The organism is Mycobacterium malmoense, assembly GCF_019645855.1.
Classification (GTDB): Bacteria; Actinomycetota; Actinomycetes; order Mycobacteriales; family Mycobacteriaceae; genus Mycobacterium; species Mycobacterium malmoense.
In genome coordinates, this window is sequence record NZ_CP080999.1 from 2622331 (window position 1) to 2680001 (window position 57671).

Annotated in this window: 51 protein-coding genes and 4 pseudogenes (2 of these 55 only partly in view); 43 read left to right on the forward strand and 12 right to left on the reverse strand. The window is 65.5% G+C overall.

Annotated features, from left to right (window positions below):
• Positions 1-211 carry the final stretch of a hypothetical protein gene (locus K3U93_RS12155; protein ID WP_071508866.1) on the forward strand. 347 nt of this gene lie to the left of the window's left edge, so only the last 211 of its 558 coding nucleotides appear in the window; its start codon lies beyond the left edge, outside the window; it ends in the stop codon at positions 209-211.
• A 108-nt stretch (positions 212-319) separates the two neighbouring features.
• On the forward strand, positions 320-748 hold the full coding sequence (locus tag K3U93_RS12160; RefSeq protein WP_176219887.1) for a type II toxin-antitoxin system Rv0910 family toxin: 429 nt from the start codon (positions 320-322) through the stop codon (positions 746-748).
• A 24-nt stretch (positions 749-772) separates the two neighbouring features.
• Here the strand turns inward: K3U93_RS12160 and K3U93_RS12165 are convergent.
• Positions 773-877, reverse strand: a pseudogene (locus tag K3U93_RS12165) (LapA family protein); the annotation flags it as partial.
• Positions 878-1002: 125 nt separating this feature from the next.
• Here K3U93_RS12165 and K3U93_RS25230 point away from each other — a divergent pair.
• From K3U93_RS25230 to K3U93_RS12190, 5 genes are all read left to right on the forward strand, one after another.
• Positions 1003-1221, forward strand: coding sequence for a DUF222 domain-containing protein (locus K3U93_RS25230; protein WP_217808404.1), 219 nt, complete (start codon positions 1003-1005; stop codon positions 1219-1221).
• 16 nt (positions 1222-1237) lie between these two features.
• Positions 1238-2008 (forward strand): DUF222 domain-containing protein, encoded by a 771-nt coding sequence (locus K3U93_RS12175; protein ID WP_254893561.1) that lies wholly within the window; start codon positions 1238-1240, stop codon positions 2006-2008.
• Positions 2009-2140: 132 nt separating this feature from the next.
• The gene (locus tag K3U93_RS12180) at positions 2141-2371 is read left to right on the forward strand and encodes a FitA-like ribbon-helix-helix domain-containing protein (RefSeq protein WP_071508895.1); all 231 of its coding nucleotides are present in this window, start codon (positions 2141-2143) and stop codon (positions 2369-2371) included.
• Positions 2372-2381: 10 nt separating this feature from the next.
• Positions 2382-2786 carry a type II toxin-antitoxin system VapC family toxin gene (locus K3U93_RS12185; RefSeq protein ID WP_071508861.1) on the forward strand — a complete coding sequence of 135 codons (405 nt, stop codon included), beginning with the start codon at positions 2382-2384 and terminating at the stop codon, positions 2784-2786.
• 541 nt (positions 2787-3327) lie between these two features.
• Positions 3328-3645, forward strand: coding sequence for a ribbon-helix-helix protein, CopG family (locus tag K3U93_RS12190; RefSeq protein ID WP_083009690.1), 318 nt, complete (start codon positions 3328-3330; stop codon positions 3643-3645).
• A gap of 404 nt (positions 3646-4049) precedes the next feature.
• Here the strand turns inward: K3U93_RS12190 and K3U93_RS12195 are convergent, their stop codons facing one another.
• Genes K3U93_RS12195 through malQ form a run of 3 tightly spaced genes read right to left on the reverse strand, consistent with a single transcriptional unit; the run spans position 4050 to position 7620 of the window.
• The gene (locus K3U93_RS12195) at positions 4050-4520 is read right to left on the reverse strand and encodes a nuclear transport factor 2 family protein (protein ID WP_083009804.1); all 471 of its coding nucleotides are present in this window, start codon (positions 4518-4520) and stop codon (positions 4050-4052) included.
• 8 nt (positions 4521-4528) lie between these two features.
• Entirely contained in the window at positions 4529-5434 is a 906-nt protein-coding gene (locus K3U93_RS12200) for an LLM class F420-dependent oxidoreductase (protein WP_083009688.1), read from the reverse strand.
• 11 nt (positions 5435-5445) lie between these two features.
• On the reverse strand, positions 5446-7620 hold the full coding sequence (gene malQ / locus K3U93_RS12205; protein WP_083009803.1) for a 4-alpha-glucanotransferase: 2175 nt from the start codon (positions 7618-7620) through the stop codon (positions 5446-5448).
• A gap of 442 nt (positions 7621-8062) precedes the next feature.
• On the opposite strand from malQ, the gene eccB reads away from it, so the two are divergent.
• Positions 8063-9580 (forward strand): type VII secretion protein EccB, encoded by a 1518-nt coding sequence (eccB, locus tag K3U93_RS12210; protein ID WP_071508858.1) that lies wholly within the window; start codon positions 8063-8065, stop codon positions 9578-9580.
• Positions 9577-13755 carry a type VII secretion protein EccCa gene (eccCa, locus tag K3U93_RS12215; RefSeq protein WP_071508857.1) on the forward strand — a complete coding sequence of 1393 codons (4179 nt, stop codon included), beginning with the start codon at positions 9577-9579 and terminating at the stop codon, positions 13753-13755. Before eccB ends, eccCa begins: the two co-directional genes overlap by 4 nt.
• Positions 13756-13800: 45 nt before the next feature.
• Here eccCa and K3U93_RS12220 read toward each other — a convergent pair whose 3' ends face one another.
• The gene (locus K3U93_RS12220) at positions 13801-14976 is read right to left on the reverse strand and encodes a cytochrome P450 (RefSeq protein ID WP_083009687.1); all 1176 of its coding nucleotides are present in this window, start codon (positions 14974-14976) and stop codon (positions 13801-13803) included.
• A 270-nt stretch (positions 14977-15246) separates the two neighbouring features.
• Here K3U93_RS12220 and K3U93_RS12225 point away from each other — a divergent pair, with 270 nt between their 5' ends.
• The 4 genes from K3U93_RS12225 (at position 15247) to K3U93_RS12240 (ending at position 18926) form a co-directional block, all read left to right on the forward strand.
• Entirely contained in the window at positions 15247-15441 is a 195-nt protein-coding gene (locus K3U93_RS12225) for a ferredoxin (RefSeq protein WP_071508892.1), read from the forward strand.
• Positions 15442-15944: 503 nt separating this feature from the next.
• Positions 15945-17186: a PPE family protein gene (locus K3U93_RS12230; protein WP_083009685.1), complete on the forward strand. Its 1242-nt coding sequence runs from the start codon at positions 15945-15947 to the stop codon at positions 17184-17186.
• Between the two features lie 208 nt (positions 17187-17394).
• On the forward strand, positions 17395-17694 hold the full coding sequence (locus K3U93_RS12235; protein ID WP_083009683.1) for a PE family protein: 300 nt from the start codon (positions 17395-17397) through the stop codon (positions 17692-17694).
• An 11-nt stretch (positions 17695-17705) separates the two neighbouring features.
• The gene (locus tag K3U93_RS12240; RefSeq protein ID WP_083009680.1) at positions 17706-18926 is read left to right on the forward strand and encodes a PPE family protein; all 1221 of its coding nucleotides are present in this window, start codon (positions 17706-17708) and stop codon (positions 18924-18926) included.
• A 121-nt stretch (positions 18927-19047) separates the two neighbouring features.
• On the opposite strand, the gene K3U93_RS12245 is transcribed toward K3U93_RS12240, so the two are convergent.
• The gene (locus K3U93_RS12245) at positions 19048-20637 is read right to left on the reverse strand and encodes a nitrate/nitrite transporter (RefSeq protein ID WP_083009678.1); all 1590 of its coding nucleotides are present in this window, start codon (positions 20635-20637) and stop codon (positions 19048-19050) included.
• Between the two features lie 475 nt (positions 20638-21112).
• Between K3U93_RS12245 and K3U93_RS12250 the strand changes: the two genes are divergently transcribed.
• Genes K3U93_RS12250 through K3U93_RS12260 form a run of 3 tightly spaced genes read left to right on the forward strand, consistent with a single transcriptional unit; the run spans position 21113 to position 24288 of the window.
• The gene (locus tag K3U93_RS12250; RefSeq protein ID WP_083009802.1) at positions 21113-22780 is read left to right on the forward strand and encodes a nitrite/sulfite reductase; all 1668 of its coding nucleotides are present in this window, start codon (positions 21113-21115) and stop codon (positions 22778-22780) included.
• Positions 22781-22831: 51 nt separating this feature from the next.
• Complete coding sequence (locus tag K3U93_RS12255; RefSeq protein ID WP_083009676.1) at positions 22832-23575, forward strand: phosphoadenylyl-sulfate reductase; 744 nt, start codon at positions 22832-22834, stop codon at positions 23573-23575.
• Positions 23572-24288: a sirohydrochlorin chelatase gene (locus tag K3U93_RS12260; RefSeq protein ID WP_071511523.1), complete on the forward strand. Its 717-nt coding sequence runs from the start codon at positions 23572-23574 to the stop codon at positions 24286-24288. Before K3U93_RS12255 ends, K3U93_RS12260 begins: the two co-directional genes overlap by 4 nt.
• 64 nt (positions 24289-24352) lie before the next feature.
• On the opposite strand, the gene K3U93_RS12265 is transcribed toward K3U93_RS12260, so the two are convergent.
• Positions 24353-25294, reverse strand: a complete 942-nt coding sequence (locus K3U93_RS12265; RefSeq protein WP_071511524.1) for a LysR family transcriptional regulator — start codon at positions 25292-25294, stop codon at positions 24353-24355.
• 104 nt (positions 25295-25398) lie between these two features.
• On the opposite strand from K3U93_RS12265, the gene K3U93_RS12270 reads away from it, so the two are divergent.
• The 13 genes and pseudogenes from K3U93_RS12270 to eccA all read left to right on the forward strand — a co-directional run bounded on the left by K3U93_RS12270 (position 25399) and on the right by eccA (position 39930).
• Positions 25399-26790 carry an FAD-dependent oxidoreductase gene (locus K3U93_RS12270; protein ID WP_420915393.1) on the forward strand — a complete coding sequence of 464 codons (1392 nt, stop codon included), beginning with the start codon at positions 25399-25401 and terminating at the stop codon, positions 26788-26790.
• 36 nt (positions 26791-26826) lie between these two features.
• The gene (gene fdxA, locus K3U93_RS12275) at positions 26827-27153 is read left to right on the forward strand and encodes a ferredoxin (RefSeq protein ID WP_071511526.1); all 327 of its coding nucleotides are present in this window, start codon (positions 26827-26829) and stop codon (positions 27151-27153) included.
• 288 nt (positions 27154-27441) lie between these two features.
• Positions 27442-27838, forward strand: a pseudogene (locus tag K3U93_RS25665) (PE/PPE C-terminal domain-containing protein); the annotation flags it as partial.
• A gap of 463 nt (positions 27839-28301) precedes the next feature.
• Positions 28302-29558, forward strand: a complete 1257-nt coding sequence (locus K3U93_RS12280) for a PPE family protein (protein WP_083009672.1) — start codon at positions 28302-28304, stop codon at positions 29556-29558.
• Positions 29559-29574: 16 nt separating this feature from the next.
• Positions 29575-30798 carry a PPE family protein gene (locus K3U93_RS12285; RefSeq protein ID WP_083009670.1) on the forward strand — a complete coding sequence of 408 codons (1224 nt, stop codon included), beginning with the start codon at positions 29575-29577 and terminating at the stop codon, positions 30796-30798.
• A gap of 354 nt (positions 30799-31152) precedes the next feature.
• Positions 31153-31452 (forward strand): PE family protein, encoded by a 300-nt coding sequence (locus K3U93_RS12290; protein WP_071511529.1) that lies wholly within the window; start codon positions 31153-31155, stop codon positions 31450-31452.
• Between the two features lie 239 nt (positions 31453-31691).
• The gene (locus K3U93_RS12295) at positions 31692-31988 is read left to right on the forward strand and encodes a WXG100 family type VII secretion target (protein ID WP_066914021.1); all 297 of its coding nucleotides are present in this window, start codon (positions 31692-31694) and stop codon (positions 31986-31988) included.
• A 50-nt stretch (positions 31989-32038) separates the two neighbouring features.
• Positions 32039-32323 carry a WXG100 family type VII secretion target gene (locus K3U93_RS12300; RefSeq protein WP_066914016.1) on the forward strand — a complete coding sequence of 95 codons (285 nt, stop codon included), beginning with the start codon at positions 32039-32041 and terminating at the stop codon, positions 32321-32323.
• A 97-nt stretch (positions 32324-32420) separates the two neighbouring features.
• A complete protein-coding gene (locus tag K3U93_RS12305) occupies positions 32421-33323 on the forward strand; it encodes an ESX secretion-associated protein EspG (protein WP_071509403.1) in 903 nt (300 codons plus the stop codon).
• A gap of 267 nt (positions 33324-33590) precedes the next feature.
• Positions 33591-35102, forward strand: a complete 1512-nt coding sequence (gene eccD, locus K3U93_RS12310; protein WP_083009668.1) for a type VII secretion integral membrane protein EccD — start codon at positions 33591-33593, stop codon at positions 35100-35102.
• Positions 35080-36876 (forward strand): type VII secretion-associated serine protease mycosin, encoded by a 1797-nt coding sequence (locus tag K3U93_RS12315; RefSeq protein WP_083009666.1) that lies wholly within the window; start codon positions 35080-35082, stop codon positions 36874-36876. Before eccD ends, K3U93_RS12315 begins: the two co-directional genes overlap by 23 nt.
• A gap of 19 nt (positions 36877-36895) precedes the next feature.
• Positions 36896-38101, forward strand: coding sequence for a type VII secretion protein EccE (gene eccE / locus K3U93_RS12320; RefSeq protein WP_071512300.1), 1206 nt, complete (start codon positions 36896-36898; stop codon positions 38099-38101).
• A complete protein-coding gene (gene eccA, locus K3U93_RS12325) occupies positions 38098-39930 on the forward strand; it encodes a type VII secretion AAA-ATPase EccA (protein ID WP_071512299.1) in 1833 nt (610 codons plus the stop codon). Before eccE ends, eccA begins: the two co-directional genes overlap by 4 nt.
• 220 nt (positions 39931-40150) lie before the next feature.
• On the opposite strand, the pseudogene K3U93_RS24875 reads toward eccA, so the two are convergent.
• Positions 40151-40279 (reverse strand): annotated as a pseudogene (locus tag K3U93_RS24875) (hypothetical protein); the annotation flags it as partial.
• A gap of 105 nt (positions 40280-40384) precedes the next feature.
• On the opposite strand from K3U93_RS24875, the gene K3U93_RS12330 reads away from it, so the two are divergent.
• The 7 genes and pseudogenes from K3U93_RS12330 to K3U93_RS12360 all read left to right on the forward strand — a co-directional run bounded on the left by K3U93_RS12330 (position 40385) and on the right by K3U93_RS12360 (position 46855).
• Positions 40385-40489, forward strand: a complete 105-nt coding sequence (locus K3U93_RS12330; RefSeq protein ID WP_083009664.1) for a PE domain-containing protein — start codon at positions 40385-40387, stop codon at positions 40487-40489.
• Positions 40486-41677 (forward strand): annotated as a pseudogene (locus K3U93_RS12335) (PPE family protein). Before K3U93_RS12330 ends, K3U93_RS12335 begins: the two are co-directional and overlap by 4 nt.
• Positions 41678-41882: 205 nt before the next feature.
• Positions 41883-42167, forward strand: coding sequence for a WXG100 family type VII secretion target (locus tag K3U93_RS12340; RefSeq protein WP_066914016.1), 285 nt, complete (start codon positions 41883-41885; stop codon positions 42165-42167).
• Positions 42168-42741: 574 nt separating this feature from the next.
• The gene (locus tag K3U93_RS12345) at positions 42742-44010 is read left to right on the forward strand and encodes a PPE family protein (RefSeq protein WP_071512296.1); all 1269 of its coding nucleotides are present in this window, start codon (positions 42742-42744) and stop codon (positions 44008-44010) included.
• Positions 44011-44096: 86 nt separating this feature from the next.
• Positions 44097-45500, forward strand: a complete 1404-nt coding sequence (locus tag K3U93_RS12350) for a PPE family protein (protein WP_083009661.1) — start codon at positions 44097-44099, stop codon at positions 45498-45500.
• A 30-nt stretch (positions 45501-45530) separates the two neighbouring features.
• Positions 45531-45851: a DUF732 domain-containing protein gene (locus tag K3U93_RS12355; RefSeq protein WP_071512294.1), complete on the forward strand. Its 321-nt coding sequence runs from the start codon at positions 45531-45533 to the stop codon at positions 45849-45851.
• A 287-nt stretch (positions 45852-46138) separates the two neighbouring features.
• Complete coding sequence (locus tag K3U93_RS12360) at positions 46139-46855, forward strand: MgtC/SapB family protein (protein ID WP_071512293.1); 717 nt, start codon at positions 46139-46141, stop codon at positions 46853-46855.
• Positions 46856-47320: 465 nt separating this feature from the next.
• Here the strand turns inward: K3U93_RS12360 and K3U93_RS12365 are convergent, their stop codons facing one another.
• Positions 47321-48940, reverse strand: coding sequence for a zinc ribbon domain-containing protein (locus tag K3U93_RS12365; protein WP_139796784.1), 1620 nt, complete (start codon positions 48938-48940; stop codon positions 47321-47323).
• Between the two features lie 368 nt (positions 48941-49308).
• Here K3U93_RS12365 and K3U93_RS12370 point away from each other — a divergent pair, with 368 nt between their 5' ends.
• Together K3U93_RS12370 and K3U93_RS12375 are read left to right on the forward strand one after the other, a co-directional pair.
• Positions 49309-50235, forward strand: coding sequence for a sterol desaturase family protein (locus K3U93_RS12370; RefSeq protein ID WP_083009657.1), 927 nt, complete (start codon positions 49309-49311; stop codon positions 50233-50235).
• A gap of 99 nt (positions 50236-50334) precedes the next feature.
• Positions 50335-51006 (forward strand): Rv1815 family serine proteinase, encoded by a 672-nt coding sequence (locus tag K3U93_RS12375; RefSeq protein ID WP_139796799.1) that lies wholly within the window; start codon positions 50335-50337, stop codon positions 51004-51006.
• Positions 51007-51012: 6 nt separating this feature from the next.
• Here K3U93_RS12375 and K3U93_RS12380 read toward each other — a convergent pair whose 3' ends face one another.
• Positions 51013-51453, reverse strand: coding sequence for a nitroreductase/quinone reductase family protein (locus tag K3U93_RS12380; protein WP_083009654.1), 441 nt, complete (start codon positions 51451-51453; stop codon positions 51013-51015).
• Positions 51454-51561: 108 nt separating this feature from the next.
• Here K3U93_RS12380 and K3U93_RS12385 point away from each other — a divergent pair, with 108 nt between their 5' ends.
• The 3 genes from K3U93_RS12385 to K3U93_RS12395 all read left to right on the forward strand — a co-directional run bounded on the left by K3U93_RS12385 (position 51562) and on the right by K3U93_RS12395 (position 54329).
• A complete protein-coding gene (locus K3U93_RS12385; RefSeq protein WP_217808403.1) occupies positions 51562-52245 on the forward strand; it encodes a TetR/AcrR family transcriptional regulator in 684 nt (227 codons plus the stop codon).
• A gap of 114 nt (positions 52246-52359) precedes the next feature.
• Positions 52360-52860, forward strand: coding sequence for a VOC family protein (locus tag K3U93_RS12390; RefSeq protein WP_071512287.1), 501 nt, complete (start codon positions 52360-52362; stop codon positions 52858-52860).
• Positions 52857-54329 (forward strand): FAD-binding protein, encoded by a 1473-nt coding sequence (locus K3U93_RS12395; RefSeq protein ID WP_083009652.1) that lies wholly within the window; start codon positions 52857-52859, stop codon positions 54327-54329. Before K3U93_RS12390 ends, K3U93_RS12395 begins: the two co-directional genes overlap by 4 nt.
• A gap of 17 nt (positions 54330-54346) precedes the next feature.
• Here the strand turns inward: K3U93_RS12395 and K3U93_RS12400 are convergent, their stop codons facing one another.
• Together K3U93_RS12400 and K3U93_RS12405 are read right to left on the reverse strand one after the other, a co-directional pair.
• A complete protein-coding gene (locus K3U93_RS12400) occupies positions 54347-54949 on the reverse strand; it encodes an HD domain-containing protein (protein ID WP_083009650.1) in 603 nt (200 codons plus the stop codon).
• Entirely contained in the window at positions 54946-55767 is an 822-nt protein-coding gene (locus K3U93_RS12405) for a phytanoyl-CoA dioxygenase family protein (protein WP_083009648.1), read from the reverse strand. Before K3U93_RS12405 ends, K3U93_RS12400 begins: the two co-directional genes overlap by 4 nt.
• Before the next feature lie 148 nt (positions 55768-55915).
• On the opposite strand from K3U93_RS12405, the gene K3U93_RS12410 reads away from it, so the two are divergent.
• Together K3U93_RS12410 and K3U93_RS12415 are read left to right on the forward strand one after the other, a co-directional pair.
• Positions 55916-57349, forward strand: a complete 1434-nt coding sequence (locus K3U93_RS12410) for an MFS transporter (RefSeq protein ID WP_083009646.1) — start codon at positions 55916-55918, stop codon at positions 57347-57349.
• A gap of 8 nt (positions 57350-57357) precedes the next feature.
• Positions 57358-57671 carry the 5' portion of a MurR/RpiR family transcriptional regulator gene (locus K3U93_RS12415; protein WP_071512306.1) on the forward strand. The gene runs 556 nt beyond the window's last position, so 314 of the gene's 870 nt are visible here — the first part of the coding sequence; it begins with the start codon at positions 57358-57360; its stop codon lies off the right edge, out of view.

The following is a 57671-nucleotide window of genomic DNA, read 5'->3' on the forward strand; positions in this document are numbered from 1 at the left end:
TGTCGACGTCGCAAAACCGCGGCCTTCCGACATCACCGTCAACGTGTCGTCCAAGTCCTTCCGCGGTGAGGTGCTGCGCATCCTGGCGGGCGTCGATGGCGAGATCCGGCGATTCGTCGCACAGTACGTCGCCGACGAGATCGACGCACCGCATTCGCAAGCCGCGCAGGTCATCGACGTGGCTCACCAGCTTGAGCAGTCCTGGCCCTAAGCCGAGCGGATAGCCGGCCGCGGGTTTATCGGCTCGGCGCGCCCGGGTATGCAACGGCGACGGTCGGCCCCGCATTGGCCGAGGCAGTCGGGTAAGGAGCGATAAGACTTGGCGCGCGTAGATGTTTCGATGTCATCGGATGTGGGATCGGGGACCGCCTGGAAGCTGGCTTCCGACCTGCGTCGATTCGATGAGTGGATGACGATTTTCGACGGCTGGCGCGGCCCGGTTCCGTCAACGGTCGGGGAGGGCACCCGCGTCTCGTCGTGCATCAAGGTCAAGGGCTTCCGCAACGTCGTGCACTGGACGGTCACCCATTACGACGAGCCGAAATCGATTGAGCTGCAAGGCCGCGGTCGGGGCGGGATTCGAATTGCGGTAGCGATGACCGTCACCCACGACCATCCCGGATCGAATTTTCACCTCACCGCCGAGCTCAAGGGCGGGCTGCTCGGCGGCCCGATCGGAGGCCTGGTCGCCAGGGTCCTCCGCTCCGACGTGCGCAAGTCGGTGAACAACCTGGCCGCGCTGCGATAAATTCGGCGGCGCGGACCCGGCTACCCGCACCGGCCGTTCTCGTTCGGCGTCGCGGATCCGCCTGCGGTCCATGGCAAGCCACGCCAGCCCGGCCCCGAAGGCCAGCAGTCCGACGATCGCAGCGGCAACAACGACGAGCCCGGGCGCTCGCTTTACACCCCGCGGCGCCCGACGAGTGGTCACGGCGCCGCGCGTGACGTGCCGCATGAGCGCCTCCTCAGAAGACGCATTCGTTCCCCCGGCTGCCCGAGCTGGTGGGTCACCGCGGCGCCGGTCCCACCGACTGCGCGCACTGGTCGTGTGACAACTGGGACGCGATCGCCGCCGAGGTCGCCGCGGCCCAAGGCATCAGCCATGCCATGGCGTCGGGGCAGATGTATCTGGCGGTGGCGCTGCGCGACCGGCTGCCCACGGTAGCGGCGTTGTTCGCCGAGGGCACGATCGGCGCGCGGCTGGCCTCAGCACCGATCTGATCAAAGACCCGAGACGCTGCGCATGGTCGATGAGGCGCTGGCCGCCGACGCCACACACTTCGGGCCGCTGTCGGTAACCAAGACCGCCGCTGCCATCGACGCCGTCGTTGATCGCCACGACCCGGCGGCCCTCCGTCGCGGCCGGGCCGGCGTGCGTGCGCGCCACGTGGCGATCGGCCCCGCCGACAACGACTCCCCGACCGCATCCCTGTGGGGTTCGCTGCTGATCACCGACGCGACCGTGTTGGACCGCCGACTCACCCACATGGCCGAGCGGGTCTGCCAGGACGACCCGCGCACCCTCGACCAGCGCCGTGCCGACGCCCTGGGGGCACTAGCCGCCGGGGCGGAAAACCTCGCGTGCGGCTGCGGCAGTGCGCAGTGCCGGGCAGGCGCCGACCCGCGCGCCGCCGCGGTGGTGATCCACGTCGTCGCCGACGCCGCGGCCCTCAAGGCCCACCCCGCCCCGCACCTCTCCGGCGCCGGCACCATCCCCGCGTCGATGCTGGCCGAGCTGATCGGTGGCGGCGCCAAAACCCAACCCCTGCGCCACACCGCCGACGCGCCACCCGAGCCGGGGTCTCGGCCCCTCGGCCCCACTCGAGCGGTTCATCCGTTGCCGCGATATGACCTGCCGGTTTCCCGGCTGCGACCGGCCCGCCGAATTCGCCGACATCGACCACACCATCGCCTACCCGCTCGGCCGACCCACCCGTCCAACGTCAGATCGCTCTGTCGTTATGACGGTGCGTCACTGGCAAAACAGCTGGTAGAAGTCATCGGTTGAGCCAGGGGTGTGGTTTGGAACATGTCAGGTGACTCGCATCGGTGATACCCGATTGGGGTCCGGTGACACTCGAGTTATTGATCGTAAGCAGTACAACATGCGCATGCCATGCGCATGTGATAGTTTATGGCCATGGCAGTTGCGATTCAGATCAAAGATGTCCCCGAAGAAGTTCGCGACGCGCTGGCGGCCCGCGCCGAGGCGCGCGGCCAGTCCACCCAAACGTATCTGCGATCACTGTTGGAACGGGAGTACCAGGCGGGGCGCAACCGACAGCTCTTGGAGGCGTTGGCTGGTCATCGCAGCCTCGCTATGACAGCCGAGGAAGTGGCGACCGTCATCCGCGCCGACCGCGACGGGTGAGGTTCCTGCTGTGATCGTGGTGGACGCAGGCGTGCTGGTGTTGGCGCTCACGAGTGGCACCCCCCAAGGCGACGCGGCACGCGCAGTCCTGAACGGCGACGACGGCTGGCTTGCGCCGGCCCACATGCCGGGCGAGGTGCTACGCACCCTGCACAAGGCCGTATTGCGCCAGCAATTGAAACCAGAGGACGCCGAGGCCGCCGCCGAGGCTGTCGCCGCACTCGCAATCGAGTACGTGCTTCCCGATGCACTGCTCCTGCGCACCGTCTGGGCCTGGCGGCACAACATCTCGATCTACGACGGCCTGTATGTCGCTGTCGCCGCCGAACACTCCGCCGCCGTGATCACCCTCGACAGTCGGTTGGCAAGCGCCACTGATCAACTCGGTATACCTGTTGCGATCACTCTGCTGTAGGTCCGCCGGAGATACAGGGGCAGACGACTCGCAAGGGGGTAGATTCCCGACTTGCAACAAAGCTCAGGTTCGTTTGCCATTTCGGTCGTGGGTGCTCGACAAAACAGCTGGTGAAGGCTTCGGCGAGGGTATGGGGTGTTGTTTGCGGCACGTGAGGTAAGTCAGTCGTTTTTGCCGGAATCCACCCCGTACAGTCCCGTGCGTGCCCGCATACTTGTATGCCCAGATGCCATACATTTGTCATACACTGAGCGGGTGACCGAGTTGCACTGGCCCAGCGACGCGGTCACCCACATGTGGGACAAACACCGCACCACTGTCGAGATGGCAACCGAAGCCGTCAACGATCCCGACGTGGTGGGGGTTCATCCCCGACCCCAAAAGCCCGCTCGGGCAAAAGCAGCCGGTTCGTCGGATTCTCGCCGACCGCAGACGCAGTGCTCGTCGTCATCGTCGTTAGCCACCAGGACCGGCAATACGGCGCGAACTGTTGGCCGGCCAACGCCACCGATCAGAGCACATACCGGGAGAGGAACAACCAGTGAACAACGAGCTCAGCAACCTACTCACCGAGGCACGCGAGCTGGAAGCCGTCGACAGCTCTGAATACACGACCGCATACACGACCGCGCCGGCCACCCACCCCAACCGCGAAAAGGCTCAAATCCTCACCGTGCGTCTCACCGACGATGAGATGACCCGGCTACGTACCGCCGCCGCAGAACGCGGCCTACCGGTATCGGCCGTGGTGCGCACAGCCATCGCCCACGAACTGGCGCCACAACCCGACGACGGGACCCGCGCACTCATCACCGCATTACATGACCACAACCTCGCCATCGTCAGAACAGCGAAGTGACTGTGCCCCAATGGTTCACGGGTAAGCCCGCCGTGTCGATGATGCCTATAGGCGGCTGAGTCGTAAACCTGCGTAAAGGGGGTAGATTTCCGACTTGTCAGCAACCTCAAATGCCTCTGCGAAAACACCACCTGCTCAAGACATTTTGGACCGGCTGGCGCGACGAACAACACCCCGACGGCACCATCCTCTGGACCTCACCTAGCGGGCCCCGCCCGGGCAGCCGGCTGCTATTCCCCGTCCTGTGCCTACCTACCGGCGAAATACCCTCTACCCCAAAGGAATATCGACCACCATCCGTGACCGCGCCATCATGATGCCCACACGTCGCCGAACCCGCGACCAAGACCGCACCCTCAACAGCAACCACGTCGCCCAACGCAACCGCCCGCCACCCTTTTAGGCTAGGGCGGATCGCGTGGCAGCAACCGGCGCATCGGCCGGGTCTCGATGGCATTGATCGTCAGGGCCCGGCGGCTGATCCGCCAGCCCTCGTCGGTCAGCCGATAGTCGTCGTCGTAACGCAGATGCCAGACCACGTCGATCACCTCATCCCCGTGTCGGCTCCAGTGGTGCGCGACGCACGCGATGCGCCCCCTGGCCGTGCCGGCCGGGCTGGCCCCGTCGTAAACCTCACCGACGATCGCGTGCTCGGTACGGGTCACCGCGGCGACGGCGGCGACCGCCGTGGTGATGGCCTCCCGACCACGGTGGGAATGGACCGGGCCCAGCGCGGCCGGCGGCTCGGGCACCTTCAGTTCGGCCTCCACAGTGAAAATCTTTGCCACAGAATCGAATTGACGGTCATCGACGTTGGCCGCATACCGGTGCACCAAATCGCTGAGGGCGATCCGATCGTCGACGGAAAGGGTCATCGAAAGGTTCACGACACCAGGGACAGCCGCTGCGCACAGGCCGACACGACGTCTTTGGCCTGTTCGATGTCGGCGGTCGGTGGCATGGCCAACACGATCCGGTCGGCGCCCTGATCGACGAGGCTGCTCGCGCGCTCGGCATCGATCTTGGTAACCGCATGGCCCAGCGACACTTCCAGCCGCGCCGGGTCGCGGCCCGCCGCCGACGCCTCTTCACGCATCAGCGCGATCAGCGACGCGAGCGGGGGACCGGTCACCCCGAGCGGCTGGAAGCCGTCTCCCAGCCGCCCGGCGCGGCGGGCGGCCGCCCGGCTGTGACCGCCGATATGAACCGGAAGCCCTTGGTCCGCAACCGGTTTCGGGTAGCACATGACGTTGTCGAAGTCGAAGAACTCGCCGTGATATGACGCCCCTTGCGGCCGGTCGGCCCACAGCGCCCGCAGGACGGCCAACTGCTCGTCGGCCCGCCTGCCCCGGCTGTCGAACTCCGCCCCGCAGGCCTCCAACTCCTCCTTGAGCCAGCCCACGCCCACGCACAGCCGCAGCCGTCCGCCGGACAGCGCATCGACGGTCGCGGCCCGTTTGGCGAGCACCACAGGATGGTGGTTGGGCAGCACCAGCACCCCGGTGGCCAGCCCGAGCCGGCTGGTGTGGCCGGCCAGAAACGCCAGGAGGTCCAGCGGGTCGGGGATGGGGCAGTCGGCCGCCAACCCCACCCGTCCGGAACTGTCGTAGGGGTAGACGCTGTCGTACCGGGTGGCCAGGACGGTGTGCTCGACGACGACGATCGATTCGAACCCGCACCGCTCGAGGTGGCTTGCGAAGCTCACCATCCAGTCGGGATCCGCGGTGACACCGTCGGCGACCGGGGCCACGACCCCTATTTTTGGCCCTATTGTTAGGGAAGCCTTCATGGCACCCGAAGCTAACAGGTGGTCGGTGTCGTCGGAGGCGCGATCTCCGCGCGCACCGCCTCGGCCAGGGTCGCCGCCCGGCGATCGGTGAACACGTCCTCGAGCGTCATCGGCCGGCCATCGGGGCCGGTCAGCGGAACTCGCCAGTTCGGGTATTCGTCGGTGGTGCCCGGCTGATTCTGGGTGCGGCGGTCACCAACCGCATCGGTCAGCGCCACTCCCAACAGCCGCGACGGCGTCCGGCCCAGATACCGGTACAGGGCGAGGACGATCAGTTCCGGGTCTTGTTCATGTGCTGAGTAACCGTCATCCAACAGCCCGACCCGGCGCAGCTCGGCCATCCAGGCCGCCAGCTCGGCCCGGTCGGACTCGAGCTCTTCTTCGACGGGCCGGGTCAGCAGCCCCAGGGACTCCCGCAGCCGCACGTGGTCGCCGGCCAGGTAGCCGGCGGTCGGCGGCAGGTCGTGGGTGGTGACCGACGACAGGCAGTACTCGCGCCAGCGTTCGGCCGGCAGTGGGTTCAGTGGCCCGCCGTTTCCGTCGCGATCCAGCTCGAACCAGAGGATCGAGGTGCCCAGCACGCCGCGCAGCAAAAGGTAGTCGCGCACCCACGGTTCGACGGTGCCGAGGTCTTCGCCGACGACGAGCGCCCCGGCCCGATGGGCTTCCAGGGCGACGATGCCGATCATCGCTTCGTGGTCGTAGCGCACGTAGGTGCCCTCGGTGGGCGGCGCACCCTTCGGGATCCACCACAGCCGGAACAACCCGATGATGTGGTCGATGCGGATCCCGCCGACGTGCCGCAGCGTGGCGCGGATCAGTGCGCGAAAGGGCCGATACTCCTGCTCGTCCAGGCGGTCCGGACGCCACGGCGGCTGTGACCAGTCCTGGCCGAGCTGATTGAACTCGTCCGGCGGCGCGCCCGCGGTCACGCTCGGCGCCAAAACATCCTGCAGGGCCCAGGCGTCGGCGCCGTTGGGGTGCACACCGACGGCCAAGTCTCCCATGATGCCCAACGACATTCCGGCCCGTGTTGCCTGCGATTGCGCCGAGGCGAGTTGGTCGTCGAGTTGCCACTGCAGCCAGCGGTGGAAGTCGACCGCGTCCGAATTCCGTTCGGCGAAACCGGCGACACCGGCGGCGTCGGGATGCTGCAACGACTCCGGCCAGCGGTGCCAGTCACCGCCGTACTCGTCGGCCAGCGCACACCAGGTGGCGAAGTCGTCGAGCGCGCGGCCCGAGCGGTCACGGAACGCGGCGTACGCCAGCTCGCGGCCCGCCGATCGCGGCACGCGATGCAGCAGCTTGAGCGCCGCCCGCTTGGCCGCCCACGCGCTGTCGCGGTCGATGGTGTCGAGCCGTCCGGTTCGCTGTTGGACTTCCGACCGCAGCCGTCGCACCCGGCCACGCTTGGCCAGGTCGGCGAATTCGGGGATCGCCTCAACGCGAAGGTAAAGCGGGTTGACGAAGCGCCGCGAGGTCGGCAGGTACGGCGAGGGCTCCATCGGGATCGTGGGCGCGGCCGCGTGCAGGGGATTGACCAGGATGTAGTCGGCGCCATGGCGGGAGGCCGACCATACCGCCAGGTCCGTCAGATCGGTGAGATCGCCGACGCCCCACGACTGCCGGGACCGCACGCTGTACAGCTGAGCGGCCAGACCCCAGGCGCGGCGGGCGCCGAGCCGCTCCGGCAGCCCGAGCCAGTCCGGCGTCACGATGAGCGCGGTGCTCGTCTGGGAGTCGCCGGAACGCAGGTGCACCCGGTGGTAGCCCAGCGGCAGGTCGGCGGGCAGCACGAAGCTGGCCTCGCCCACCCAGCGGCCGTCCAGATCGAACGGCGGCGTGAAGTTGTCGACCTGCCGCACCCCGCCGCGCGCCGTGCCGTCCTCGAGCTGCAACCACACTTCGGCGGGATCACCGTGGGTCACGTGGACCCAGAACCGCGTCTGCTCACCGGTGCGCCCGACGATGGTCGCCGGCATCGGACGCGCCCAATACGTCCGCAGTTGCGCGGTCAGGGCGGCGTTGCGCTGCTGCTCGGTGCCGGCCGTGACATCGAGGGCGGCGAGCACGGTCACCAGCGTGGCCTCGGGGACCAGCACCCGCCGGCCGGTCCAGTCCTCGTACTCGGTCGCGACGCCGAACCGCCTGGCGAGTTCGACCAGCGAGGGCGCGAGCTCAGTCATGCCGCCCATCTTGCTTGCCGGACCCGTCCGGCAAGGATCCGGGCCGACGCGGCCCGTTCCGGCGGACCGGCCGCGGTTGTTTTGCTGGCCGGCCAACCGTCGCGCCCTCGCCCGCCGGCCCAGCAACGTGTTCGGTGAAAGCGGACGTTCGACAGGACGAGTTGGCGATCCGCCGCTACCATGCCCTGTGGAGACACGAATAATCCGGCCGGGGGATCCGGTGGGGGTATACCGAAAGTGCCAGCTCGGTGGCGTGAGCCGCCGCCGGCACCGTTCGCGAAGGTGGCGACTCGAAAGCGGCCGGAATCATATATAGCGAGACGTAAAAGCGACCGCGTGCGGCGCAGCGTGGCGAGGTGCGTGCGGGTGGCTTACCGTTATCGATGGGATTCGCGCGCTGGGCAATGTCCAGGCGTTCTAACAGACCGGATGGTGAATTTACGTGGCGGAAGAAAGTCGCGGGCAGCGCGGGTCGGGCTACGGCCTTGGGTTGTCGACCCGAACCCAGGTGACCGGGTATCAGTTCCTTGCCCGCCGAACCGCGATGGCGCTGACCCGCTGGCGGGTCCGCATGGAGATCGAACCGGGACGGCGTCAGACGCTGGCCGTCGTGGCATCGATTTCCGCCGCGCTGGTGGTTTGCCTGGGCGCGCTGCTGTGGTCGTTCATCAGCCCGTCGGGGCAGATCAACGAGTCGCCGATCATCGCCGACCGCGATTCCGGCGCCCTGTACGTGCGCGTCGGTGACAAGTTGTATCCGGCGCTGAATTTGGCCTCGGCGCGGCTGATCACCGGCCGGCCGGACAACCCGCACCTGGTTCGGTCAGGCCAGATCGCCAACCTGCCGCGCGGGCCGCTGGTGGGCATCCCGGGCGCGCCGTCGAATTTTGCGCCCAAGACCCCGCCCGCTTCGTCGTGGCTGGTGTGCGACACCGTGGCCACCTCGACCGGGGTCGGGGCGCCGTCGGGCGTGACGGTGACGGTGATCGACGGCGTCCCGGACCTCAGCGGCCACCGGCAGGTATTGAACGGGTCGGATGCCGTGGTGCTGAACTACGGCGGGGACGCGTGGGTGATCCGGCAGGGACGCCGGTCGCGCATCGACGCGACGAACCGGTCGGTGTTGCTGCCGCTGGGTTTGACGCCGGAGCAGGTCAGCATGGCAAAGCCGATGAGCCGCGCCCTCTACGACGCGTTGCCGGTGGGGCCCGAACTGACGGTGCCGGACGTGCAGAACGCCGGCTCTCCGGCGTCGTTCCCGGGGGCGCCCGGCCCGGTCGGGACGGTGATCGTCACCCCACAAATCAGTGGGCCGCAACAGTATTCGCTGGTGTTGGCCGATGGCGTGCAGACGCTGCCACCCCTGGTCGCCCAGATCTTGCAGAACGCCGGCCCGGGCAACACCAAGCCGGTGACCGTGGAACCGTCCGCGTTGGCAAAAATGCCGGTGGTCAACAAGCTCGACCTGTCGTCGTACCCGGACACCCCGCTGAACGTGATGGATATCCGGGAGAACCCGGCGACCTGCTGGTGGTGGCAGAAGACCTCCGGTGAGAACCGGGCCCGCATCCAGGTCGTGTCCGGGTCGACCATTCCGGTCGCGACCAAGGACGCGAGCAAGGTGGTGTCCTTGGTGAAGGCCGACACGACCGGCCGCGAAGCCGACCAGGTCTACTTCGGTCCCGACTACGCCAACTTCGTGGCCGTCACCGGCAACGATCCCGGCGCCAAGACGACGGAATCGTTGTGGTGGCTCACGGACGCGGGCGCCCGGTTCGGAGTGGACGACACCCGCGACGTCCGCGAGGCGTTGGGTTTGAAGACCATGCCGAGCCTGGCGCCGTGGGTCGCGCTGCGGCTGCTGCCGCAAGGTCCGACCCTGTCACGAGCGGACGCGTTAGTGGAGCACGACACCTTACCGATGGACATGTCCCCCGCAGAGTTGGTGGTACCGAAGTGAAACGTGGATTTGCGCGGCCGACACCGGAAAAGGCTCCGGTAATCAAGCCGGAGAACATCGTCCTTCCGACGCCGTTGAGCATCCCGCCGCCGGAAGGCAAGCCCTGGTGGCTGATTGTGGTCGGTGTGGTGGTGGTCGGCCTGCTGATCGGCATGGTCGCCATGACCTTCGCCAGCGGCTCACACGTCTTCGGGGGCGCCGGCTCGATCTTCCCGATCTTTATGATCGGTGGCGTCGCGATGATGATGTTCGGCGGCCGGTTCGGCGGCCAGCAGCAGATGAGCCGGCCGAAGCTGGACGCGATGCGCGCCCAGTTCATGTTGATGCTGGACATGCTGCGCGAGACGGCCCACGAGTCGGCCGACAGCATGGACGCCAACTACCGCTGGTACCACCCGGCACCGGTCACGCTGGCGGCCGCCGTCGGAGCGCCGCGGATGTGGGAACGCAAGCCGGACGGCAAGGACCTCAACTTCGGTGTCGTGCGGGTCGGCGTGGGCATGACGCGTCCCGAGGTGACCTGGGGTGAGCCCCAGAACATGCCGACCGACATCGAGCTGGAGCCGGTCACCGGCAAGGCCCTTCAGGAATTCGGGCGCTATCAAAGCGTCGTCTACAACCTGCCGAAGATGATCTCGCTGCTGGTCGAGCCGTGGTACTCGCTGATCGGGGAGCGCGAGCAGGTCCTGGGATTGATGCGGGCGATCGTCTGCCAGCTGTCGTTCTCCCACGGACCCGACCACGTGCAGATGATCGTGGTCAGCTCGGACCTGGAGGAATGGGACTGGGTGAAGTGGCTTCCGCACTTCGGTGATCCGCGGCGTCAGGACGCGGCGGGTAACGCGCGGATGGTCTATGCCTCGGTGCGGGAGTTCGCCGCGGAGCAAGCCGAATTGTTCGCCGGCCGCGGGTCTTTCACCCCCCGGCATGCCAGCTCGTCGGCGCAGACCCCGACGCCGCACACCGTGATCATCGCCGACGTCACGGATCCGCAGTGGGAGTACGTGATCAGCGCCGAGGGTATCGACGGGGTGACGTTCTTCGACCTGACCGGCGCTTCGATGTGGTCCTCCGTCCCCGAGCGGACGTTGCGGTTCGACGAGAGGGGCGTGATCGAGGCACTGCCCCGCGACCGCGACACCTGGATGGTGATCGACGAGAAGCCCTGGTTCTTCGCTCTCACCGACCATCTCAGCATCGCGGAGGCCGAGGAGTTCGCCCAGAAGCTGGCGCGCTGGCGGCTTGCCGAGGCGTACGAAGAGATCGGCCAGCGGGTGGCCCACATCGGCGCCCGGGACATCTTGTCCTACTACGGGGTCGACGATCCGGCACGTATCGACTTCGACACGCTGTGGGGAAACCGCACCGACACGATGGGCCGGTCGCGGTTGCGGGCGCCGTTCGGCAACCGCTCCGACAATGGCGAGCTGCTGTTCTTGGACATGAAGTCGCTCGACGAGGGCGGCGACGGTCCGCACGGGGTCATGTCGGGGACAACGGGTTCGGGCAAGTCGATGCTGGTGCGCGTGGTCATCGAGTCGCTGATGCTCGGGCATCCACCGGACGAGCTGCAGTTCGTGCTGGCCGACCTCAAGGGAGGGTCAGCGGTCAAGCCGTTCGAAGGGGTGCCGCACGTATCGCGCATTATCACCGACCTGGAAGATGACCAGGCGCTGATGGAGCGCTTCCTGGACGCGCTGTGGGGCGAAATCTCCCGCCGCAAGGAGATCTGCTTCAGCGCGGGTGTTGACGACGCCAAGGAGTACAACGCCGTGCGCGGCAGGATGCGCGCGCGCGGCCAGGACATGACGCCGCTGCCGATGCTCGTGGTGGTCATCGACGAGTTCTACGAATGGTTCCGCATCATGCCGACGGCGGTCGACGTTCTGGACTCGATTGGCCGGCAGGGCCGCGCCTACTGGATCCACCTGATGATGGCGTCGCAGACCATTGAGAGCCGAGCCGAAAAGCTCATGGAGAACATGGGTTACCGCTTGGTGCTGAAAGCGCGGACCGCCGGGGCGGCGCAGGCCGCTGGTGTGCCGAACGCGGTGAACCTGCCGGCCCAGCCCGGGTTGGGCTATTTCCGCAGGAGCCTCGAGGATGTCGTCCGATTCCAGGCCGAATTCCTGTGGCGGGACTATTACTCTCCCGATGTCACCATCGACGGCGAGGAAGCGCCTCAGTTGGTGCACAGCATCGATTACGTTCGCCCGCAATTGTTTACCAACTCGTTCACCCCGCTCGAGGTGAGCGTTGGGGGACCGGACGTCGACGGGCCGGCCGTCCACTCGAACGGCGAGGCGCACGACCTGGCGGAAGCCGAGGAAGAGGACGACGAAGGGCTCAGGACACCAAGAGTCGGGACGGTGATCATCGATCAGCTCCGCCAGATCGACTTCGAGCCCTATCGACTGTGGCAGCCTCCGCTGACCCGACCCGTGCCCATCGACGAGCTGGTCAACCGGTTCCTCGGCCACCCGTGGCAAAAGGACTATGGCTCCGCCCGGGACCTGGTGTTCCCGATCGGGATCATCGACCGCCCGTTCAAGCACGATCAGCCGCCGTGGACGGTTGACACGTCCGGGCCCGGCGCCAACGTCCTGATCCTGGGCGCCGGGGGCTCGGGCAAAACGACCGCGCTGCAGACGCTGATCTGCTCGGCCGCGTTGACGCACACTCCCGAGCAGGTCCAGTTCTACTGCCTGGCCTACAGCGGTACCGCGTTGACCACGGTGGCTCGTTTGCCCCATGTCGGCGAGGTGGCCGGTCCCACCGACCCCTACGGCGTCCGCCGCACCATTGCCGAACTGCTCGCCCTGGTGCGTGAGCGCAAACGCAGCTTCCTCGAATACGGAATCGCCTCGATGGAGATGTTCCGGCGCCGCAAGTTCGGCGGCGAGCCCGGCCCGGTGCCCAATGACGGGTTCGGCGACGTCTACCTGGTGATCGACAACTACCGGGCATTGGCCGAGGAAAACGAGGTGCTGATCGAGCAGGCGAACCTGATCATCAACCAGGGCCCGTCGTTCGGGGTGCACGTGGTGGTCACCGCCGATCGCGAATCGGAGCTGCGCCCGCCGGTGCGCAGCGGTTTCGGTTCCCGGATCGAGTTGCGGCTGGCCGCGGTGGAAGACGCCAAGCTGGTGCGCTCCCGGTTCGCCAAGGACGTTCCGGTCAAACCGGGACGCGGCATGGTTGCGGTCAACTACGTCCGGCTCGAGTCCGACCCGCAGGCGGGCCTGCACACGCTGGTGGCCCGGCCGGCGCTGGCAAGCACGCCCGCGAACGTCTTCGAGTCCGACAGCATCGTCGAAGCGGTCAGCAGGCTGACGAGCGGCCAGGCCACGCCGATACGCCGGCTGCCCGCGCGGTTCGGCGTGGAACAGGTGCGCGAGCTGGCCGCCCGGGACACCCGCCAAAGTGTCGGTGTCGGCGGAATCGCCTGGGCCATATCGGAATTAGACCTGGCGCCGGTCTATCTGAACTTCGCCGAGAACTCGCATCTGATGATCACGGGTCGACGCGAATGTGGAAAGACCACCGCGCTGGCCACCATCATGTCCGAAATCGGCCGGCTCTACGCACCCGGAGCCAGCAGCGCGCCGGCGACGTCGCAACCCTCGGCTCAGGTGTGGCTCGTCGACCCGCGTCGTCAGCTGCTGACCGTACTGGGCTCCGACCATGTCGAGAAGTTCGCCTACAACCTCGACGGCATACAGGCGATGATGAATGACCTGTCGGCCCTGCTGGCCAGCCGCGAACCGCCGCCCGGTTTGTCGGCGGAAGAGTTGTTGGCGCACTCCTGGTGGAGCGGACCGGAGATCTTCTTGATCGTGGACGACATTCAGCAGCTGCCAGCGGGTTTCGACTCGCCGCTGCACAAGGCAGCCGCCTGGGTGACCAGGGCCGCCGACGTCGGCTTGCACGTGATCGTCACCCGCTCGTTCGGCGGTTGGTCTTCGGCCGGCAGCGACCCGATGCTGCGGGCACTGCACCAGGCGAATGCGCCGTTGCTGGTCATGGACGCCGACCCCGACGAGGGCTTCATCCGCGGCAAGATGAAGGGTGGTCCGTTGCCCCGTGGCCGAGGCCTGTTGATGGCCGAGGACACCGGTGTGTTCGTCCAGGTGGCCGCCACCGAGTTCCGCAAGCAGGACGCGGGCAGGACTTAAAACGACTACAGCCGCTGCGCTGGAGTTGACTCGGCCCGGCCGGGATCAACCCCAGCGCAGCGGCAATTCCTTGAGCGCGAAGGTCTTTGACGGGAATTTGATTTCGGGGCTGTAATCCGGGGGCAGTTCGAAGTCGGGGATCTGCTTGAGCCATTCCGCGACGATGATCGTCAGCTCTATCCGCGCCAGATGAGAGCCCAAACAACGGTGCGGTCCGCCACCAAATCCCCAGTGCCGGTGCACCTTTCCGTCCATGACCAGCTCATCGATGGACATCGCGTCGCTGCCGTCGCGGTTGACCGCGGCCATGCACAACCGCACCGACGTGCCCGCGGGCAGCGTCATTCCCCCGACGGTGACGACCTCCGTCGTCACCCGGGGCGCCACCGGTGCCGACGGCTCCAGCCGGACGATCTCTTCGATGAAAACCCTGATCTGCTTGGGATCACCCCGAACCGCGTCGCGCAGCTGCGGTCTGCGCGCCAATTCGAACAGGGAGAATCCGATCGCCGCGGTCACCGTGTCCAGGCCCGCCAGGATCAAGAGGTGACTCATGCCCAGCAGTTCGAGGTCACTGAAGTTGCCGTCGCCGGTCATCACCCGCGACAACATGTCGGAGCCCGGGTTTTGCCGGCGCTGCTGGATCGCGTCGGTGAGATATGCCAACAACTCCTGTCCCTTGTCGAGGTCGGCCTGGGTCATGAAGGGCTTGTCGGCGACGACGGCGTCTTTCCAAGCGATCACGCGGTCGAGATCCTCCAACGGCAGGCCGTACAGGTCGAGGAAAACCTGGAACGGATATAGCCTCGCGAAATCTGCCATCGCTTCGCACTCGCCCCGCTCGGCAAAGGCGGCGATCATCTCGGTGGCGTGGCGCTGCAGCACCGGCCGGGACTTACTCAATCCCTGCGGGCTGAAATACGGTTGCAGGATCTTGCGGTAACGGGTGTGCTCCGGCGGGTCGAACGCCAGCGGCACCACCGGCAGCGGGCTACCGGGCGGCTGAAGCGCCAGCCGCGACGAGAAGACCTTGGGATTGCGCAGCGCGGCCAGCACGTCCTCACGTCGCGTCAGGTAATAGTGGCCGTTCATGAACACCACCGGCCCGGCGTCCCGCAGTGTCTTCCATCCGACACTTCGGTCGGCGGACATCGGTAACTTGGAGTATTCGAGCCGGGGTAGGTAGAACGTGCCTGGCTGGCTTTCGCCAAGAGTGCTCATGCGCTCCGATCCCCGTTTGTCCGTGCGTTTTTCGTGCCTTAGGCGTCTTCCAGGCCGTGCTTGCGACCTTCGTCGTCACCGGTTTGTGGTGGCACACCAATATCGCATGTGCGGCAAAGGGGCACCATTCCACTGACCGGCGAATACCAAGGTTTAGCTCGGCGGCCGCGATCGGCAATGATCTTCTAGACTTTATAGACCGACTAATCTACCCATCGATTTATCAAGCCTATCTGGGTGTTCCCCTAAGCCGTGGAAGAAGGAAACCTTGTGAAGGTTCGTCTCGAAAAGTCCAGGTGCGTGGGCCACGCCCAGTGCTACGCCGTCGATCCAGACCTGTTCCCAATCGACGACTCGGGCTATTCGATTCTCGAGGAACACGAGGTGAGGCCCGAGGACGAGCAGTTGACCCGTGACGGTGTGGCCTCCTGCCCGGAAATGGCGTTGATTATCGAAGCGGACTAGCGGCGCGACGTCACAATTGTCCGGCCCACCGGGCGGAGCCAAAAAGCAAACGGGACATGAACGTTTAGTTATCGAGAATGAACCGCGGCTGGCCGGGAATGAACATTGGTTGGCTTGGAATGAACAGTTAGCATCGCGGGTCGGCGTGTCCGGCATGACCAGCTAATCTCGTTGACGAGCGGCAGTTCAGCCACAAGCGAGCTGTCGCTCGGTTGCTGACAATGGGGTAATCGATGCGGATTGTGCACGTCGTTCCTGACCGAAAGTCCGGGAATCCTGGTGGTGCACCACCTATCCGGACACAGTGAACGGTGCACTCTCGGGTACCGAGTATTCCACCGACTGGGTTTGCTGGTCGACTGACCCAAGTTAGTCAGTGACGTCCGATAGGGCAGCGGCGCCCTGAGGTCGCAATTGTCGACCCGGTCGTGACCACGGCCACCAGAGCTTTCACGTGACAGCCGAGATTGCCACCGCGATCACGGCCAATTGAGGAGGACACGGTGTTCGACTTCGGAGCGTTACCGCCCGAAATCAATTCCGGTCGTATTTATGCGGGTCCAGGGTCGGAGCCGATGATGGTTGCCGCCACGGCCTGGGATCAGCTGGCCGCGGAGTTGGGCACGGCGGCGTCGGGTTATGGCTCGGTGATCGATGAGCTGACCGACGGGCCCTGGGTGGGGCCCACATCGGCGTCGATGGTCTCGGCGGTGGCGCCGTATGTGGCGTGGCTGGGTACGGTGGCGAGTCAGGCCGAGGAGACCGCCAGCCAGGCCCGCGCTGCCGCGGCGGCCTTTGAGGCGGCGTTTGCAATGACGGTGCCGCCGCCGGTGATCGCGGCCAACCGGGTGCTGTTGATGACGCTGATCGCGACCAATTTTTTCGGTCAGAACACCCCGGCGATCGCCTTGACCGAGGCCCAGTACATGGAGATGTGGGCCCAAGACGCCGTGGCCATGTACGGCTACGCCGCCTCGTCGGCCAGTGCCGCGCAGGTGACGGCGTATACCGCGCCGCCGGAGACCACCACCCCGGACGGGGAGTCGGGTCAGTTCGCCACGGTGGCGCAGGCGGGTAACTCCGGGCAGACCGCGGCGGCCACGACGACCTCGCAGCTGGTCTCCGCCGCTACGGTGCCGCAGACGCTGCAGCAACTCTCGTCGGGGATTGCATCGACTTGGCCATGGTCGGCGATCGAGACGCAGATCAAGGATTTCCTCATGTACGGGCTGCCTACCCCCGCAAACAACTGGACCGGCTTTGTCCCCCAGAACTACACCACGGTGATCAAGCAAACCCTGCAGGCGTATTTCGGGGTGGGCATAGGAAACTTCGGTTGGTCGATGGGACAGCAGTTGACGTTTGGCCAGGGTGCGACGGCCGGTGCCGGTGGTGCCTGGTATCCGACTCCGCAGTTCGCCGGGCTGCACCTGGGCGCCGTGGGAAGTCTGGGCGGTGCGGGTGCCCACACCGCTGGAGCGGTGTCGGCCGGCGCGGGCCAGGCCGGCAAGGTCGGGATGTTGTCGGTCCCGGCCAACTGGACCACGCCGACCTCCGAAGCGAGCGTCACGCTGGCTGCGGCGGAGGAAAGCCCGGCACACGCCGGTGCGGCGCCAGGAACAGGAAACGCCCTGCTGCGCGGAATCCCTACCGGCGCCGTGGGACGGCGCACCGCGGGCTACGGCTACACCCACAAATACGGATTCCGCCACAGCGTGCTGACACGCCCGCCGTCGGCCGGATGATGAAGGACCCGCGAATGCTCTTCCAGCTGGGGGCTTACCCGCAAGGACCCGCAGATGAACATCAGTTGTCCAGCAGTGAACAGTTGCCGCTAAGGAGGCGCGACCCGGCGAGATCCACTTAGTCTCACTAGCAAGCCATGCTGAAGTGCGCTTCAGCAGCAAAGCATCCCTTGAAGGTCATCGAGCCTGAGGTTGAGGAGGAAACCAAATGTCGTTCGTGACTACACAGCCGGAAGCGTTGGCGGCGGCTGCGGGCAGTTTGCAAGGTATCGGCTCGGCGTTGAGCGCCCAAAATGCCGCCGCGGCGGCCCCCACGACCGGGGTGGTGCCCGCTGCCGCCGACGAGGTGTCGGCGCTGACCGCCGCGCAGTTCGCCGCGCACGCCCAGATGTATCAGGCCGTCAGCACTCAGGCTACGGCGATCCACGAGCAGTTCGTCAACACCTTGGGCATCAGCTCGGGGTCCTACGCGGCGACCGAAGCGGCCAACGCGGCCGCGGCCGGCTAAGGAGTCAGGACATGGCAATCGATTTTGGAGCATTACCGCCGGAGGTCAACTCGGCGCGGATATATTCCGGTCCGGGCTCGACGTCGCTGACGGCGGCGGCCTCGGCCTGGAATAGTCTTGCCGCCGAGCTGAATTCGGCCGCGCTAGGCTATGACAACATCGTCACTCAGCTGTCCAGCGAGGAGTGGCTGGGGCCCGCCTCGGCGTCGATGGCCACGGCAGTGCAGCCGTATGTGGAGTGGATGACGACCACCGCGACCCAGGCCGAGCAGGCGGCCACGCAGGCCCAAGCGGCCGCCGCCGCCTACGAGGCTACGTTTGCCTCGATAGTGCCCCCGCCGGTGATCGCGGCCAACCGTGCCGAGCTGGCCCAGGCCACGGCGAGCAACCTGTTGGGTCAAAACAACGGGATCATCGCGCAACTGGAAGCCCAATACGCTGAATTTTGGGCCCAAGACGCCGCAGCGATGTACAACTACGCCGGTTCCTCGGCGAGCGCGTCGAAGGTGACCCCTTACACCGCCGCCCCCACGATCGCCAACCCGGCGGCCGCTACCACCCAGGCCGCCGCGACGGCCAGCACTCCGGCCGCCTCGATCCAGCAGAGCCTGCAAAGTTTTCTCGGCCAGATCACCAGTCAGCTACAAAACCTCGCCTCGCCCACCGGGACGTCGTCGCTGGTGTCGCAGCTCTCGTCGTCCAACCCGTTGCTCACCGAAGTGTGGTTCCTCCTCAGCGGGCAGACCACGCTGCCCACCAACGTGGCAACGTTCTTGACCGGCTATAACAACTTCTCGAGCTTCTTCTACAACACCGAAGGTCTGCCGTATTTCAGTGTCGGTATGGGCAACTTCGGTATCCAGATGGCCAAGACCCTCGGGGCGATCACCGCGCCGGCGGCCGCGGCCGCGGCCGCCGTCCCCAAGGGCTTGCCCGGGCTGGGAGGCCTGCTGGGTGGCGCTGGCGGCGCGGCGGCACATTTGGGCAGTGCGACCTCGATCGGCAAGCTGTCGGTGCCGATCTCGTGGGCCGGCGGTGCGTCGGCGGCGGCACCGCATGCCACGGCCATTCCGGTCAGCGCCATCAGCGCTGCCCCGGAGGCCGCCGGGGGACCCGGCAACCTGCTTGGCGGCATGCCGCTGGCCGGAGTGGGCTCTGGCACCGCTGGCGGTGCCGGGCCCCGATACGGGTTCCGCCCCACCGTCATGGCCCGACCACCCCTCGGCGGATAACCCACCACCATTTCGTCCAACGTCATTCGGTGACGCCACTTGGCGGACAACGACGCTGCCGATCGGCCGGCCTCGCGCCGGCCGCGGCAAGCGATATGAGCCCAGGCCGCTGCTGTGGCTACTACGCGCGCATACCGAGACGCTCATCCGGATTCGACGTCCCCGAGCCGCGGGTTGAGCCCGGGCCATCATTAGCCTCTGTCGGCTCCGATCGCATCGCAGTGTTGTTGTCTGAAGATGTCGCCAGCGGTCGTCGGACGTACACGATCCAGATCAACACGGCGGCGAAAACGTAGAAGGCCATGAAGATCCAGAATGCCGACGTCATCGTGCCGGTACTGAGGTAAGACTGTCGCAGCGCGAGGTTGATTCCGACCCCACCGAAAGTGCCGAAACCCGCGACGAAACCGATAACGACTCCCGAAATCAGCCGCGACGAATGACGGCGGTCAGCCTCGCTCATGTCCAACGACCGATCACACGTCTCAAAAACTGTCGGAATCATCTTGTACACGGACCCATTGCCCACCCCGGCCAGGATGAACAAGGCGATGAAGCAGGCCACGTAGCCGGCCATCGCTGAGCCGCTGACCGGGCCTGCGTGTGGGTTTTCCACGGTACCCACACCAATCAGCATCCCGGCGGCAAGAGCCATAGAGATGAAAACCATCAGAGTGACGCGGGCCCCGCCGATTCGGTCGGCCAGCTGGCCACCGTAGACCCGGGCTAGAGCCGCGAGCAACGGTCCGATGAAGACCAGTTCAGCGGCATGCAACGAGGCCTGCGCTGCACCTTGCCCGTCGGCGATGAAGCTGGTTTGCAGCACCTGACCAAACGCGAACGAGAACCCGATGAATGAGCCGAAACTTCCGAGATAGAACAGGCCGAGCAGCCAGGTGTCATGAGCAAAAACGACCGCGGACAGGATCGACCGGACAAGCCCGGGTTCAACACGATGCTGCGCGACGTTATTCATGAATAACGCCGCGCCGGCTCCGGCGGTGGTCAACAAAACCAGATACAGACCACAAACCCAGTACGGTTGCCGGTTGCCTGCCGTAGCTATAACCAGCAGGCCGACTATCTGGATTAGTGGCACCCCGAGATTGCCGATCCCACCGGCGATTCCTAATGCTGAGCCCTTGAGTCGATGCGGGTAGAAAGCATTCGCGTTGCTGGCCGAGGCGGCGAAGTTCCCGCCGCCCATTCCACTCATTGCCGCGCAAACTAGGTATGGCCACAGCGGAAGCCCCGGATGCGCCAATAGCACCATCGCTCCGATAACCGGTACCAGCAGCACGAACGCCGAGAACATGGCCAAGTTGCGACCACCGAAGATCGCGGTTGCCACCGCATAGGTCGGCCGCAAGCAAGCTCCAACCAGGGTGGCCGTGGTACCGAGCAGGAGCTTGTCGCCCGCTGAAAAACCATAGACATCCTTGGGCATGAACAATGCCAACACTGGCCAAAGTGACCAAATCGAGTAGCCGAGGTGCACGATTACGACCGACCAGAGCAGGTTGCGCCGCGCGATGATCTTATTACCGGCTTCCCAGCTCGCCATATCCTCTGCATCCCAATGAGAGATGTGACGTGACCGAGCCACGTGCCTGGCCAGCCGGAAGATACCCGGCTTCGGAACGGCCGGTGCTGGACCGGGAACCGGCTCGTGCCGTGTGTTTTCGCCGTGTAGCAGCGCCCGCTCTTCCATCGCCCTCCTTAGACCCGGTCTCGTGGCGAAGCGTCGAGTCACAAGAGTGCCAGGATCCAAGCTAGGGGTCAGTTATTGCTCGGCCTGAAACTCCTTAAGATTTCCTGTAAATCCCCGGCGCGCACTGGAGGTTCAACGCGCTGGCCGCGATGGTATGCACGCCGCTGCGCGGCGGCAACGCTGCCTTTTGACGTCAGGCCGTATACACAACCAACGGTTGTGACCTCACAACATGGAGGCTCTTGTTGACGTCCTCGTACCCAGTGCAGCATGAGAGTGATGGCTCATGAGCCCAACGAACTACCCAGAGGTATCTCGCGCTAATCAGCATCAATGTTGATGTTGCACGGCAGCCCCGCGCCCCTTTCGCCGGGGATCCATGCGGCCGGATACAGATTTCTGGACATCCCGCGGTGTCGCCTGGCGAATCTAGCCGGACAGTATTCCCCGGGCAATGGTCGAGAAGGAGAGCACCATGACGACTGCCCGTCCTGCCAAGACCCGTAACGAAGGCCAGTGGGCGCTGGGAAACCGCGAGCCGCTCAACGACACCGAACAGATCAAGCACGATGACGGGCCGCTGAACGTACGGGATCGGATCCTCAACAAATACTCGAAAGAGGGCTTCGACAGCATCGAGAAGTCCGATCTACGGTTGCGCTTCAAATGGATGGGCCTCTACAGCCAGCGCGAGCAGGGCTACGACGGCTCCTGGACCGGCGACGAGAACATCGACAAGCTCGAAGCCAAGTACTTCATGATGCGAGTGCGCTCCGACGGCAAGCCGATGTCGGCGCGCACGGTGCGCACCCTGGGCCAGATCTCCACCGAATTCGCCCGTGACACCGCCGATATCGGCGACCGGGAGAACCTGCAGTTCCACTGGCTCAGGATCGAGGACGTTCCCGAGATCTGGCGCCGACTCGAGTCGGTCGGCCTTTCCAGCACCGAAGCCTGCGGCGACTGCCCTCGTGGCATTCACGGCAGCCCGCTGGCCGGCGACTCACTCGACGAGGTGCTCGATCCCTCGCCGGCGATCGACGAGATCATCCGGCGCTTCTTGGGCAACCCCGACTACGCCGACCTGCCCCGTAAGTACAAGACCGCGATCTCGGGCCTGCAGGACGTCTCCCACGAAACCCACGACGTCGCGTTTATCGGCGTCAACCACCCCGAGCACGGCCCCGGCATGGACCTGTGGGTGGGTGGCGGCCTGTCGACCAATCCGATGATGGCCCAACGGGTCGGCGTGTGGGTCCCACTCGACGAGGTGCCCGACGTGTGGGAGGCGGTCACCAAGCTGTTCCGCGACTACGGCTACCGGCGGCTGCGCGCCAAGGCGCGGCTGAAGTTCTTGGTCAAGGACTGGGGCATAGAAAAGTTCCGTCAGGTACTAGAGACCGAGTACCTGCAGCGCAAGCTGATCGACGGCCCGGCGCCAGAGCCGGCCACACACCCCATCGACCACGTCGGCGTGCAGAAGATCAGGAACGGGCTGAACGCCGTCGGGGTCGCCGCCATCGCCGGACGCGTCTCCGGTACCAAGTTGCAGGCGGTGGCCGACCTGATGGAGCGGGTCGGCTCCGACCGGGCACGGTTCAGCCCCTTCCAGAAGCTGATCATCCTCGACGTGCCCGACGACAAGGTCGACGAGCTGGTCGCCGGCCTGGACGCGCTGGGCCTGCCGTCGAAGCCGTCGGGTTGGCGCAAGAACACGATGGCCTGCACCGGTATCGAGTTCTGCAAGCTGTCCTTCGCCGAAACCCGGGTTCGGGCACAGACTTTGGTGCCCGAGCTGGAACAGCGCCTGGCTGATGTCAACTCCGAACTCGACGTGCCGATCACTGTCCACATCAACGGATGCCCGAACTCATGTGCCCGAATTCAAGTCGCCGACATCGGGTTCAAGGGCCAGTGGATCGACGACGGCGAGGGCAATTCGGTCGAGGGCTTCCAAGTCCACCTCGGTGGCGGCCTGGGCGAGGAGAGCGGGTTTGGCCGAAAACTGCGCCAGCACAAGGTCACCAGCGACGGACTCGGCGACTACATCGACCGTGTGACGCGCAAGTTCCTCGAGCAGCGCGAAAGCGGCGAGCGTTTCGCGTCCTGGGCACTGCGGGCCGAAGAGGCCGACTTGCGATAGCGGCCACGGACACCGCAAAGGACAGCGCTGACATTACGGGCTGAGGATGAGATGAGCGAAGTGACGACCGACTTCACCGAGGAACAGCTGCGTGAATTGGCTGCTCGCGGCGCGGCTGAGATGGAGGGAGCGAGCGCCACCGACATATTGCGCTGGACCGATGAGCACTTCGGCGGCACCGACGGACCCCGCAGCTGGGCCACTTGCAAGTGGGTAGTGGCCTGCAATATGCAAGACGCGGTGACGGTTTCGCTGGCGTCGGACGTACGGCCGGGCGTGCCGGTGATCTTCCTGGACACCGGTTACCACTTCGCCGAAACCCTTGGCACCCGCGACGCTGTCCAGTCCGTCTACGACATCTACCTTCTCAACGTCACGCCCGAGCACAGCGTGGAAGAGCAGAACGAGCTGATGGGCAAAGACTTGTTTGCCCGCGACCCCAAAGAATGTTGCCGGCTGCGGAAGGTCGTCCCCTTGCGAAAAGCGCTGCGCGGTTACGCGGCATGGGTCACCGGGTTGCGGCGGGTGGAGGCGCCCACCCGCGCCAATGCTCCGCTGATCAGCTTCGACGAGTCGTTCGGCCTGGTGAAGGTCAACCCGATCGCGACCTGGACCGACGAGGACGTGGCCAGCTACATCAAGCAGAACGGAGTACTGGTCAACCCGCTTGTCGAGGAGGGTTACCCGTCGATTGGCTGCGCCCCCTGCACAAGCAAGCCCGTGGAAGGCGACGGCCCACGCAGTGGGCGCTGGCGGGGCTGGAACAAAACCGAATGTGGGTTGCACGCGTCATGAGCGCACTCGTACTCACCGCCCACGGCAGCAGAGATCCACGATCAGCCGCCAATGCCCGGGCCGTGGCCGACCGGCTCGCGCGCATGCGGCCAGGCCTAGATGTGCGGCTGGCATTCTTGGAACTCAATGAGCCCAACTTCATCGATGTCCTCGATCAATTACCGGACAGCCGCGATGCGGTCGTCAGTCCGCTACTGCTCGCCAGCGCCTACCACGCCTGCCGCGACCTCCCCAAACAGATCGCGCGTGCCGGTGCACATGGCATACGACGGGCCGACGTGCTCGGCGAAGACGAGCGGCTGGTATCGGTGCTGCGCGAACGCCTTACCGAACTCCACGTTTCCCCGCTCGACGATGACCTCGGGGTGATGGTGGTGGCGGTTGGCTCGTCGAACACCGCCGCCAATGCGCGCACCGCGCAGGTCGCGTCCACGCTGGCGGTAGGCAGTCGGTGGGCCGGGGCCGCCATGGCCTTCGCCACCCGACACGAGGCGTCGGTGGCCCACGCCGCCAGCCGATTACGCCATCGCGGCGCCCGCCGGATCGTCATCGCGCCATGGTTCCTGGCACCGGGGCGCATCACCGACGGCGTGTGGACCTATGCGCAAGATAACCGCATTCCGATGGCGTCGCCGCTAGGTCCCCACCGGCTCGTGGCTGAGACAGTGCTCGACCGTTACGACCAGGCGCTGACGGGCCACGTCGCGGCCTAGTCCGTTTGCCATTGTCGACTTTTCGTGGGCAAAAGTGTCTCAACAAATCCGTCCTTCGCGGGCCTTATCTGGTTGTGCGGCTGGTGATATGGCTGAGCAGGTCTCGTATCGCTCCAGCGGGTGGGGTGCGTTTGCCGACCCAGATGGCGCGAAACTTACGCCGTAGATCCAATTCTGGGATAGCGATCGCGCGCAGACGGCCAACCTCGAGGTCGTCAGCCACCGCGAGCCGGCTCATGGCGGCCGGTCCTGCGCCGGCAAGCACGGCGGCGCGCATCGCCGCGGCGGAAGTCAATTCCAGCACGGGTGGCGCTTGCTGAATGTCGTCACCCAGTGCCTGACGGAGCGCCACCGTCAGCGAATCGCGTATGCCCGAATGGGGCTCGCGGGCAACCAGGGGTGTTTGCACAAGTTCGCGAGCAGTCACGACCCGTGACCGTCGAGCCCACTTGTGGCCCGGCGGCACCACGATCACGAGTTCGTCGTGACCCACCACGCAGCTTCCCAATCCCTTGGGCTGACCGGGATTTTCGACAAATCCAAGATCGACGGTGCCGTCGCGCACCGAGGCGATGACATGATCGCTGTTGGTGGCAGTCAAGATTACGTGGGGAACAGTGAGACCGCACCGCGTCGCCTCAGCCTGCAGGGAAAGCAGCCAGTGCGGCATAAGCTGCTCGGATATCGTCTGACTGGCCGCCACCCGGATTCGTTCACGGCCTTCCTTTCGGAGCGCACCCATGCCCGCATCGATCTCGTTGGCGATTTCCAGCAAGCGGGCAGCCCAATCCGCGACGACGAGGCCAGCGGGCGTGAGTTGTGAGCCACGGGTGGTCCGGACAGCCAATGTCACCCCGGTCTGGGCCTCCATCGACGCGAGCCGCCTCGACACAGCTTGTTGAGTCAACCCCAGTTCGCGCGCCGCCCTGCCGAGGCCACCTGTCTCGGCGATCGCCAAAAAGACTTCGAACGAGGCAAGTTCGGGCATCCAAGAGCTGAGCGGCATGGTTGATCACCTCACAATCAAATCGTGCGACACAACGCTAGCTTGTGACACCACAACACCGAAACCTCTACTCACGTCTAGCTCAGGCGGGAACCATAGGAGCCATGACCCGTCCAGCTCGCAAGGTACAGATACCCACACAGGGAGGCGAGGTGCGTCAATACCGCGTTGCGATCGTGGGTTCAGGCCCGTCGGGATTCTTTGCGGCCGCATCACTACTGAGGGTGGCCGAGATGAACGTTGCTGTCGACATGATCGAGATGTTGCCGACGCCCTGGGGGCTCGTGCGGTCCGGTGTCGCGCCCGATCACCCCAAGATCAAGTCGATCAGCCAGCAATTCGAAAAGACCGCCCAAGATCCTTGCTTCCGATTCTTCGGCAATATCAAGGTAGGCGAACAAGTTTCGGCGGCCGAACTCGCTGAGCGCTACGACGCGGTGATCTACGCAGTCGGGGCCCAATCCGACCGTGCCCTCAATATTCCCGGTGAAGAATTGCTCGGCAGCCTCGCCGCTGCTGATTTCGTCGGCTGGTACAACGCGCACCCTCACTTCGAACAGATGTCACCCGATCTGTCGGGTTCCCGCGCCGTCGTGGTGGGCAACGGCAACGTGGCCGTCGACGTCGCCCGCATGCTAGTGACCAATCCGGAGGTGCTTGCACCCACCGATATCGCCGATCATGCGTTGGAGTCGTTGCGTTCCTGTGGCGTTGAGGAAGTGCTGCTGATCGGGCGGCGCGGCCCGCTGCAAAGCGCCTTCACCACACTGGAATTGCGTGAGCTGGGCGAGCTCGAGGGCGTCGACGTAGTGGTGGATCCGGCCGACCTGGAAGGCATCAGCGACGAGGATGCGGCCGCGGCGAGCAAGATCGCCAAGAACAACATCAAGGTGTTGCGCGATTACGCTGGCCGCGCTCCCCGGCCCGGGCATCGGCGAATCGTGTTGCGATTCTTCACCTCTCCGATTGAGATCAAAGGCGACGACAAGGTGGAAAGCATCGTGCTCGGCCGCAACGAGCTGATTACCGACGCCAGCGGGCGGATGGTGGCCATAGACACCGGCGCGCGTGAGGAAGTCGCCGTTCAATTGGTGGTACGGTCGGTCGGCTACCGCGGCGTGGCCATACCGGGGCTGGTATTCGACGAAAATACCGGGACGATCCCCAACGTGAACGGCCGGGTCAAGGGCGGCCGCAACGAATACGTGGTCGGTTGGATCAAACGCGGCCCCTCCGGTGTGATCGGGACCAACAAGAAATGCTCCCAGGACACCGTTGACACCTTGCTCAAAGACTTAGCTCTGGAATCGGGGCAGCGCGGCGGCGACTACGGTACCGAACTCGCCGAGTGGCTGAAGTCGCGCCAGCCGCAGCTGGTCACCGCTGCCCACTGGCGCGCCATCGACCGGTTCGAAAGGGAAGCCGGCGAGCCGCACGGGCGCCCGCGCGCTAAATTAGCCAGCCTGACCGAGTTGCTGCGGGTCGCACACGACTGAACTGCGAGAGAAGGAAGAAGGAAGGAAGGAAATCCCGTGACCTACGTGATCGCCGAACCTTGCGTCGACATCAAAGACAAAGCGTGCATCGAGGAATGTCCCGTCGACTGCATCTACGAGGGTGCTCGGATGCTCTACATCCACCCCGACGAATGCGTCGATTGCGGCGCCTGCGAACCGGTGTGCCCGGTCGAGTCCATCTACTACGAAGACGATCTGCCCGCCGAATACAGCGAGTACAGCCAGATCAACGGCGACTTTTTCGCAGAGTTGGGCTCACCCGGTGGCGCTTCGAAAGTCGGCCTGACCGAAAACGACCCCGCCACGGTCAAGAATCTGGAGAACAGGGTAGAGGCTAACTAAAGGCCTCAAGCGACGATGGACGAGAATTCGAATACCACTCACGGTCCGCTAGCCTTGGCACGACGCAAAGGCGATGAACGCGCCGAGGGTTTCACTGTAGCAAACAAAGATTCACGTGCAGTGCTGGGGCGAAGCCGCCCGCGTCGGATCGATCTCGTTGCCGTACAGCTCGCGTCGTATCTGGACGTTGTCTAAAGCATTGCCGCCAAGCCCGGCCAGCTGCAAAGCCTTGCCTCGCCCGCCGCGACGTCGTCGCTAACGTCACAAGCCGTGTTGGCGCAGCCTGTATTGACCGAAATATGGCTCCTCCTCAGCGGGCAGAGCACGCTGCCTAACATCGCAACGTTCTTAAACGGCTACAACAAACTACTCCAGCTTCTTCTACAACATCGAGGGTCTGCCGTACTTCAGTGTCGGTATAGGCAACTTCGGTGTGCAGATGGCCAAGACCTTGGGAACGATCACCGCGACGGCGGCCGCCCGCCGTTCCCAAGGGCCTGCCCGGGCTGGCCGGCGCCGCATGCCACGGCCATCCCGGTCAGCGCCGCGCCGGAGGCGGCCGCGGGTCCGGGCAACCGCTCGGCGGCATGCCGCTGGCCGGTGCGGGCTCTGGCACCAGAGCCGGCGCCCGGCCCCGATACGGGTTCCGCCCACCGTCATGGCCCGACAACCCCTCGGCGAATAGCCGCGTCAAGCCCGAATTGGGTTGCCGCCTAACACCACCCCGCGGCGGGGCTCGCATCCACCAGGGGGTGGCTGAACGACTCTCATGGCTGCTGTTTGGCCTTCTAGCTAACCCGTCTGGGCTTTATCTGCGACCGGATTTTTATCCAGCGCGGGCGTTTTCATCTCCCCTGAGGCCGGGTGGGAGGAGCGATCGGCTGCCGCCCCCAGACCGTCACCCGACATGGTTGTCGACGCATCTCCGCAGGCTGAGGCCTATACGCAGGCGACTTGCGGGCCGCGAGCCGCGAAGCACGTTCACTTCGCATCGCGGATCGGGGGTCTCGCCTGCTCTGGGTGGGACGCCATCGAGGCGCGGCGGCAGGGGATCGTGTCGACTTAACCTCACTAGCGAGCAACTCCCGAAATCGTCTGTGAAACCAGCTTGCGAGGAAGCCCATGTCGTTCGAGTCCGGCGGTTCATAGTGTTGGACTTTGGGGCGTTACCGCCCGAGATCAATTCCGGTCGGATGTATGCGGGTCCGGGAGCCGGGTCGATAATGGTTGCCGCGACTGCCTGGGATGCCCTGGCGGCAGAGTTGAGCGCGGCGGCCAGTGGGTACGACTCGGTGATCACCGAGCTGACCAGCGCGCCATGGGTGGGTCCGTCGTCGACGGCGATGGTGTCGGCGGTGGTTCCTTACGTGAGTTGGCTGAGTTCGGCGGCTGGGCTGGCCGAGGAGAGCGCCAGTCAGGCGCTGGCGGCTGCGGGTGCGTTTGAGGCGGCGTTTGCGATGACGGTGCCGCCGCCGGTGATCGCGGCCAACCGGGTCCTGTTGATGACGCTGATCGCGACCAATTTTTTCGGTCAGAACACCCCGGTGATCGCGGCTACCGAGGCCCAGTACGTGGAGATGTGGGCCCAAGACGCCGCGGCGATGTACGGCTATGCCGCCTCATCGGCGGCCGCTACGCAGTTGACCTCCTATCAGTCACCGCCCAACACCAGTACGCCCGATGCGGTGGCGCAGCAAGGCGCCGCGGTTGCTCAGGCCGCCGCCGAGCCGGCGGGTAACTCCGGGCAGACCGCGGCGGCCACGACGACCTCGCAGCTGGTCTCCGCCGCTACGGTGCCGCAGACGCTGCAGCAACTCTCGTCAGGGATTGCATCAACTTGGCCGTTCTCGATGATCGAGAACCAGATACAAGATCTGCTGACTTACGGGTTGCCCACCCCGACCAACAACTGGTTGGGGCTGGCTTCCGCTCAGTACACCGCAATAATCAAGCAAACTTTGACGGGATATTTCCCGACTGGCATAGCAAACTTCGCCGTGTCGATCGCGCAGCAGCTGACCTTTGGCCAGGGTGCGACGGCCGGTGCCGGTGGTGCCTGGTATCCGACTCCGCAGTTCGCCGGGCTGCACCTGGGCGCCGTGGGAAGTCTGGGCGGTGCGGGTGCCCACACCGCTGGAGCGGTGTCGGCCGGCGCGGGCCAGGCCGGCAAGGTCGGGATGTTGTCGGTCCCGGTCAACTGGAGCAGCCCCACATCGGAGGCAACCCTCGTCAGCGCGGTGAGCGAAGAAGCTCCCGTACGAGCCGGTGCGAACGCCGTGCCGGGGAACGCCCTGCTGCGCGGAATCCCTACCGGCGCCGTAGGTCGGCGCACCGCGGGCTATGGCTACACCCACAAATACGGGTTCCGCTACAGCGTGCTGACGCGCCCGCCGTCGGCCGGATAATTGAGAGGGTCAGGACATGACAATTGATTTGGGTTCGTTGCCTCCGGAGGTTAGCTCCGCGCAGATCTATGCGGGTCCGGGCTCGACGTCCCTGGTGGCGGCGGCCTCGGCCTGGAATGGGATTGCCGCCGAGCTGAATTCGGCCGCTTTGGGCTATGACCAGATCGCCACCCAGCTGTCCAGCGAGGAGTGGCTGGGGCCCGCCTCGGCGTCGATGGCCACGGCGGTGCAGCCGTATGTGCAGTGGCTGACGACTACCGGCACTCAGGCCGAGCAGGCGGCCGCCCAGGCTCAATCGGCCGCAGCGGCCTACGAGACCGTGCTCGCCTCGGTGGTGCCCCCGCCGCTGATCGCGCTCAACCGCGCCGAGCTGACCCAGGCGCAGGCGACCAACGTGTTGGGTCAAAACAACGGGATCATCTCGCAGTTGGAAGCCCAGTACCAGGAGTTTTGGGCGCAGAATGCCGCGGCGCTGTACAACTACGCCGGTCAATCCGCGGCAGCGGCAAAGGTGACGCCGTATCAAAACGCTCCCCAGGTTGCCAATCCGGCTGGTGCCGCCAATCAGGCCGTTACGACCGCGGCGGCCCAGGCCGCCCCGGCCGCCTCGTTACAACAGAGCCTGCAAGGCTTCCTCACCCAGATCCAGAGCCAGCTGGGCGCGCTCTCCACCCCGGGTCAGACGCAGTCGCTGGTGAGTCAGTTCTCGACCAATAATCCGTTGACCGAACTCTGGTTCCTTTTGACCGGAGGTACCACGCTGCCGTCAAACCTAGGTGCGTTGGTCAACGGCTACACACCTTTCGCGGGCTTGTTCTACAACAGCGAGGGTCTGCCGTATTTCAGTGTCGGTATGGGCAACTTCGGTGTTCAGATCGCCAAGTCCCTCGGGGCGATCACCGCGCCGGCGGCCGCGGCCGCGGCCGCCGTCCCCAAGGGCTTGCCCGGGCTGGGAGGCCTGCTGGGTGGCGCTGGCGGCGCGGCGGCGCATTTGGGCAGTGCGACCTCGATCGGCAAGTTGTCGGTGCCGGTCTCGTGGGCCGGTGGTGCGGCGGCGGCACCGCATGCCACGGCCATTCCGGTCAGCGCCATCAGCGCTGCCCCGGAGGCCGCCGGGGGACCCGGCAACCTGCTTGGCGGCATGCCGCTGGCCGGAGTGGGCTCTGGCACCGCTGGCGGTGCCGGGCCCCGATACGGATTCCGCCCCACCGTCATGGCCCGACCACCCCTCGGCGGATAGATTGCGGGCTCCGCAGATGGCGACGACATATGGCAGGTGCGCGGCCTCTCCGTCGGCCCGGACACGGCATTTGCTCCCGCGCGAATTCGTCCGGCCGGTGCTAAGCTTCATACGTGCTGGCCAGCAGGCCTTCAACCGTCACGCCGGAGCGTTGGCTCTGGCGGTTTGCTGTGACCGTCCTGTGAACGCCAGCGGTGGCGGCCACACGCTGTTACTGTGTCGTTACCAAAAGTGAATTTGCCGTGCCATCCAGTGAACAATTGAGAACAGGTGGCCTCGGAGCCAACTTGATACCGATGTTGTCATTTACTCTCTTGCACAGAGCGGTGCCGGAGGCAATCGAGGAGGGAAAACATGTCGTTCGTGACCACACAGCCGGAGGCCCTGGCCGCGGCGGCCGGGAGTCTGCAGGGGATCGGCTCGGCACTGAGCGCCCAGAACGCAGCCGCGGCGGCCCCCACGACCGGGGTAGTACCAGCTGCGGCCGACGAGGTGTCGGCGCTGACCGCGGCCCAGTTCGCCGCACACGCGCAGATGTACCAGGCGGTCAGCGCCCAGGCCGCCGCGATTCACGAGCAGTTCGTGAACACGCTGGGGATCAGCTCCGGTTCCTACGCCGCGACGGAAGCCGCCAACGCAGCGGCCGCCGGCTGATCGCGTTCATCGGTTAAGGATGTCGGGGTTTGACGGCTGGGCCGAAGCGCCCCGGGATCCGATGACTTCTTCGTCAACTCAAACACCGTGGTTAGGGTTCGACGTCCGGCGGTCGCCGGCCGACGGATGGCGGGGACATCTTTTTGTATGGGCTCGGCGGGAGCGCTGGCGCGTAACCGATCCGGGCCATCATCACCACAACTGAAAACAAGTCACTGAGAATTAAGGAGAAAGGCAACATGGCAACACGTTTTATGACCGATCCGCACGAGATGCGGGCGATGGCGGGTCGTTTTGAGGTGCATGCGCAGACGGTGGAGGACGAGGCTCGCAAGATGTGGGCGTCCTCGATGAACATCGCTGGCGCGGGTTGGAGCGGGCAGGCCCAGGCGACTTCGTACGACACCATGGGCCAGATGAATCAGGCGTTTCGCAACATCGTGAACATGCTGCACGGGGTGCGCGACGGGTTGATCCGCGACGCCAACAACTACGAGCAGCAAGAGCAGGCCTCCCAGCAAATCCTCGGCAGCTAGCGCAAAACGCCGAGGCTGCGTACTCTTTCAGACATTAGGAGAACACCGATATGACGATCAATTACCAGTTCGGCGATGTGGACGCCCATGGCGCCACCATTCGTGCCCAGGCGGCTTCGTTGGAGGCCGAGCACCAGGCCATCGTTCGTGATGTGCTGGCCGCTGGGGACTTTTGGGGTGGCTCCGGGTCGGTGGCCTGCCAGGAGTTCATCACCCAGTTGGGCCGCAACTTTCAGGTGATCTACGAGCAGGCCAACGCCCACGGGCAAAAGGTGCAGTCCGCCGGCAGCAACATGGCCAGCACCGACAGCGCCGTCGGCTCCAGCTGGGCCTAAAACCCAACTTCAGACGCGGCAGCACACCACCCGTCGGTGTGCTGCCGCGTCCTGTAGTTTTCCGTAAATTTCGGCCACTTCGATTTCTGGGGTATTGATGGACCAACAGAGCACCCGCACCGACATCACCGTCAACGTCGATGGTTTTTGGATGCTTCAGGCGCTGCTCGACATTCGACACGTCGCGCCGGAATTGCGATGCCGACCGTTCGTGTCAACTGACTCGAACGACTGGCTCAACGAACACCCCGGCATGGCGGTGATGCGTGAGCAGGGCATTGTCGTCGGCGACGAGGTACACGAACAGGTCGCCACTCGAATGCGGGTCCTCGCCGCGCCCGACCTCGAGGTTGTCGCCTTGCTGTCGCGGGGCAAGCTGCTTTACGGCGTCGTCGACGACGAGAACCAGCCGCCCGGTTCGCGCGATATTCCCGACAACGAGTTCCGGGTGGTGCTGGCCCGCCGCGGCCAGCACTGGGTGTCGGCCGTGCGCGTCGGCAGCGACATCACCGTCGACGACGTCGCGATCGCCGACAGCGCCTCGATCGCGTCCTTGGTGATGGACGGTCTGGAATCGATCCACCACGCAGAGCCTGCCGCGATCAACGCGGTCAACGTGCCGCTGGAGGAGATGCTGGAGGCGACGAAGTCATGGCAGGAGTCCGGCTTCAACGTGTTCTCCGGCGGTGATTTGCGGCGAATGGGGATCAGTGCCGCGACGGTGGCCGCGCTGGGCCAGGCACTGTCGGACCCGGCGGCCGAGGTTGCCGTGTACGCGCGCCAGTACCGGGACGACGCCAAGGGCCCCAGCGCTTCGGTGCTGTCATTAAAAGATGGCTCGGGTGGCCGCATCGCCCTCTACCAGCAGGCCCGCACCGCGGGGTCGGGGGAGGCGTGGCTGGCCATCTGCCCGGCGACCCCACAGCTGGTGCAGGTGGGCGTCAAAACTGTGCTGGACACGCTGCCCTACGGCGAGTGGAAAACCCACAGCAGGGTTTGACATACGTACGAAACACAAACTTCACCAATGCTTTTGCACACAACATGCGGCCGGAGTGCGAAGAAGGCATACTTCTCTAGAATCATCAGCAAATCTTCAAAGCAGTGTCACCACAACTCTTTATCGCAAGGCGAGGCAGATGAAATCCGAATTAGTCGAGCTGCACCTCCCAGGGGGCCGTAGCGCCTGGGCACGTAGAGCGGCAAAGGCCCCCGCGCGGCTGGCGACGCGGGGTTACACATTCACCATGGCAGGGGGTGCAGCGCGATGACCGCAGTAGCTGACGCACTACAGGCAGATATCGAGGGTATTTCACATCCTCGGGCGGTGGTGGTCGGCGTCATGGCCGGCGAGGGCGTCCAGGTCGGTGTCCTGCTGGACGCCAACGCCCCGGTTTCGGTGATGACGGACCCGCTGCTGAAAGTGGTCAACAGTCGGCTGAGGGAGCTCGGCGAGGCCCCGTTGGAGGCCACCGGGCGCGGCAGGTGGGCGCTGTGCCTGGTTGACGGCACACCCCTGCGGGCCACCCAGTCCTTGACCGAACAAGACGTCTACGACGGCGACCGGCTGTGGATCCGTTTCCTCGCGGACACCGAGCACCGGTCGCAGGTCATCGAGCACATTTCGACCGCGGTTGCGGCAAATCTGAGCAAGCGATTCGCCGCGATCGACCCGGTCGTCGCCGTGCAGGTCGGCGCGTCGATGGTGGCGATCGGCGTGATCGCCGCGGCGGGTTTGCTGGGCTGGTGGCGTTGGCACCACAATTCGTGGCTGCCGACGGTCTACGCCGCCGTCATTGCCGCCGCGGCGTTGACGGTGTCCATCCTGCTGTCGGCGCGGGCGAAAACACAGCAGGATCGAGGCGTCGCCGACATCATGCTGCTGAGCAGCCTCGCACCGCTGGCGGTGACGGCGGCAGCGGCGCCGCCGGGTGGCGTGGGCTCGCCGCAAGCGGTGCTGGGCTTCGGCGTGCTCACCATCGCCGCGGCACTCGCCCTGCGCTTCACCGGTCGCCGGCTGAGCATTTACACCGCGATCGTCACCATCAGCCTGGTGGCGACGATCGCGAGCCTGTCGCGCATGGTCGCGATGACCAGCGCGGTGACGAACTTCGCCTGCGTGGTGCTGGCCTGCGTGCTGGCCTACCACGCGGCGCCGGCCCTATCCCGCCGGTTGGCCGGCATCCGGTTGCCCGTGTTCCCGTCGGCCACCAGCCGGTGGGTGTTCGAGGCACGGCCCGATCTGCCCACCACCGTGGTGCGTCCCGAGGGCGGTCCTCCCGTCTTGGAGGGGCCCGCGTCGGTCCGCGACGTGGTGCTGCAAGCCGAACGCGCCCGGTCGTTTTTGACGGGTCTGCTGTTGGGCCTGGGAGCCTTGATGGTGGTCTCCCTGACCGCGCTGTCGGATCCACACACCGGGCAGCGCTGGCTGCCGCTGTTGCTGGCCGGCTTCGCCTCGGGTTTCCTGCTGTTGCGCGGCCGCTCGTACGTCGACCGCTGGCAGGCAATCATCCTGGCGGCGACCGCCGTTCTGATCGTCGCCGCGGTTGTGGTGCGCTACGCGCTGGTGTTGCAGTCGCCACTGGCGGTGTCCATCGGCGTGGCCATCCTGGTTCTGCTGCCCGCGGCGGGCCTGACGGCCGCGGCGGTAGTGCCCAACACCATCTACAGCCCGATATTCCGCAAATTTGTGGAATGGATTGAATACCTCTGCCTGATGCCAATTTTCCCGTTGGCATTGTGGTTGATGAATGTTTATGCGGCGATCCGTTACCGCTAGCGGCAAGGTGTGGCATGGTCGCGCATCCCGCGCGACCATTGCCGCGCTTTTGCTCACTTCGGGCGCATTAGCCGGTTTGCCGCCGGCGTATGCAATTTCGCCGCCGACAGTCGATCCGGCCGCGGTGCCACCCGACGGTCCGCCCGGACCGCCGGCGCCGATGAAGCAGACCTCGTACTGCAACGAGGTCGGGGTGCTGCCCGGGACCGACTTTCGGCTGCAGCCGAGGTACATGGACATGCTGAACCTGCCGGAGGCATGGCAATTCGGCCGCGGTGCCGGGCAGAAGGTCGCCGTCATCGACACCGGGGTGACTCCGCACCCCAGGTTTCCGCACCTGATCCCCGGCGGGGACTACATCATGAGCGGCGACGGATTGTCGGACTGCGACGCCCACGGCACCATCGTGGCCTCGATGATCGGCGCGGCGCCGGCCAACGGCGCGACGGGACCTCCCGCGGCGCCGCGCAAGCCGGTGACCATCCCCACCACCGAGCCGCCCCCCAAAGCGCCACCGCCCCAGACGGTGACCCTGTCGCCGTTACCTCAGACCGTGACGATGGTTCCCCCGCCGCCGGAAGGGCCTCCGGGGCCGTTCGGAGCGCCGCCCGCGCCCCCACCGCCACCACCGCCGGGACCCGGTCAGGCCCCGGCGGCCGACCACGGCGGGGGCACGGTGACGATACCCAGCTACTCCGGCGGTCGGCAGGTAACCGCCGTCGACAACCGTATTGGCCCGCGCCCGCTCGACCCGCCCAAGCCGCCGACACCACCGGAGCCGGCGAAGGCCCCCGACGCTTACAGCGGGATCGCCCCGGACGTCGACATCATCTCGATCCGCCAGTCCAGCCAGGCGTTTGGCCTCAAGGATGCCTACACCGGTGACGAGGATCCGCAAACGCAGGCCAAGATCGACAACGTCGAGACGATGGCGCGGGCGATCGTGCACGCCGCCAACATGGGTGCCACGGTGATCAACATCTCCGATGTGACCTGCATGAGCGCGCGCAACGTCATCGACCAGCGCGCGCTGGGCGCCGCGGTGCGCTACGCGGCGGTCGACAAGAACGCCGTCATCGTGGCCGCGGCCGGCGACAGCAGCAAGAAGGACTGCAAGCAGAATCCGATTTTTGATCCCCTGCAGCCCAACGATCCTCGCGACTGGAACGCCGTCACCACCGTGGTGACGCCGTCCTGGTTCAGCGACTACGTCCTGACCGTTGGCGCGGTCGACACGGATGGCCGGCCGCTGACCCAGGGTAGTCAGGGGCAGGCGCCGACCAGTATCGCCGGACCGTGGGTGGGAATCGCCGCGCCCGGCAGCGACATCGTCGGGCTCTCACCCCGGGACGACGGCCTGATCAACGCGATCGATGGCCCGGACAACACCCTGCTCGTTCCGACCGGCACCAGCTTCTCGGCCGCTATCGTGTCTGGGGTGGCCGCCCTCGTCCGGGCCAAGTACCCCCAGCTATCGGCATACCAGGTGATCAACAGGTTGGAACGCACCGCCAGGGCGCCTGCGCGCGGTGTGGATAACCAGGTCGGATACGGTGTCGTCGACCCGGTGGCAGCACTGACATGGGACGTGCCCGACGGTCCGGCAAAGCCACCGCAGCAACTGTCGGCGCCGCTGAACCTGCCTAAGCCGGCCCCTCGCCGCGATATGGTGCCAGTATGGGTGGCCGCGGGCGGATTGACCGCAGCTTTACTAATAGGTGGCGCGGTGTTCAGTATCGCGATGTTGATGAAGCGAACGCGGAAGCAGCGATGAAAGCGGAGCAGCAGTAGCAATGAAGGCCCAGCGCAGGTTCGGATTGTCTTTGTCGTGGCCGCGGGTTACCACGGTGTTTCTGGTCGACATCGTGATCATGCTGGTGGCCAGCCACAGTCCGGACTCGTGGCAGGGCGACCACCACATCGCGTTTTGGGTGGGTGTCGGCCTCGCGGGGCTGGTCACACTGCTGTCACTGGTCACCCACCACGGCCTCACGGTGACCTCGGGATTGGCCACCTGGCTATGGGACTGGTCCGCCGATCCGGGCGCCACCTTGACCACGGGGTGCACGCCCGCGCTCGACCATCAGCGCCGATTCGGGCGCGACAAGGTGGGCGTGCGCGAGCACGAAGGCCATCTGGTCACGGTGATCGCCGTGGACGGTGGTGAGGACGACGCCCCGGGGCGGCATCGCCATCGGACGACGTCGGCTGTGTTGCCGGTGCTGGCGGTCGCCGACGGCCTGCGGCAGTTCGATATCCACCTTGACGGCATCGACATCGTTTCGGTGAAGGTGCGCCGCGGGGGCCCTGGAGTCAGAGCCGCCGAGAAGTCGAAGCTGGACGACTGGGGGCCCGAGGAGTGGGGACTGGTCAGCGACCAACCCGCCTCGTATGTCCACCGCACCTGGCTGGTGCTGCGAATGAACCCACAGCGCAACGTCGCCGCGATAGCGGCCCGTGATTCGCTGGCCTCGACGCTGGTGGCGGCCACCGAGCGGCTCGCCCAAGATCTCGATGGACAAACGTGTGCGGCCAGGCCACTGACCGCCGACGAGCTCGCCGAGGTCGACAGCGCCGTGCTGGCCGATCTGGAACCGACCTGGAGCCGCCCGGGATGGCGGCACCTCAAGCACTTCAACGGGTTCGCGACCAGCTTCTGGTTGACACCGTCGGACATCACCACCGAGACCTTCGAGGAGCTGTTGCTGCCGGACGTCGGGGCTACCGTGATCACGATCCGGCTCGCCTCTGGCGACGGCGTGCCCCAGCTGTCGGCCTGGGTGCGCTACCACAGCGACGGCCGGCTGCCGAGGCAAATATCGTCGGGACTCAACCGGCTCACCGGCCGCCAGCTGGCGGCGGTGCGCGCCAGCTTGCCCGCCCCGACGGCTCGCCCGCTCCTGGTCATACCCGGCCGAGGGTTGCTCGACGACGATGATGTGGTGCTGTCGGTCGGCCAGGTGCGGGAGAGCTCAGCGAGCGTGCCCGCGGCGCAATGACGCGCTCGCAATCGACCGCCGAAGACGCCCGTAACGCGATGGTCGCCGGCCTGTTGGCATCGGGGATCTCGGTCAACGGGCTACAGCCCAGCCACAATCCGCAGGTGGCGTCGCAAATGTTCAACACGGCGACCACCCTTGATCCCGGCATGTGCGATGCCTGGCTCGCGCGGGTGTTGGCGGGCGAGCAGAGCCTCGACGTGCTCGGCGGCGCGTGGGCGGCGGTCAGGACGTTCGGTTGGGAAACCCGCCGCCTCGGGGTCACCGATCTGCAGTTCCGGCCCGAGGTCTCCGATGGGCTCTTTCTGCGGCTGGCAATCACCAGCGTGGAATCGCTGGCGTGCGCTTACGCCGCCGTGCTCGCCGAGGCGAAACGCTACGAGGAAGCGGCGAAACTGCTCGAGGGCATCGATCCCCGCCACCCTTTCGACGAGGAGGTGGTCAACTACGTGCGGGGCGTGCTGTACTTCCGCACCGGACGCTGGCCCGACGTGCTCGCCCAATTTCCCGAGGGAACGACGTGGCGACACCCCGAACTGAAGGCCGCGGGCGCGGCGATGGCGACCACCGCGCTGGCGTCACTGGGGGTCTTCGAAGAGGCCTTCCGGCGCGGCCAGGACGCCGTCGAGGGTGACCGGGTGCCGGGGGCGGCCAACATCGCCCTGTACACCCAGGGCATGTGCCTGCGGCACGTCGGCCGCGAGGAGGAGGCCGTCGAGCTGTTGCGCCGGGTGTATTCGCGGGATCCGAAGTTCACCCCGGCCCGGGAAGCGCTGGACAACCCCAACTATCGGCTGGTGCTGACCGACCCGGAAACGATCGAGGCCCGCACCGACCCGTGGGATCCGGACAGCGCCCCGACCCGCGCGCAGACGGAGGCCGCCCGGCACGCCCAGGAGGCCGCCAAATATCTGGCCGAAGGGGACGCCGAGCTCAACGCGATGCTGGGCATGGAACGAGCCAAACGGGAAATCAAGCTCATCAAGTCGACGACGAAGGTGAACCTTGCCCGCGCCAAGATGGGTCTCCCGGTGCCGGTGACATCGCGCCACACGTTGCTGCTGGGGCCGCCCGGAACCGGCAAGACGTCGGTGGCGCGGGCCTTCACCAAACAGCTGTGCGGGTTGACCGTGCTGCGCAAGCCGTTGGTGGTGGAGACCAGCCGCACCAAGCTGTTGGGCCGGTACATGGCCGACGCCGAGAAGAACACCGAGGAGATGCTCGAGGGAGCGTTGGGCGGGGCCGTCTTCTTCGATGAGATGCACACCCTGCACGAGAAGGGCTACTCCCAGGGCGACCCCTACGGCAACGCGATCATCAACACGCTGCTGCTGTATATGGAAAACCATCGCGACGAGCTGGTGGTCTTCGGTGCCGGTTACGCCAAGGCCATGGACAAGATGCTCGAGGTGAATCAGGGCCTGCGACGGCGGTTTTCGACCGTGATCGAGTTCTTCAGCTACACCCCGGAGGAGCTCGTCGCACTCACCAAACTGATGGGACAGGAGAACGAGGACGTCATCACCGACGAATCGGCCGAGGTGTTGTTGCCGTCGTACACCAAGTTCTACCTCGACGAGAGCTATTCCGAAGACGGCGACCTGATCCGCGGCATCGACACGCTCGGCAACGCCGGTTTCGTTCGCAACGTGGTCGAAAAGGCCCGCGATCACCGTAGTTTCCGCCTGGACGACGAAGACCTCGATGCGGTGCTGGCCAGCGATCTCACGGAATTCAGCGAGGTCCAACTGCGCCGGTTCAAGGAGTTGACCGGCGACGACCTGGCCGAAGGCCTGCAGGCGGCGGTGGCCGAGAAGAAGACGACGTAAGCCTCCGCGGCCGCTGGCCGATCGCCCTGCAGGAAAACGGGCCCCTCACATCGAATGTCCACAGCCGCCCAGAGCCGGAATGGCTCGTCTTTCGCGAGTTGGTTCAGGTCGCTTCCCGCGACGCGTCATCCACATGCGCTTTTTCGGTGCCGAAACTCTGACGAGAGGGGTGCGGCGTCCGGGCTTCGAGCCTGGGTCCCTCTCCCCATGTGCAAGGTATGGCATCCCCGTGTGCCCTGGCCGTGAGGAGGTGAGAGCGAAATGAGTCCCGGCGATAGTCCGTATTCCAGATCGACGACCATTTCGTTGCGATCCGACCCCGGCCCCTTTCGCACAGTCTGAATCGGCCTGCCCGACGGACGCCGTCCGCACGTCTGCGCTTCGCGGGTTCGCCAGGGGAGTGCGCGCAAAGTAGCCGCGCCCGGGTCGGTCTCTTTCCGTGAGGAGAAGTCCGATGTCGTTTGTCATTGCGCATCCGGAAGCGTTGGCCGCGGCAGCCAGTCGGTTGACCGGGGTCGGATCGGCGCTGGCCGCGCAGAATGCGGGAGGCCCACGATGACCGCAGCACTGGACTTCGCGATGCTTCCGCCCGAAGTCAACTCCAGTCGCATGTATTCCGGGGCGGGTTCGGGCCCGATGCTGGCTGCCGCATCGGCCTGGAATGGGCTGGCCGCGGAGTTGCATTCCACCGCGCTGTCCTACGGCGCGGTGCTTTCGACGCTGACCGGCGAAGAATGGCACGGCCCGGCCTCGGCGGCGATGGCAGCTGCGGCCACGCCCTACGTGGCGTGGTTGAGCACCACCGCCGAGCGGGCCGAGGCCGCCGTGGCGGCCTACGAGACCGCGTTCGCCGCCACGGTTCCCCCGCCGGTGATCGCGGCCAACCGTGCCCAGCTGATGACGCTGATCGCCACTAACCGTCTTGGGTCAAAACACCCCGGCGATCGCGGCCACCGAGGCTCAGTACGCGCAAATGTGGGCGCAGGACGCCGCAGCGATGTACGGTTACGCCGCCTCCTCGGCAGGAGCCACCCAGCTAAGCCAGTTCGGTGAGCCGCCGCAGGCCACCAGCTCGAGCGGGCTCACCGCCCAGTCCGCCGCGGTGGTGCAAGCCGCCGCGACCCCGGCCGGGACCCAGCAGGGCACGCTGTCCCAGCTGATGTCCGCGCTGCCCACCACGCTGCAGGGGCTGACGTCGCCGTCGACGTGCGGCGGGCTTGACGGGATTGGCGATCTGCTGCTGACCGGGTCCACGTCTGAGTCGCCGACCCTGGCCGGCATCTGGAATGAGTGGGGCCCCAACGCAAACCTTTGGAACACCATCTTCTCGTCCGGGTTCTACATGCCGAGCAACACGATGGCCCCGTTCTTGGGGCTGTTGGGTGCGCAAGCCGCGGGGGACGCGGTGGGCAACGCCGCGGGCCAGGCCGCCACGGGTGCGCTCGGTGAGACCCTCACAGGCCCCGCCGGCGGCCTCGGTGGTCTCGGCGGCGCGGTCTCGGCGGGCCTGGGGCACGCACCGGCGATCGGCGCGTTGTCGGTACCGCCCAGCTGGACGGCGCCCGCACCACTGGCCGGCCCACTAGCCTCCGCGCTGGGCGGCACACCCATGGTGCCGCCGCCGGCGATGGCGGCCGGAATGCCCGGGATGCCGGTCGGAGCCGTGGGCGGACAAGCGTATGGGCGCGCCATCCCGCAGTATGGCTTCCGTCCTACCTTCGTCGCACGCCCGCCGGCCGCCGGATAACGTGCGGCCGCACGCACAATTAGGCCCGGCGAAAATAGGTATCCCGCAACATCATGAACGTGCCCCACCGGCCGCGCAACCAGCCGGTTCACGCCACTAACCACGACGAACAGGAACCCCTAGCCTTACAGTGAACTCACAGCAGCTAATCAGCCTCAGCGCAGTGATGGATGCGTACTCTAGGTGAGATTTAGGAGAGCATAGAATGACGATCAATTACCAGTTCGGCGATGTGGACGCCCATGGCGCCACCATTCGTGCCCAGGCGGCTTCGTTGGAGGCCGAGCACCAGGCCATCGTTCGTGATGTGCTGGCCGCTGGGGACTTTTGGGGTGGCTCCGGGTCGGTGGCCTGCCAGGAGTTCATCACCCAGTTGGGCCGCAACTTTCAGGTGATCTACGAGCAGGCCAACGCCCACGGGCAAAAGGTGCAGTCCGCCGGCAGCAACATGGCCAGCACCGACAGCGCCGTCGGCTCCAGCTGGGCTTAAAACTAATGGCGTCCGGCAACAATGCGCGCGCCAATTCACCGGGATCCGGTGCCATTGCCGTGCTGCTGGATAGTCAGAAATTCGATTACTTGACAATGGCATAATAGGAGGTCGAGACATTCACCATCGACGAGGTGAGAAATAGCTTCAATCACAGTTAATAAGATCGCCGATGGCGCTCGGGCTTCGGGCCACTTTCTGCCGAACGGGAGGCGGCGCAGATCAGTTTCAGCACGATTGCTGTATATATGACTGCGCACGGGTTGATGCCGCTATTTGATGCAGTGATGCATTAACTAGCACGCATGGGTCTGCCCTAAGCGCCGGACGTTGATGAAATCTAATTTTTACATTGCGATTACCGCGCGGGAACGCGTCGCGAGCCGTTTTCATCCCGATGATTGCTATATTGGATAGTGAGTCTTGAACCCGGGCCAGAGGCCGACAGAGTATGGGAGTGTGTCGATTGCAAAGAGTGGATTCGATGGATTCCATTAGCGCTACGGCGCGTTTGCGGGCTGGACTGCGTAACCGAGCCCACCAAGATGGCGACGTGAGAGACCGGAGGTATTAGGTGTTGGATTTTGGGGCGTTGCCGCCGGAGATCAATTCGGGCCGGATGTACGTGGGTGCGGGATCCGGACCGTTGTTGGCGGCCGCGGCGGCGTGGGATGATTTGGCTGGAGAATTGCAGTCCACGGCGGCGTCGTATGGGTCGACGATTCAGACGTTGGCGGCGGGACCGTGGACCGGTCCGTCGTCGATAGCAATGGCAGCGGCGGCGGCGCCCTATGTGGCGTGGATAAACGTGACGGGCGCTCAGGCCGAGCAGGCGGCCACCCAAGCCAAGGTCGCGGCGGGCGCCTATGAGACGGCGTTTGCGGCCACGGTGCCGCCACCGGTGATCGCGGCCAATCGTGCCTTGTTGATGGCGCTGATCGCCACCAACTTCTTGGGCCAAAACACGCCGGTGATCGCGGCCACCGAGGCCCAGTACATGGAGATGTGGGCCCAGGATGCCGCCGCGATGTACACCTATGCGGCGTCGTCGGCGACGGCGTCGGCGCTGACACCGTTCAGCGAGCCACCGCAGACGACGAACGCGACGGCCGCGCCGACGCAGGCGGCTGCAGTTTCGGAGACTTCCAGCGCGTCTGGCTCGAACGTAGGTACGCAGCTGTCCCAGCTGATCTCCTCGGTGCCGACGACGCTGCAAAGCCTGGCGACGACCAGCCCAACGTCCGTATCGGGCTTGAGCTTGCCGCCCCTGCCAGCGGGGCTCACGACTGACTTGACAAACTGGAACACCATCAACTCGGCCCTCACGTCGATCTACTCGCCTTTCTTCGGGGATAGTTCCCTGGGCGGTGGCCCGTTCCTGTCGTTCGGGCAGACGTACGCCTACGCCCAAAACGGGCAGGGTCTCGCCGCCTTTGGGGTCGCGAAACCCATCACGGGGGCCTTGGCCCCGTTGACTAGCGGAGCGGCAGTAAACCTGAGTTCCGCGGCCTCCGGCGCGGCGCCGGTATCGGGAGCGATGGGAAAGGCCGCCCTGGTCGGGAGTATGTCGGTGCCCCAGGGCTGGACCGAAGCCGCGCCGGCGATCAGAACGCTCGCCTCCGTTTTGCCCACCAACCTGGCGGCCGCCCCCACCGCCTCGCTGGCCGGCGAGGGCGGCGTCTTTGGCCAGATGGCCCTGTCGAGCCTGGCCGGACGCGCCGTGGCCGCCGGTGCGACCTACTCCCCAGCCGCCGGTGCTGCGGCAGGGACACTTGGCGGCGTGGTCGCCGAGGCCGACCCGGCCGCGGCCACCATCATCGTGATCCCCGCCCTGGAGGAGTGACTGCTATGACCGCTACGACCGCTACGACGACGAAAAGTGGCCCGGCACAGGCCTCCCAGGTACGCCCGACAGGTAAGGGGTAGAACATGTTTTACGCAGCGTTCCCGCCGGAGTTCAACTCGGGCAGGATGTACACGGGCCCGGGATCGGGGTCATTGCGGTCCGCTGCGGTGGCCTGGGAAGGCCTGGCCACCGAATTGCAGTCCACAGCGTCTTCCTATTCATCGGTGATCTCGACCCTGACCAGCGGGCCATGGACGGGTCCGTCGTCGCTGGCCGCGGCGGCCGCAGTCGCACCCTACTTGACCTGGATGCAGGGCACCGCCGCCCAGGCCGCCGAAGCCGCGACCCAGGCCACCGCGGCCGCAGGCGCCTACGAGACGGCATTTGCCGCGCATGTGCCACCGGTGGAGATTGCCGCCAACCGCAGCCAACTGGCCTCGCTGGTGGCGACCAACATTTTCGGGCAGAACACCCCGGCAATCGCGGCCACCGAGACCCAATACTCCGAAATGTGGGCCCAAGACGCCCTGGCGATGGACAGCTACGTCGCCTCGTCGGCGTCCGCCACCCAGGTGACGCCATTTACCGCGGCACCGCAAATCACCAACGCCGGCGGGCTGGCCGGCCAGGCGGCAGCAGTGGCCCAAGCCGCTGCCACCCCGGCCGGCAGTGTGGCATCACTTGCCGCAGCGGCATCCGAACCCCTAACAACGGGCAACCCGCTGCTGCAACTGGGCGCAAACATTGCCACCGGCTACACAGATTTCTTCAACAACATCATAAACACCCTCGTGGGACCGACCTGGGCCTCGACCATTAGCGAGATGTACACGGCCTTAAGGACTCCGCTGGGCTATACCACGCAGTACAACTGGATCGGACTGGCCATCAACCTTCCCGTGTCCCAGTTCCTCAAGTTCGCCCCTCACCCGAGTGCGCTTGGCGCGATCCCGAGAGACTTGCTAGGAGGCGGGCTTGCGGCGCCACACTTTGGCCGGGGCACGCTGTTCAACGAGGTATCGGGCGGCATGGGAAATGCCGGCACATTGGTCGGAAAATTGTCAGTCCCGCCGAGCTGGGCGACGGCCACTCCGGCCATCAGGACGGTCGCTGCCGCATTGTCGGCAGCAGGGCCGGAGGCCGTGCCGGCCGCCGCGCTCGGCGAGGGCGGGCTGCTCAGTTCGATGTCTTTGGCAGGGATGCTCGGCAGCGCCGTCGGTGCGGGTGCTCCTACCGTGGTGAGCGCCGGCGCCCGAAGCCGTCTCAAGCCGATCAAAGAACTCAAAGACAGCACTTCGCCAGAGAAGCTGAAGCAGCTGGTGGCACAAATATCGGAGAAACCCGAAAGCGTGCAGCACCACACCGTCGACCAGGAGGGCCTCGATGGCCTGCTCGAGCAACTGGCCAAAAAACCCGGCATCCACGCGGTGCACCTGTCCAAAGGCGGCAAGCAAAAAGTCGTGTCGTCGGATGCGCAGTTGGGTTAGTGGGAAACCTAATTGAAAGGATGATGAGTTATGAAACAGCTACTAGCGGTGCTCGGCGTTTTCGCCATGATCGGTCTGGCCGCGCCCGCGTACGCCGATCCTGACGACGGCGTCGCTGACGACGCAGGCTTCCTCGCCGCTCTGGACAAAGTCGGCATTAGCTACCCTAGTCCAGGCCAAGCTATTGGGGCTGCCCATGCGGTATGCACGTGCTTGAGTAACGGCGAATCGGGCCTGGAGCTAGTTCACGACGTGAAAACCCACAACAGCGGATTCGACATGGAAAGCGCATCCAATTTCGCAATGATTTCAGCGAAATTCTATTGCCCCCAACAACTCCACAAGAGCTGATACCGAAAGCGAGTTTCTCTAGTCACGGTTGAGTCGACGGCGGTCTCCGCCGCCCGGCGTAGCTAGTAGGTAGCTTGTGGCTGCTCATTAGCTCAAGACGTCTGCTTCACCGCGCGGCGATGTCGCGAGCATGACCACAGCGCAACAGGTTTGGCTGGGGTCTACCTGCTGTTCACCTCGAAGTGATTAGCTGCGGCCCGACTAGCACCGCGCCCGGGATCGGCGTCAAATGCCGTCTGGGCTGGCGCCCGAGCACGATTCGCTGTCGGGGGAAGGAACGTGCCGTCATGCAGACGCTGAGCGTCGCCGACTTCGCGCTCCGGCTAGCCGCAGGCGTGGGTTGCGGCGCCCTCATCGGCCTGGAGCGGCAATGGCGGGCCCGGAGGGCTGGCCTGCGCACCAACGCACTAGTCGCAGGCGGCGCGACCTTATTCGTGCTGTACGCGGCCGCCACCGCGGACAGCAGCCCCACCCGCGTCGCGTCGTATGTGGTATCCGGCATCGGGTTTCTGGGCGGCGGGGTGATCCTGCGTGAGGGCGTCAACGTCCGTGGCCTCAATACCGCGGCCACCCTGTGGTGCTCGGCGGCGATAGGTGTGCTGGCCGCGTCCGGACACTTGGTATTCACGTTGATTGGCACCGGCACCGTCATCGCCATCCACGTGTTCGGGCGTCCACTAGGCCGAATAATCGACCGCGACAACGCCGCCGACGAAGACGAAAGCCTGCAGCCCTACCTGGTGCAGGTCCTTTGTCGCCCCAAATTCGAAAAATACGCACGCGCCCAGATCGTGCAACACGCCAGTAGCAACGATATGACGCTGCGCGGTATCCATACCGGGCAGGCCAGCGGAGACGAGATCACCTTGAGCGCGCATTTGCTCATGGACGGCCACACCCCAGCCCGGCTGGAGCGATTGGTGGCGGAGCTGTCCCTGCAACCGGGGGTTCGCGCGGTGCAGTGGCACGCCGGTGATACAGCGCAGTCAGACGATCGTCGCTAAGGGCCGGCCCGTAGAGGGCGCCTTGCCGTTCGCCGCTCCTCCCTTATCTGTGCTGGGGAATCCGTGGACCGCGGGTTCAAGGCCGAGCGCTCACAGCGCGGCGACGACGAACGACCTTGATAGCCAAGAAAACCCGCCACATATTCGTCGCGGCAGAGACGTTGTAGCGCGTGCCGGCGCACGGCCTCGTCTGGGTCCATGGACGAGTAATCCGGCGACATCATGATCGGTGGGTGGCCCGATGTTCGAGCTGGCGAGAGGAGCAGTCGCTCATCCTTTCCGGGAGGTCCGGGGAGGTCCACCCGGTACGGGGTCGCCTCGGGAAGCTTGGGGGAGCTGGCCGCGGGCTTCAGCTGATTTGTGGGCAGGGCATGCGCACGAAATCCTGGGTGAACCCAACGGCTTCCCAGTACCGAATGGGGTCAGGCAAAGCAGTGGCCCGGCTTTGGGCGGCTGCCCGGATGGCTAAAACATCGAGGCAAGCATGCTTTTGCCGTCGGGTACTGCCGCTTGAAAGTCCTGCGGGCTGTAACCGAAAAGTTCCACGAAGCCTGCTATTTGGGTTGAGGGATTGAACAGCGTCGCCCATGTCCCGTATTCCTGCTGCGTGCCCAAGTCGGTTTGGACACTGGCCGTGTAGGAAATCTGAAGCACCTGCTGGAAGTTCTTGCCCTGCACCGTCTGTGCTGACCCTAGGGGATTCTGCTGCACATTGGTCATTCCCCCCTTTTGGATGGCAGCATTGATCAACTGGGTTGCTTCCTGATTGATCTCCGGCGTCTTTGCCTTACCGACATCGACGTACATCGTCGCGTCTTCACCGTCACTGAGAAGGACCGCCCACCCCGGGCCTTGCTGGAAGATTGTCCAGCGGGGAGCCGGCGTCAGCGTGACTCCGTTTCCCAAGTCGATGGCGGTGGCGGGCCCGACCGCCAGCGATGTGGTGGTCGACGCCAAATCCACATTGCCCAAAGGGCTACCGTCGCGCTGGCTCATGGTGGGGTGGATCGCGGCGGCTGCGCCAGAAACGATGCCGCCGCTGCGCCCGGGTGGAGATGGCGTGGGATGCGTTGAGGCGCCGCCCCATACCACCGCCACGGTCACCGCCGCAGCGATCAGCACCACCACGGCGATGATCGCGGCCACCACCGCAGCATGCAATCGGTGATCAACAGGACCGGCCCCTTCCGTGTTGCCTGCATCTGGGCCGCCCTGCCCGTCGGCGAGCATCGCGGCGTGCAACCCGTCGCGGGCCGCCATCAACCCCGCCCCCGCCAGCACAAACGCCACCAGCGTGGTCAACACAATCCCCCGGGCGCCATACGGCTGCAACAACGTGGTGGCCAACTCGTAGGCGACCAACAGCGCTAGGCCCTCCATCACACCCGCCACCGGGTTAATCCCCCAGCGGCGTAACCCCAACACCGCCACCGTCGCCGCGGTGGCCAACACGATCGGTTGCAAGAACCCCAACGTCAACGCAATGAACGCCACGTGCGCCGGATCCCCCGCCGTAGCCTGCACATGAGCAAACGCCCCACGCTCGATAACCACGCTGAGACCAAACGACAACGCGGCACCGCTAAGCGAACACGCCACCACCGCATCCATCGGATGACGAAACGCGGGCCGCGCGCTGACCAACAACGGGGCAACCATCACGGCCACTAAAGCCACCACCGGCACGAACACACCCAACTCAAGAATCCGAGAAACCGGCGGCAGGTGATACCCGGTAGGGGCCGCCGCCACCAGGCGAATGAAATGCGTTTCCAGCAGTCCCACGCCAACACCGAGCAGCAGCGAGAGCCCAAACGTCACGACGATGACGGTAAGCGGCTCATCACGCCATAGCCGGTGATCATGGACGTAGATCAACACCATCGCCGGCAACGCCACCGCCGTCAACACCAACGCCACCGACAATGACCCCAACCCGGCCGCCACCAACGCCGCCAGCAACGCCAGCGCGGTCCCATTGCGATACACATGATGACGGCCCGCCGCCATATGCGGCATCAACGTCGCGATCACCGTCGCCGGCCGGCGCGAGCCCTCATGCGTCGGGCTACTCGGGCTAACCATCTTTCATACCTCCTGGATTGTCACCGAGCCAATCACCACAAAATCCCCGCAACCAATCTCTCACCGTGACCACCGCCCGCATTCGGGCCACGCCCCACCCGCACAGACATGACCAAACCTGGCCGGCTATGTCTGGCCGTGTCACATAAGCAACCTCCAGAGACGAGATTTGCGCGATGAAGCTTACGACCAACCTAATTCACACATAGCCAATTCACGCCATTAACCAAATCGTTACCAACCAACCATTGCGTCACCGTGCCTGGTGTCGTTGACGGGAAAATGCCCACGGTGATTGGGCGGGCGACAGCAGCAGGTGGAACTTGGGGAACCGACGACCGCCGCGCCGACCGTCGTAATCTGTCTGTGTGAACGCCGTCACCGGGTTCTTGACCGCGCTGCCCCCGCCAATGCGCGACCCCGTGCTGTTCGCCATTCCATTTTTCCTGTTGCTGTTGATCCTCGAGTGGACGGCGGCCCGCAAGCTGGAACACATCGAGGGCCGGCCCGCCTCCGGTGAGCACCTCACCCGCGATTCGCTGGCAAGCATCTCGATGGGGCTGGTTTCGGTGGCCACCACGGCCGGCTGGAAGGCGCTGGCCCTGTTCGGCTATGCCGGGATCTACGCCTACCTGGCGCCGTGGCATCTTCCGGCGACGCGGTGGTACACGTGGGTCATCGCGATCCTCGGCGTCGACCTGCTGTACTACAGCTATCACCGCATCGCCCACCGGGTGCGGCTGATCTGGGCGACGCACCAGGCCCATCACTCCAGCGAGTACTACAACTTCGCCACCGCGCTACGTCAGAAGTGGAACAACAGCGGCGAGATCGTGATGTGGATTCCGTTGCCGCTGTTGGGGATTCCGCCGTGGATGGTGTTCTTCAGCTTTTCGGTGAACTTGATCTACCAGTTCTGGATACACACCGAGCGCATCGACAGGCTGCCGCGGCCGGTCGAATTCGTCTTCAACACCCCGTCGCACCACCGGGTGCACCACGGGATGGACAAGGTGTATCTCGACAAGAACTATGGCGGCATCCTGATCGTTTGGGACCGGCTGTTCGGCAGCTTCCAGCCGGAGCTGTTCCGCCCGCACTATGGCCTCACCAAGCGGGTGGACACGTTCAACATCTGGAATCTGCAGACTCGCGAATACGTCGCGATCGCCCGCGACTGGCGGTCGGCGAGCCGCCTGCGCGACCGGCTGGGGTACGTCTTCGGGCCGCCGGGTTGGACGCCGCGCTTCGCGGGCCGGTCCGCCGACGCCGCCCCGTTGGTCACGCCGGGGTAACGCCAGCGCCGTCAAGTGCGAAAAGATCAACGAGGGGTGAGATCAAGTCGTAACGTCACCCTTCGGGTCAGCATTTTCCCCGACGGATCGGAGCTCATGGTGCACCGCCTGGTAATGCGCGCATTCGCAGCGTCGGTTTCCGTCGTGGTGCTCGCCTCCTGGCTGCCACCTGTGGCGAAAGCGGACCCGCCGCTGGTTTTCCCGGGCATGGAGATCCACCAGGACAACCTCGTCTGCACGCTGGGCTACGTCGACCCGGCCCTGAAAATCGCGTTCACCGCCGGGCACTGCCGGGGCGGGGGACCCGTTTACGACAGGGAGCACAACGTCATCGGCCGGCTCGCGACGTTCCGGGACAACACCCCCAGCGGCACCACCGTGGCCACCGACCAGTTGATCGCCGACTACGAGGCCATAGTGCTGGACGACGGCGTCACCGCGAGCAACATCCTGCCGGGCGGACGGCGACTGGAGTCGAACCCGTCCGTGGCGCTGCAGCCCGGCGAGGCGGTCTGCCATTTCGGCGTCATCACGGGTGAGACCTGCGGAACCGTGGAGAGCGTCAACAACGGGTGGTTCACCATGTCGCACGGCGTCCAGAGCGGCAGGGGCGATTCCGGGGGACCGGTGTACCTGGCGCCCAATGGCGGCCCGGGGCAGATCGTCGGGATTTTCAACAGCGTCTGGGGCGATCTGCCCGCGGCGGTGTCGTGGCGGGCCGCCTCCGACCAGGTCCGCCAGGACCTCGGGGCGACGACCAACCCTGGGTGACGACGCTCACCGGGTGAGCGCGAACACCGGGATCGTGGGCGCCGCGGCCAGTAGCTGCTCATCGCTGGAGTCGGGCGTCAACCCGCCCACGTAGTCCTTGACCTGCCAGTACCACCTGGCCAAATACCGCCTCAACAGCTCCGGTTTGGCCGCCTCGTCCACCTCGCTCACGTGAGCGCGTCGACGGTGCCAGCGCGGACCCAGCTCGACGACGCCCGCCGCCCTGACGTTGCGCGCCCACTGGGTGTTACCGCGCGGGGAGACGAGATAGTCCACGCCGTCGACGGTCAGCAGGTTGACCACCACCGCGCGCTGCCTTCCGGTCTTGCGGCCGCGGACGCGCAGCGCCCGGGTGCCCGCGATGCTGATCCCCAGCTCGGCGAGCCAACGGATCGCCGTGTTGGCGGCCCGGGCCGCCCGGTTGGGTCGTTCGTAGCGCGCGGCCATGGTGCGTCCTCCCGGATATTTGAGAGCGGTGCTCTCTTCAGCCGCCACGCTCCCACAGCGCCCACCAAAAAGCAAGAGCGGTGATCTCGGTTGTGTCAGACTGGCCGCGTGGGCAAACGCCAGGAGTCGCGGGAGCAGGTCGAGGCGCGAATCGTCGAACTCGGCCGCCGCCAGCTGGCGGAGCGTGGTGCCGCCGGGTTGTCGGTGCGTGCGATCGCCCGAGACCTGGGCATGGTGTCCTCGGCCGTGTACCGGTACGTGTCCAGCCGCGACGAGCTGCTGACCTTGTTGCTGGTCGACGCCTATTCCGAGCTGGCCGACGTCGTGGACCGGGCCAGGGAGACCCTGGGTGACCAGTGGAGTGACGACGTCACCGCCATCGCGCGGGCGACGCGGCGGTGGGCCATCGCCCACCCGGCCCTCTGGGCCCTGCTGTACGGCAGCCCCGTTCCCGGCTATCACGCACCGCCCGAGCGCACGGTCGCGGTCGGCACCCGTGTCGTGGGGGCCCTCTTCGACGCCGTGGCCGCCGGGATTGCCACCGGAGACATCCGCTTGACCAACGACGTTGCCCCGCAACCGATGTCGTCCGACTTCGAACGTATTCGCCAGGAATTCGGCTTTCCCGGCGACGATCAGGTCATCACCAAGTGCTTCGTGCTGTGGGCGGGGGTGCTGGGCGCCATCAGCCTCGAGGTGTTCGGGCAATACGGCGCCGACACCCTGACCGACCCCGGGGCGGTGTTCGACGCGCAGCTCCGCCTGCTGGTAGACGTGCTGAGCCAGCACTGACCCGCCGGAATTAGAACGTGTTCATCGCGCTTTTCCGGGCTTCAAGCGCCCGATTGCGGCAAAGCCTTTCGGGCCCTTTCTGGCGACCGGCGGACTGGGCTATCCTGCGAGACGATGAGCCTTCCCGTTCAATCGCCGACGCAGATCGCATGGGTTACCCCGGACCTGGATGCCACGGAAACGGCCCTCACCGGCCTGTTAGGCGTTCGGAAGTGGGTGCGGATACCCGACGTGCACTTTGCTCCGGAAACCTGCAGCTACCGTGGCAAGCCGGCCGATTTCGTCGCCAGCATCTCCCTGAGCTATCTCGGCGACATGCAGTTGGAGCTGATCTCGCCGGTCCGCGGACAGAACATCTATAGTGACTTTTTGCGGGAATCGGGGCCGGGTTTGCACCACATCTGCATCGAGGCGCACAGCCCGGAGCGATTCGACGCGGCGTTGTCCGAGGCCGCTGGCCAAGGCGCCGCGGTCGTGCAGCAGGGCGTGATGCCCGGCGGAATTCACTTCGCCTACGTGTCAGCGCCGCAGGCGGGAGTGCCTTTCGTGGAGATCGCGTATATCTCGCCTGAGATGAGGGCGTTTTACGACTACATCAAACAGGAGCAGCGGTGAGCACCGAGATACCAGCAACGGTCGATGCGGACGCGGTGACGTCCTGGTCGGACGACGTCGACGTGGTCGTGATCGGTTTCGGCATCGGCGGTGGCTGCGCGGCGGTCAGCGCGGCGGCCGCGGGCGCGCGGGTGCTGGTGCTCGAGCGCGCCGCCGCGGCGGGCGGCACCACTTCGCTTGCCGGGGGCCACTTCTACCTCGGCGGCGGAACCGCCGTCCAGCAGGCGACCGGTCAGTCCGACTCGCCCGAGGAGATGTACAAGTACCTGGTCGCGGTGTCGCGGCAGCCAGACGACGCCAAGATACGTGCCTACTGCGACGGCAGCGTTGAGCATTTCGATTGGCTGGAAGACTTGGGTTTTCAGTTCGAGCGCAGCTACTTCCCGGGCAAGGCGGTGATCCAGCCCAACACCGAGGGATTGATGTTCACCGGCAACGAGAAGGTGTGGCCCTTCTTGGAGCAAGCCGTGCCCGCGCCGCGCGGCCACAAGGTGCCCGTACCCGGCGACACCGGCGGCGCCAGCATGGTGATCGACCTGCTCCTCAAGCGTGCCGCAAGCCTGGGCGTGCAGGTCCGGTACGAGACGGGCGCCACCCAGCTCATCGTGGACGGCTCGGGTGCGGTGACGGGCGTGATGTGGAAGCGCTTCTCCGAAACCGGTGCGATCAAGGCAAAGTCCGTCATCATCGCCGCCGGGGGATTCGTGATGAATCCGGACATGGTAGCCAAGTACACGCCGAAACTCGCCGAGAAGCCGTTCGTGCTCGGCAACACGTATGACGACGGCCTGGGCATCCGGATGGGCGTATCGGCCGGCGGTGCCACCCAGCACATGGACCAGATCTTCATCACGGCCCCGCCCTACCCGCCGTCGATCCTGCTCACCGGGATCATCGTCAACAAGCTCGGGAAGCGGTTCGTCGCCGAAGACTCCTACCATTCCCGGACCGCCGGTTTCATCATGGATCAGCCGGACAGCGCGGCGTTCCTGATCGTCGACGAGGCTCACCTCGAGCACCCCAAGATGCCGCTGGTCCCGCTGATCGACGGCTGGGAGACCGTGCCCGAGATGGAAGCCGCGCTCGGCATTCCGGAGGGCAACCTGGTGGCGACGCTGGACCGCTACAACACCTACGCCGCGCGCGGTGAGGACCCCGATTTTCACAAGCAGCCGGAATTCCTTGCGCCGCAAGACAAAGGGCCGTGGGGCGCGTTCGACATGTCGCTGGGCAAGGCGATGTATGCCGGGTTCACGGTCGGCGGGCTGGCCACGTCCGTGGACGGGCAGGTGCTGCGCGAAGACGGCACGGCGGTGCCCGGCCTGTATGCGGTGGGGGCGTGCGCGTCCAACATCGCCCAGGACGGCAAGGGCTACGCCAGCGGCACGCAGCTTGGGGAAGGCTCGTTCTTCGGCCGCCGCGCCGGAGCGCACGCGGCCCGACGGGCCGGGGGCGCGCAGACGCGCTAGAACACAGTGCCGGAGCGCTAAGGCGATCGCCTGAACGCCACGACCGACTCCAAAAGTTCACGATAGTGTTCAAGCGGCGGGACGAGCCGGTTTGGGACTTTTGCCGAGTCATCCCAGCGGCGCAGGCGGCAGGCCTTGTCTGCGTAACGTAGCCGGCGGAATCTGGCGACTTCCTCGGCATTCATCGGTCCGCCCTGTACCCGCAGACTTTGCACGGAGGCACGGGAAAGACCGGCAGCATAGGAGGGGTCGGTCGCGACCAGGTAGCGCTTTGCGGCGACGTGCAGTGCGATAGGCGCAGTCACGGCCGGGGGGAACCAGCGGCCGAGGATGGTCGCGGCGACGACTTGGTGTTTCTCGTCGTCGTCCAGGAAGTCGTGGTTGCCGTTGTGCTCATCGACCACGAGATGGCCGATGTCATGCAGCAGGGCCGCGATCGTCATTGTGGCGTCGGCATTTTCGGCATCGGCGAGGGCGGCGGATTGGGTTGCATGCTCGGTCTGGGTTACCGGGTCGTCATAGTTGCTGCCGCCGCGCTCGGCGAAGAGGGCGAAGATGCTGTCGGCTACTTCGGTGACCGTCGTAGGGCTCGTCAGCGGCCACCGAAATCTGGTGCTCATTTGTCGTGCACGGTGGGGGAGATGCCGCGAAAGTGACCGATGAGGCTAATTCGCTGCGTGTTGCCGGTCGCGGCCGCGGAGAGGGTGGCCCGTTTGTCGCGGTAGTAGACCTCGTGCAGGTCACCTAGTGACGCGGCGTTGTAAGTGAGGTATAAAGCGCGGCGCGAGGTGGGCGATGTATTGGGACTGCTGCGGTGTGGCGTGTGGCTGTGAAACCACACCAGGGAACCGGCCCGCACCGGAAGGGGTTGCCATTGCAGCGCTTTGGCGATATCGGGGCGAATGCAGCCGTCCCCATCGGTGGCAAGTAGTTCGTGGTGCCTACCGCTGACGAATTCGAGGCATCCATTCTCGGCTGTGGAATCATCCACGGCGAGAAGGCAACTGACGCTTACGGTGACGTGGGGATAGGCGGGAGCATCCTGGTGGGCGGCAAACCCCGCCCCGCCGGGATTTTTGTAGTTGATCTTCTCCTTGTAGAGGACCACGGGTTCCCCGAGGAGCTGGCTGGCCATCGCCGGAATAGCGCCCGTCGTCAGCAGAGCCCGCAGACCATCGTGGAAGGGTGAGAAGTTCTCCGTGCGAGCCCGCCGCACTCCACAGCTCGTCTGCTCATCATGCTGTAGCCAGCCAGCCCCGCGCCCGTCTGGCCATCGCTCCACATCACAAACCCACCGGCGCACGCGGTTCACGTCCTCAGTGGACAGGAAGCCGGCTACCGCCACGTAGCCATCACATCTGAATGCGTCGATCTCGCCCGGTGAAAGGCCGCGTTCCAGTGCGGGAGTCCCGGTGGTGCTTCTGCTCGTTGTCGACATGGCTCCCTTCCAGCCGTTCACATCCTGCCCGGAACGTTACAGTCGCTGAAATTCAGTTTCAATCTGTTCTGGCTTGAAGGAGAAAATATCCATCCGCTATTAATGCAGAGTTTGGAAGATTGTTTCATCGGCTCCGTATGGTCGCCGCATGACGCAGACCCAAAGCCACCCCGCCGACGCACCAGGAGTGATCGACGTCCTGGATCGATCGCGATTTCAACGCTTTCACTACAAGGCAATCGTCGTCTCCGGGGCGGGGTTTTTCACCGACGCCTACGACCTGACGGTGATCGGTACCGCCTTGCTGCTGATCAAACCGGAATGGGGACTGACCACCGGCCAGGTAGCGCTGGTGGGCAGCACCGCATTGATCGCCTCGGCGATCGGGGCGATGTTGTGGGGCAGGATGGCCGACCTAGTCGGCCGCAAGAGTATGTACGGGCTGGCTGCCTGGTTGATGACCGTCGCGGCGATCGCATCGGGATTGTCGCCAAGTTATCTCTGGCTCCTGGTGTTCCGATTCATCCTCGGGCTAGCCATCGGTGGGGACTATCCGGTGTCGGGCGTCATCATGACCGAGTTTGCGAACGTCCGCGATCGTGGCCGGATGGTTGCGCTGATGTTCTTCAGCTACGTGCTGGGCGCCATCGCCGGCCCCACGGTCGCTTTGCTTCTTCTGGCCGCCGGGCTAGAGCATTCATTGACCTGGCGGTTATTGCTTGGGCTGGGCGCCATCCCGTCACTGCTGGCGCTCTATGCGCGCAGCAAAGCGCCGGAGTCGCTACGGTTCCTCGTGGACATCGACGAGGCGCAGGCCGCCGCGGATTTGACGACGTTCACCGGAACCGCAGCGGTCGCCACCGGCAGGCCCCCCATCCGGAAGAGTATGCGGCAATGCCTGGCGGCCCCCGGCGTGTGGCGAGCCGTGCTCATGACAGCCGGCGTGTGGTTTCTGTTCGACGTCGCCTATTACGGCAACACGATTAGCGCGCCGCTGTTGGTCAAAAGCGTTGCGCCCCATTCCTCGACGACCGCCACGGTCGCGACCAATCTCGTTTTGTATGCGGCCTTTACGGTCCCTGCCTTCGGCGCCGCGATCTGGGCGATCGACAAGATCGGCCACATCAGACTGCAGGTGGTCGGGTTGGTCGGCATGGCAACGGGATTCGCCGCGATTGCGTTGGTGCCGGAGATCAGAAACAGCGTCGGCCTATTCATCGCCGCATACGGTGTCAGTAGCTTCTTCATGTGGTTCGGGCCAGGTGTAACAACGATGTTGCTCGCCGCCGAGCTGTTTCAGACATCCATTCGCGCCACTGCGCATGGATTCGCCGCCGGCACAGCCAAGCTCGGGGCGTTCGTGGGGGCGATCACGTTCCCACCAATGCTCGCGGCTTGGGGCTTGCACGGCACCGAACTCGTCGCCGCGGCGTGCTGCCTGGCAGGCGTCGCACTGTCATTGTTAGTGCGCGAACCTCGCGGGCGATCACTCGAGGACATCACCTCAACGCAGCCGGTCGAACGCCATCGGGACGCCCTTGGCATGACGGTAGCTCCATCCGAGATGCCCGCCGTGCCATGATTCAATTCATGACGAGCGCCGATTCCCGTCCTCCAACAGGATCGGTGGTCGCCCACATCCGCGCAGCGCTGCCCAACCTGACCCCGCGTGCCCGGACAATTGGGCAAGCGGTCCTTGATGATCCGCGCGCGGTCGTCCACTTGACGGTCAGCGACCTGGCGGAGCGCACCGCCACCTCGGTGGCCTCGGTGGTCCGATTCTGTCAGGATGTCGGCCTGCGTGGTTATGCAGACCTGAAGATTCGGCTGGCCGCCGACACCCTTCCCGCCGTAGAAACCCTGCATGACGGGATCAGCCCGACCGACGACGCATCCACAGTCTT

What these genes read in the sequence shown, in the direction of transcription:
- K3U93_RS12180 (WP_071508895.1), top strand. Translation starts at nt 2,141, where the DNA reads ATGGCAGTTGCGATTCAGATCAAAGATGTCCCCGAAGAAGTTCGCGAC.
- K3U93_RS12195 (WP_083009804.1), bottom strand. Translation starts at nt 4,520, where the DNA reads ATGACCCTTTCCGTCGACGATCGGATCGCCCTCAGCGATTTGGTGCAC.
- K3U93_RS12200 (WP_083009688.1), bottom strand. Translation starts at nt 5,434, where the DNA reads ATGAAGGCTTCCCTAACAATAGGGCCAAAAATAGGGGTCGTGGCCCCG.
- malQ (WP_083009803.1), bottom strand. Translation starts at nt 7,620, where the DNA reads ATGACTGAGCTCGCGCCCTCGCTGGTCGAACTCGCCAGGCGGTTCGGC.
- K3U93_RS12220 (WP_083009687.1), bottom strand. Translation starts at nt 14,976, where the DNA reads ATGAGCACTCTTGGCGAAAGCCAGCCAGGCACGTTCTACCTACCCCGG.
- K3U93_RS12235 (WP_083009683.1), top strand. Translation starts at nt 17,395, where the DNA reads ATGTCGTTCGTGACTACACAGCCGGAAGCGTTGGCGGCGGCTGCGGGC.
- K3U93_RS12240 (WP_083009680.1), top strand. Translation starts at nt 17,706, where the DNA reads ATGGCAATCGATTTTGGAGCATTACCGCCGGAGGTCAACTCGGCGCGG.
- K3U93_RS12245 (WP_083009678.1), bottom strand. Translation starts at nt 20,637, where the DNA reads ATGGAAGAGCGGGCGCTGCTACACGGCGAAAACACACGGCACGAGCCG.
- K3U93_RS12250 (WP_083009802.1), top strand. Translation starts at nt 21,113, where the DNA reads ATGACGACTGCCCGTCCTGCCAAGACCCGTAACGAAGGCCAGTGGGCG.
- K3U93_RS12255 (WP_083009676.1), top strand. Translation starts at nt 22,832, where the DNA reads ATGAGCGAAGTGACGACCGACTTCACCGAGGAACAGCTGCGTGAATTG.
- K3U93_RS12260 (WP_071511523.1), top strand. Translation starts at nt 23,572, where the DNA reads ATGAGCGCACTCGTACTCACCGCCCACGGCAGCAGAGATCCACGATCA.
- K3U93_RS12265 (WP_071511524.1), bottom strand. Translation starts at nt 25,294, where the DNA reads ATGCCGCTCAGCTCTTGGATGCCCGAACTTGCCTCGTTCGAAGTCTTT.
- K3U93_RS12270 (WP_420915393.1), top strand. Translation starts at nt 25,399, where the DNA reads ATGACCCGTCCAGCTCGCAAGGTACAGATACCCACACAGGGAGGCGAG.
- K3U93_RS12285 (WP_083009670.1), top strand. Translation starts at nt 29,575, where the DNA reads ATGACAATTGATTTGGGTTCGTTGCCTCCGGAGGTTAGCTCCGCGCAG.
- K3U93_RS12290 (WP_071511529.1), top strand. Translation starts at nt 31,153, where the DNA reads ATGTCGTTCGTGACCACACAGCCGGAGGCCCTGGCCGCGGCGGCCGGG.
- K3U93_RS12295 (WP_066914021.1), top strand. Translation starts at nt 31,692, where the DNA reads ATGGCAACACGTTTTATGACCGATCCGCACGAGATGCGGGCGATGGCG.
- K3U93_RS12300 (WP_066914016.1), top strand. Translation starts at nt 32,039, where the DNA reads ATGACGATCAATTACCAGTTCGGCGATGTGGACGCCCATGGCGCCACC.
- K3U93_RS12305 (WP_071509403.1), top strand. Translation starts at nt 32,421, where the DNA reads ATGGACCAACAGAGCACCCGCACCGACATCACCGTCAACGTCGATGGT.
- eccD (WP_083009668.1), top strand. Translation starts at nt 33,591, where the DNA reads ATGACCGCAGTAGCTGACGCACTACAGGCAGATATCGAGGGTATTTCA.
- K3U93_RS12315 (WP_083009666.1), top strand. Translation starts at nt 35,080, where the DNA reads ATGCGGCGATCCGTTACCGCTAGCGGCAAGGTGTGGCATGGTCGCGCA.
- eccE (WP_071512300.1), top strand. Translation starts at nt 36,896, where the DNA reads ATGAAGGCCCAGCGCAGGTTCGGATTGTCTTTGTCGTGGCCGCGGGTT.
- eccA (WP_071512299.1), top strand. Translation starts at nt 38,098, where the DNA reads ATGACGCGCTCGCAATCGACCGCCGAAGACGCCCGTAACGCGATGGTC.
- K3U93_RS12330 (WP_083009664.1), top strand. Translation starts at nt 40,385, where the DNA reads ATGTCGTTTGTCATTGCGCATCCGGAAGCGTTGGCCGCGGCAGCCAGT.
- K3U93_RS12340 (WP_066914016.1), top strand. Translation starts at nt 41,883, where the DNA reads ATGACGATCAATTACCAGTTCGGCGATGTGGACGCCCATGGCGCCACC.
- K3U93_RS12350 (WP_083009661.1), top strand. Translation starts at nt 44,097, where the DNA reads ATGTTTTACGCAGCGTTCCCGCCGGAGTTCAACTCGGGCAGGATGTAC.
- K3U93_RS12355 (WP_071512294.1), top strand. Translation starts at nt 45,531, where the DNA reads ATGAAACAGCTACTAGCGGTGCTCGGCGTTTTCGCCATGATCGGTCTG.
- K3U93_RS12360 (WP_071512293.1), top strand. Translation starts at nt 46,139, where the DNA reads ATGCAGACGCTGAGCGTCGCCGACTTCGCGCTCCGGCTAGCCGCAGGC.
- K3U93_RS12365 (WP_139796784.1), bottom strand. Translation starts at nt 48,940, where the DNA reads ATGGTTAGCCCGAGTAGCCCGACGCATGAGGGCTCGCGCCGGCCGGCG.
- K3U93_RS12380 (WP_083009654.1), bottom strand. Translation starts at nt 51,453, where the DNA reads ATGGCCGCGCGCTACGAACGACCCAACCGGGCGGCCCGGGCCGCCAAC.
- K3U93_RS12390 (WP_071512287.1), top strand. Translation starts at nt 52,360, where the DNA reads ATGAGCCTTCCCGTTCAATCGCCGACGCAGATCGCATGGGTTACCCCG.
- K3U93_RS12400 (WP_083009650.1), bottom strand. Translation starts at nt 54,949, where the DNA reads ATGAGCACCAGATTTCGGTGGCCGCTGACGAGCCCTACGACGGTCACC.
- K3U93_RS12405 (WP_083009648.1), bottom strand. Translation starts at nt 55,767, where the DNA reads ATGTCGACAACGAGCAGAAGCACCACCGGGACTCCCGCACTGGAACGC.
- K3U93_RS12410 (WP_083009646.1), top strand. Translation starts at nt 55,916, where the DNA reads ATGACGCAGACCCAAAGCCACCCCGCCGACGCACCAGGAGTGATCGAC.